The organism is Achromobacter colocynthidis, assembly GCF_057334535.1.
This window is the reverse complement of sequence record NZ_JBHFIZ010000022.1, coordinates 1-56,486: the sequence shown is the minus strand read 5'-3', so window position 1 is coordinate 56,486 and position 56,486 is coordinate 1. Positions and strand designations below refer to the sequence as shown.

The window sequence follows — 56,486 nt, the reverse complement described above, 5'->3', positions numbered from 1 at the left end:
GCTGGTGGGGCCAACCCAGTTTTCCGGCAACAACATCGTGAACGGCCTGGGCCTGATGCTGCAGAACTACGTGCGCATGAGCCTCTTCACCGACCCGGCCGGCGACGGCGCCTTCAACCGAGGCTGGACGGTGTTCTATTGGCTGTGGTGGGTGTCGTATTCACCGGGCGTGGCGATGTTTGTGGCCCGCGTGTCCAAGGGCCGCAAGATCAAGGAAGTGATCTACGCGCTCTTGCTGGGCGGCAGCGCCGGATGCTGGTTCTTCTTCGGGGCGCTGGAAAGCTACTCCATGCACCAGTTCCTGTCGGGCGCCATCGACGTGCCGCGCATCCTGAAGGAACACGGTGGCGAAACGGCGGTGGAAATGTTGTTGAGCTCGCTGCCGGCCGGCTGGCTGTTCCTGGCCCTGTACCTGGCAATCATGATCGTCTTCCTGGCGGCCCACGTGGATGCCGTTGCCTACGCCGTGGCGGCCACCACCACCCGCAACTTGTCCGAAGGCGAAGACCCCACCCCCACCAGCCGCGTCTTCTGGTGCATAGCGCTGACGCTGGTGCCGCTTGCGATGTTGTTCACCAAGGCGTCGCTGGAAACGATGAAGACAGCCGTGGTGCTGACCGCCATCCCGTTCCTGTTCATCCTCGCCATCAAGCTGTTTGGCCTGTTCCGCTGGCTGATACAGGACTACGGCGACACCCCCGCCCACCTGATCGAAACGCCCGCCCAAGCGGCTTTTGTTCCCTGGAGATCATCATGAACCCCATCACCCAACTGCCCGCCAACTTCTGCGCCGACGAAGAAAACGCCTGGACCTTGCCCGCCTCGTACTACACGAAGGACGCCGTGTTCGACTACGAAAAGGAAAAGGTCTTCGCCAACGCCTGGATCTGCGTGGCCCACCGCAGTGAACTGGCCGCGCCCAACGACTACGTCACGCGCGAGATCATCGGCGAAAGCATCATCGTGCTGCGCGACCGCGACGGCATCCTGCGGGCGTTCTACAACGTCTGCCCGCACCGGGGCCATCAACTGATGCAAGGCAGCGGCCGCGCCAAGAATGTCATCACCTGTCCGTATCACGCCTGGACCTTCAAGCTGGATGGCGAGCTGGCCCTGGCCCGCAACTGCGACAACGTGCCCAACTTCGACCGCGACAAGGCCAGCCTGGTGCCCGTACGGGTTGAGGAAGCCGCCGGCTTCGTCTTCATCAACATGAACCCCAAGGCCGGCTCCGTCGAAGATCAACTCCCCGGCCTTGCTGCCCGCCTGCGCGCCGCCTGCCCGGTGGTGGATGACTTGCACCTGGCCGCGCGCTTCGTCACCAACACGCCCGCCAACTGGAAGTCCATCGTCGACAACTACCTGGAGTGCTACCACTGCGGCCCCGTGCACCCCAGCTTCGCGGGCTCCGTCCAGGTAGACAAATACCAGCACACAATGCACGACAACTGGTCGTTGCAATTCGGCCTGGCGAAGTCGTCGGAGAAATCCTTCAGGGTGGACCCGTCGGTAAAAGACCCCAGCTTTGCCGGATTCTGGGCGTGGCCATGCACCATGTTCAACGTGCCACCGGGCGCCGACTTCATGACCGTCATCTACGAATTCCCCGCTAGCGCGGGCGTCACGTTGCAGCACTACGAGATTTACTTTCTGAACAAGGAACTCACCGACGAGCAGCAGACGCTGGTTGAGTGGTACCGCGACGTGTTCCGCCCCGAAGACCTGCGCCTGGTGGAAAGCGTGCAGAAGGGGCTGAAGTCCAGGGGCTATCGCGGCCAAGGCCGCATCATGGTTGATCGCCAGCGCAGCGGCATCAGCGAACACGGCATCGTACATTTTCACCGCAAGCTGGCGACCGAATACGAGGGCGCCTTGTCTGCCGATACCCCCGCGTCGGCGCTCCACCGCGCCCCCGCCTGAACATGGCCACCCATCCGACCCTGCTCGTACGGGTTACGCGCATCGAGCACGTAACCCCGCTGATCAAGCGCTACACCCTGGAAGCCCTGGACGGTGGCGCGTTGCCACCCTTCTCGGGGGGCAGTCACATCATCGTGCAACTGCGCGACGGTAGCCGTCAGTACAACAATGCCTACTCGCTGATGAGCTCACCCCACGCGCTGGGTAGCTACCAGATTGGCGTGCGTCGCGAAACGCCGTCCAAGGGTGGGTCTGCCTTCCTGCATGACAAGGTGGCCGAAGGCGACACACTCAGCATCACCTACCCGAACAACTTGTTCGCCCTGGACAAGACCGCCCGTCACCACGTTCTGATCGCGGGCGGCATCGGCATCACCCCATTCATCTCGCAGTTGCATGACCTGCACCAGCGTGGCGCTTCGTATGAACTGCACTACGCCTTCCGCGCTGACGAACACGGCGCCTTTCGGGATGAGCTGGCCGGGCTTTGCGGGGATCACGTCCACTTCCATATCGACAGCAAGGGCCAGCGGCTGGACCTGACGGGCCTGCTGGGCGGCATGGAACCCGGCGCGCACGCCTACGTCTGCGGTCCCGGTCCACTGATCGATGCCGTGCGCGGTGCCGCGCAAGCCGTCGGCGTTGAACCGGCGCGCGTGCACGTCGAACAGTTCGCCGCGCCCAAGCCAATGGGCGGCGCTTTCACCGTGGTGCTGGCGAAGTCCGGCAAGACAGTGGAGGTGGCCGCCGGCGAGTCCATCCTGAACGCCATCGAACGCGACAGCACCGTGCCGGTGGAATGCCTGTGCCGCGAAGGCGTATGTGGCACCTGCGAGACCCGCATTCTGGAAGGCGAAGCCTAACACGCCGACCAATATCTCAGCAACGCGGAAAAGGCCGCGCAGAAGACGATGTTGATTTGTGTGTCCAGCGCCAAGGGAAGCAGGATTGTGCTTGATTTGTAAGGGGAGGTGTAAGGGGAGGCGCGCCGACTGCCAAGGCGCGACTGTTCGCTGAATTCGGAGGTACGGAGATGCGCGAAAATGGCCGATAAATACCGCATCCAGTTGCCCACCTCACCCCTGTCGACACCATGACCGATACCCTTCAAGACCTTAGCCAGCAACAACGCGAATTTGCCCAGGCCCGCAATTGGGAGCAGTTCCACTCGCCCAAGAACCTGGCGTCCGCGCTGATCGTGGAAGCGGGCGAACTGCTCGAACACTTCCAGTGGCTGACGGAAGAACAAAGCCGCGCGCTTTCCCCAGAGAAACTCGAAGCGGTGGGCAGCGAGATCGCGGATGTGCTCCTTTACCTCATCCAACTCAGCAACGTGCTCGGCATCGACCCCGTGAAAGCCGCGCAGGCGAAGATTCCGCTGAACGCACAGAAGTACCCCGCCGACCGCGCCCGGGGTAGCAGCAAGAAATACGATGAGCTTTGAGTGGTTGGCCAGGCCGGCATCGTTCATGCCATCCTGATCTGCGATGTTTAATCGCGGGTCATTCGACGATGGGTGACGGGTCCCGATCCTCGAACGCGGACTGCACGGCCTCGATAACGCGCAAGGCGCGTATCTTGTCGTCGAGTATCGGATACTCCTTCACGAGTTTTCCCGAGATGCGCCACCCGTATTCCTTGACCGACCGGATTATGCGCACAGCGTCCGCGTCCGGCATTTCCAGTACGTCCTTGATGCGCTGCTGTGCAAGCTCGAACCGCACCAGCACACGCGCCTCGTCCGCCATTTCGTGGTGGATGGTGTGAGCCACAAGCTGAGCGGTGTAGATCGCGTGCTCGGTAAGGTCCGGGTAGCGCCAAGCCGAGTTGGCGTCGTCGTAAGCATCGAACACAAAGTTTGACCTGACGCCGTCTTCGTATTCGACCATCTTGCCGAAACGATAGGCAGAGTCGTACCGCCGCATGAATGGGCTCGAGAACACGTCCAGCACGCGGTCATAACCATGGCCGAACTCGCGCACGCTGGTGATGGTCGCCGAAACAGGCAGGATCACCCCCGCCGGAATGGCCTCATCGCGCAAGAGTGTGTCGTTGATCAAGAAGCGGTGAATACGGCCGTTCCCGTCGCTCATCGGGTGGAGGTAGACGAACCCAAATGCGATGGCCGCCGCGCGCGCCAGCGACTCGCGTCCGCGGGTCATCTGCTCGAAGGCTTGCAGCCCTGTCAGCATCTCATCCAGCACCGAGAAATGCGGGCCGATATAGTGGACGATGTCCTCGCGCATGGTGGCCTGGCCGACGAAGACCGGCGATTGGCGCACACCCAGCCGCAATGCCGCAGCGCCGAGAATGTCCTTTTGCAGCACGATCAAGCTGTCGATACCTAGCGGCTCGTCCAGCTTGCCGCAGTGTTCGCCCATGACGTGGGCAAACCGCTTCACCCGATCTGTTTGGTCGGCCTCGTGCTCAATCTGGAAACTCGCCCGCGATTCCTTGAGCTTAAGCCAGACGACAGCGCGTCTGAGCACGTCTTCGCCAAACTGCCTATCCAATTCCGTGAGCGCCTCAAGCGGGTTGAACTGCAACGCTTGAGTCAGGACCTGAGAGCGACGAATGATGGGGCAAAAAGCTGGCGTGCCCGGCAGGTTGTTGTTGATCCGCCAACGACGATCGCGAGCGGCTTTGGTGCGCGTGACGTAGGCATCATTGGAGATGGCATCAACGTAGGCTCCGCCGGCCAGATCCGGGACATCAAGTTGCTGACCGGTGAGCCATTCGTAGAAAAAGCCAGCCCGGCGCGCATACTGTCCGAACGGCTCGGCTCGGCACCATTCCTCTAGCGGCTGGGGTCCGCTGGCCGTGAAGAGCCGGGCGAAGAATTCGAGATGGATCTCCTCGTACTTCAGCCCGAACTCAAAGTGCCCGGCAAAGGTGTCGGCAGGCCGGTATACAGCGGGATATTGGTTTTCGATTCCCTGGGGCGACTCTCGCGTCGCACGGACCGTACCAACGAGCGAGGTCACACGCAGCGGCTGCGCCGACGTAATGCCAAACCTGGCCTCCAGGGCTTTCAAACCGATCCGCATGTGATGAAAATCCGTTACGGGCCACAAAAAACGTTTATTTTTAGTGGAAAACCCAAAAAAATGATAACGGAATACTGTCACACATCGCCGGAGAATGCACCAAGAACAGCGTGCATCGCTATCAAGACCCTACGCCTCCCTCCTTTCAGCGCATCCCTCCCGCCCCCAGAATCACCTCGCCTGTCACCCACCCCGCCTCGTCGGACGCCAGGAACGCGACGATCGACGCAATATCCTCAACCTTTCCGACGCGGCCCAGCGGCGTCCGGCCTACGTTCCACGCCTCGAAGTCCGAACCCATCACCCCGGCGGTATGAGTACCTTCGGTTTCGATCAGGCCGGGGTTGACCGCGTTGACGCGGATGCCTCGGGGCCCGAGTTCGCGCGCGAGCACGCCGGTAATGGCGTCAATGGCGCCCTTGGTGCCGGTGTAGATGGCGCTCTCGGCGGGCAGCACGCTCGTCACGTTGGAACTGATGTTGATGATGCTGCCGCCCTGGCCCAAATGCCGCGCGGCGGCGCCGGCAACCAGCAGCGTACCCAGCACGTTGATATCGAACTGCTGTCGGTACAGGGCTTCGGTGGTGTCTTCGATCTTGGCGAACTGGTAGATGCCCGCGTTGTTCACCACGATGTCCAGCCGCCCGAAGTGCTCGATGGCCGACCCGACCAGCGCCTCGACGTCCGCCTGCTTGGTGACATCCGCAGCCACCCCCACCGCCGTCCCGCCAGCGGCTTCGATGTCGGCCACCACCTTGTCGGCACCGCTTCGGCTTGAAGCGTAATTGACGATGACCTTCGCGCCATCCGCCGCGAGCCGACGCGCGATGCCCGCGCCAATGCCTTTCGATGCGCCCGTTATCAGGGCGACTTTGTCTTTCAACTTGCTCATGTCTTGCGATTCCAGAATCGGCTGGCGGGATGGTCCAGCTCGGCGAAGCCGTCATGGTGATCGGAATAGAATTGTTTGCGAACTGCCATTTCTGTATATTTGCCGTTCAGTTTTGAACGGAAATCACAGCATGGAATGGAGCGACGTCCGGATCTTCCTGGCGGTGGCCCGCGGCCAATCCTTTGGCGAAGCCGCGCGGCGCCTGGGCGTGAGCCATCCCACCGTGGGCCGCCGGATCAAGGCGCTGGAAGACGAAGCCGAACAAGCACTGTTTCGCAGAACGAAAGACGGGCTGGTGCTGACGGACGCGGGGGACGCCGTGATGGCGTTGGCGGAATCCATGGAGAATTCCGCGCTGTCTATGGAAAGGCGGCTGGCGGGCAACCATCAGCGGCTTGAGGGAATCTTGCGAATATCGTCGGCCGAGTGGTTTGCGGGCTATGTGCTGGCGCCTGTCCTGGCCGAACTGACTCGCCGCCATCCGGCCGTCGTGCCCGAGGTGATTGCCAGCTACCGGCTGCTTGATCTGTCACGCCGTGAAGCCGATGTGGCTTTTCGCATCGTGCCCTTTACCGAACCAGACATCGTTCAACGCCGCCTGATGACGGTTTCGTACGGGCTATATGGTTCGGCGGACACCGCATCCGCCATGCAGCACGATCCGTCTTCCGTGGGACTGATTCTGATGAACACGGCACAGTCCCACTTTCCGGATGTCGCGTGGCTGCTGGATAGGTTTCCGCAGTCACCCCGCGTTTTCACCAGCACAAGCCGGGCGGTTCAAGCGCAGATGTGCGCGCGCGGCATGGGTATGGCCGTACTGCCCAGACCAATTGGCGATGCCGTGCCTGGCTTGCAGCGCATCGACATGCCGGACCAGCCGCCAAGCAGGGATATATGGGTGGGCTACCACCACGATCTGCGGCATATGGATCGCTTGCGAGCGATGTTGGATATCGCGGATGCGCTGCTGTCGGATGCCGCGACTGAAGCACAACGCGCGCAGCCTTAACAGAACGCTATTTTTCGGACCCAGACGTTCGACCGCGACCTGACCTCTGACAAAGAGCCGCACTTCCATCGCGGCAACTTCTGCAGCGTGATCCGTTGCTCACACTGGCACGGTTGAGCGAATTTACGTCGTTCTTCCGTTTGATCAACGGGCCGGGCTGGCGTCGTCAAGCAAGGCCAGCGCGGGCCGAACCAAACCGCGCAGCAACTCCGGTTCCGGTCGCGAACGCGCCAGCACGCGCAGGCCCATCAGCAAGCCGAGCAGCATGCGCGCAAGATCCTCTGCCGACTGCGTGGCGTTGATGGTGCCGGCCGCTTGACCCGACTGCACGCAGCGCAGGAAGAAGGCTTCCATATCCCGCAGCACAAGCGTCAGCGCCTGCTGGAACTCGGCATCGTGCGGCGACAGCTCCAGCGCCGAATTCACGATCATGCAACCCTTGCGCTGTTCGTCCGCCAGCGATAGCTCGAGGATCTCGTCAAAGAACGCGCCGATAGCCTCGCGAGGCGTCAATTGCGACTCAAAGCGCCTGACCCGTTCGCAAAAGCCACGCTCGACGTAATGCGCAAGCGCCCGCTGGTACAGAGTGCGCTTGTCGCCAAACGTGTTGTACAGGCTGGGGCCTACGATCCCCATCGCAGCGGTCAGGTCGCGAACCGACGTCGCCTCATAGCCGCGCGACCAGAAGCACGCGATGGCGGCATCAAGCGCCGCCGCTTCGTCAAACTCTCTTGGGCGCGCCATGGGGTCTCCTTAGCGGCTGCTTCGCACAGCGAACAGGGAAAGGCGACGCCATCATAGTGCGCTGTGGTCCTTGACGGCGTTTTCAAGCGCGGGCTTGAGCGTCAGAAACCGTGCATCAACGGCGGCGGGATCCTGCCGGTTCAGCGCGATCATCTGCGCGCGTGTCTCGCCGCCTCTGATGACCTCGAAAGCGTCCGTCTCGATTCCCTGGACGATGGCCTCGGCCACCGCGGAAGCAGGCTCCCGCGAAAACCCCAGTTCCGGGCCGGCGCGGTTGGATTGCATCATGGGCGTGTCGGTACCGCCCGGATAGGCCGTCAACACATGGATGCCTTCGCCTTTAAGCTCGCGCCGAAGCGACTCGCCGAAATGCGCCAAGCCCGCTTTCACCGCTGCGTAGGTCGTGTAGAACGGCGCGCCCACCAGCGCAATGCCAGAGGTCACGTTCACCACCATGGCATCACCGCTGGCCCGCAAGGCCGGGATCGCGGCGCGGGTCAGCAAGATCGGCGCAAGCAGGTCCACGGACACCATCTGCTCGATGTCGGCCTCTGCCGTATTTTCCAAACGGCCAGCGCGCACGCCGCCCGCGTTGTTGATCAGGATGTCGAGCCCGTCCAAGGCCGCAACGGCCTTGTCGAGCGTAGCGACGCGTCCTTCGGTCGTACCGACGTCGGCACACACCCCCGTGGCCGAATCCAGACCGCGCAGCGCATCATCCAGCACGCTTTGCCGCCGCCCCGTGATGACCACCCTGGCGCCGCGCGCCGTCAGCGCATGGGCCAGCGCAAGGCCGATGCCGCTTGATCCGCCTGTGATCAGAACCCGTTTGTTCTTCAGATCCATCTCAGGCTCCTTGTGACGACGCCGGGGGAAAGTTCGACGGGAACAACGCCCGCTTGGTCTCGTCGTCGTTGACCGTTTTCCACTGGTGGCTTTTGCTAAGCGCCCGGGCGCGCGCAACGGCTGGGCGCGCATCCACACTGGCGAACCAGCGCTTCAGTTCCGGAAACGGTGCCAGCGGATCCTCGGCGCCCTTAAACACGCGGGAGGCCCGATCAAGCCAGCCCCAAGCCGAAATATCCGCGATGGTGAAGCTGTTGCCGACAACGAACTCGCGTCCCTTCATGTGCTCGTCCAGCACTTGGTAGTGCCGCTCGGCCTCGCGGCGGTAACGGTTGACGGCGTAGTCCAGGCCATCGGGCGCTGCGAACTGAAAGTGCACCGCCTGGCCAGAGAACGGGCCCAGGCCCGACGCAATGAACAACAGCCATGACAGCAACTCCGGCCGATCCTCCGGCGTGCCTGTCAGTTTGCCGGTCTTGTCGGCCAGATAGATCAGGATGGCCGTCGAGTCGAACACGCGCGCTTCCTTGCCGCCAGGGCCGTCGGTATCAACGATGGCCGGCACCTTGCCGTTCGGATTGATGGCCCGAAAGGCTGGCGTGTGCTGCTGGCCTTTGCTGGTGTCGACCGGCACGGCTTCGTACTCCAGCCCGGTCTCTTCCAGGAAAAGCGCGATCTTTGCGGGGTTGGGCGTCGGATGAAAGTAAAAACGGATCATGGCGGGTTCCTCGCTACGGTGGTGGTCGATGGGACTGCGGCTTTGCGCTTGGGACGGGCGGCCAGAAGCACGCCGCCGACCACGGCAAGAAGGGCTACGCCCTCTTCCCACGACGGCAGCTCACCCAGGACGGGAATGGCGGTCAGCGCGGCAACCGCCGGGATCAAGGCAATGATGGCCGTGGCGGCCGACGGCCCCAGCAGCGCGACGGATCTGTTGAAGGACACGATGGCCACGCCGCTCATCAAGACGCCCTGATAGAACGCCTGCAAACCAATTTCGCCGGGCGACGCCAAGCCAAGGCGGCTGAGCCCGGCAAACAGGTAGACCGGCAGGAACAGCACGGCCGACCAGAAGCAAATCAACGCCGCTGCCTGCACCGGCGTCAACGCGCTGCGCCGAAACAGCAGCGTATAAACGGCCCACATCGCGGCGGCAGTGATCAGCGCCAAGATGCCCACCGGGTTCGCAACACCGTGCGCAGAGGCTCCGCCCGCGATCATGCAGATCAGACCGATAACGATAGCCAGATAGCCGAGCGACCGCCCCCTGCCTGGTTTTTCTTTCAGGAAGACCCACGCAAACAGGCCAACGAAAACCGGCATCAATGTCGGCGCCACTGCCGCTGCCCGCCCGGCGGACGTGAGCTGCAAGCCCAGAGCCACCGCCAGCACGAAGGGCATGCCCCACAGGCAGGCATACAGCAGTCCTTCACTCCATTGCTTGGCAGACATGCGCCTGGAACCCCGCAGTAATACGGGAAAGAGAATGAGGGCGCCAATACCGAATCGCAGCGCGGTGACATCCCACAAGCGCAGTTCGCGCGTCACGCTAAAGCGCGTCACCACAAACCAACCGGCGAAGATCAGCACGCTAAGGGCCGCCCAGCAGAGACCTTGGAGGGTTTTGCGAGAGGGTTGCTGGGGGTGAGACGTGGCAGCGGGTCCGATGGCGGCATCCTGGATGGGGTCGGCAAGTTGCGTCATGCGGTGGCCTCCCCCGGGGAAAGCTGGTTGACGAAGGCACTTGCGTTGCAGGTGCCGTGCGATGTCTGGCGATTTTATATCGACTGCTATAAAACATGCCAGCATTGATTTTCCCAGCGCGCCGATGAACGGCTAATGCGATGCTGCCCCATCAACAAAAGCAGACAGATCACGATTGAAGCGCTGCGTCTCTTCGATAAACGGCGAGTGCCCCGCTTCTGGGTAGAACTTGCCGATGGCATCGGCGTTCAAAGCCTTGGCCCGATTGAAGGACGGTTCGGCCTGAACCAACGCATCACGCGCACCGTAAATCAACAACAGCGGCTTGTGCATGGCCCCCAAGCCCTTCGGCGCATTCAGCGACATACCATGCACGGCGTTCTGCATGTTCTGTGACGCCATGGCCGCATTCGCCAGCAAACGCTGGAACGTCTGCGCGTCCGGCTGCGTGGCAAAGCACAGCGCCACGAACTCACGCTCGGCATCAAGATGCGTCTTGAGATCCGGCGATGCCATTCCGTTGTAAACCTGCGGATGCGACACGATTTGTTCGGGTTTTAGCTCAATGACACCGCCCACGTACACAACGCCTGCGATTTTCTCGTCACCATAGGCGGCCAAGTAGTTAGTGGCCACGGCGGCGCCTAGCGACCATCCCACCAAGACAGGCTGCCGGGCTCCTGACCCAGCAATCACCGCTGCCAGATCATCCGCCCAACGCCCGCCATCACGGTAGGCATCGGCGCGCTCCGGTTGACCGGACATACCATGCCCGCGCATATCAAAGGTAATCAGCCGATAGCGCTGCAACTCAGGGCTGTTGATCTGCTTGTCCCAGCTCTGGTGGCTGCCAAGCAAGCCGTGAATGAAGATGATGGGCTGCCCGTTCGGGTCACCGGCTTCTTGCACCGCGATGCGCACCCCATCAGGCGCCGTCACGGTGTACGGTTCCACAGCAGCCTGCGCCAGCGCGGATGCAGCCATCAAGGCCACGGCGGCCAAGCCCTTACGCCATGTGCTGAAGAGGTTGAAAGACATCATGTTGAAGCTCCTTCGAATGGAAAGAGCCCAGGCTAAAGCCTGACATTAGTGTCACAGTCAAGCGCGGATGATAAGGTTCGATCCATGAAAAAAACTGAGTCCACCACCCTGCTGAAGATCGGCGCGTTGGCGCAAGCAACCGGCGTCAGCGTGCGCTCGATTCGTCACTACGATCAGCACGGTCTGCTTGCATCAACGCGGGCCGAGAATGGCTACCGTGGCTTCGAGGCGGTGGCCGTCACACAGGTCAAACAGATCCAGCGTTTGATCGCCACCGGCTTCAGCTTGGAAGAAATCCGCAGCTTTCCGGATTGCATGTTGCTGATTGAAGGGGCGAAGGCATGCGCGGATATGACGGATGCGAAACGTAAGCGGCTGGCGATACTGGAGAAGCAGATAGCGGCGCTGGAAAAGCAGCGCCAGCGGTTGCGAGGCATGCTGATTGAGGGTGGATGACCCCTACTCGCCCCCGACTTTCGTTTATTGCGATTTTCGTTTATTTCGAATAAGCTCGCCCCTGAAAGTGCTTTTAGCTCAGGAGCTAGCCATGACCGCCATTGCCGAAACCAAGATGACGTTACCCGCCGCACGGGAAGTGGAGGCGGCTGTTCAAGGCCAGCGCGCGTTGGCCACGTACCTGGCAACCCGCGTTGAAACACAACACATCCAGATCTTCGATGAACGGAACCAAGCCCACCAAGTAGAGTTGCCCACCTCTGCGCTGCGTCTGCTGGTCGACATCCTGGCCGAATTGGCCGACGGCAACGCCGTAAAAGTCGTACCCGTCCATGCAGAACTGACGACTCAGGAAGCCGCGGACATGCTCAACGTCTCCCGGCCTCACCTGGTCAAGCTACTTGAGGATGGCGTGCTGCCATTCCATCGAACCGGTAAACATCGCAGAGTGCGGTTCGCGGACCTGACGCAGTACAAGGACGCACGCGACCGTGCTAGCGAAGAAGCCATGGCGGAGCTCGCCCGTCAGGCTCAGGAATCAAGCATGGGTTACGAATGAGGCACTTCCCTTTTACTGCCATCTTCGATGCCTGCGTACTCTACCCCGCGCCGCTGCGTGACTTTCTAATGTGGCTGGGACTGTCAGGACGATTCCGTGCCCGCTGGAGTCGCGACATTCATGAGGAGTGGAAACGCAATCTACTGCTCAACCGGCCCGATCTGACTCGTTCGCAAGTCGATCGCACTTCAGACCTGATGGATCGCGCAATCCCGGATGCCCTGGTGGATGGATATGAAGAACTCATTGCGGGAGTGGTTCTTCCCGACCTCGACGACCGCCACGTTATGGCCGCCGCCATCCACTGTAGCGCTACCGTGATCGTGACCTTCAACCAGCGCGATTTTCCAGCGGACGTGCTTGCTTCGTACGGAGTCGAGTGCCAGCATCCAGACGAATTTGTTGAAAATCTCTTCGACCTCGATGCACCAGCGGTAGTAGCCGCCGCGCAGCGCCAGCGAGCACAACTCAAGAACCCACCTATTGACGTCGATCGCTATCTGGAGATCCTGTTTCGGCAAGGCTTGGTTCAGACCACCAAGGCTTTGGCGACCTATCGTTCCATCATCTAGCTTCGCAGCCCAACGCCGCTCGATCAGCAGCGGTCAGCGCCGCAATGCCCCTTGCCGTGACATCCAACAAACAGGCGTCGGTGATGTTGCTGGCCACCATAGTCGAACGGAAGGAAATCCAGGACATCACTACTTGGCACGCCAAACCGCTTGGCAAGCGGTTTGCCTACCCCGGTGAAGTTCACTCATTGGCTTCTTGCGCCACGGCGGTCGGCGCGTCGGTGGCCGGATGGCGGGCCAGTTCGATGAAGGCCCGCACGTAGTCAATGGCGCTGTCCGCCTCGCGCGCCCCCAGAAAAATCTGCTTGGCGATGCCGCGCACGCCCAGCCGCACCGGCACCACATCCATCCGGGCCGCGTATTCCTCGACCAGCCAGCGCGGCAGAGCTGCCACACCGCGTCCGCTGGCCACCATCTGCACCATGATGTCGGTGGTTTCGATGGCTTTATGGCGCTTGGGCGTAACGCCGGCCGGCAGCAGGAACTGGTTGTAGATGTCCAGGCGCTCGATGTCCACGGGGTAGCTGATCAGCACTTCCTGCGTCAGCTGCTGCGGCTTCACGTACGCAGCCGTTGCCAGGCGGTGGCCCTTGGGCACGACCAGCACCTGCTCGTAGTCAAACACGGGCTCGAACTTCAGGCCCGGCTTGAACAGCGGGTCGGGCGTCACCAGCAGGTCGATCTCGTAGCCGAACAGCGCGCCGATCCCGCCGAACTGGAACTTCTGCTTGACGTCCACATCCACGTCGGGCCAGGCCGCCAGATACGGTGAAACCACCTTCAGCAACCACTGATAGCAAGGGTGGCATTCCATGCCGATGCGCAGCGCGCCGCGTTCGCCCTGCGCGAATTGGCCCAGGCGCTCTTCGGCCAGGTCCAGTTGCGGCAGCACGCGGTTCGCCACCGCCAACAGGTATTGGCCGGCCTGCGTCAAGCGCAGGCTTCGACCTTCGCGCAGCCAGACGTCGGTGCCCAGCTGCACCTCCAGCTTCTTCATGCTGTGGCTCAGGGCCGACTGGGTCAGGTTCAACACGCCCGCGGCGGCCGTCAACGCCCCTTGCTTTTCGACCTGCTGGACGATGCTGAGGTGGATGCGCTCAAGCATTCAGATGATTCCTGCTCATGGATTAGTGAAATAAAACCATTTTACTTCATCGTTACCCTCCTCTAGCATGCGGTTCCAGCTTGATGCTGCAACTGCACAAACAGATGCGGCGCCGGGCAGATCCATTCATGTGAAGCAAAGATGACACGTCCACTCCGTCTAGTCGCAGTTTCCGGCGGACTGCAACGCCCCTCCAAGTCAGCGGCCCTGGCAGAACACCTGCTGGATCTGATCGCCGACCATATTCCGTGCGAACAGCACCTGGTTGAACTGGGTGAACTCGCCCCGCAACTGGCCGGCGCCGTCTGGCGCTCGCAATTGCCCGACACGGTGGAGCGCGAGCTTGGCGTGGTCGAACAAGCGGACATCCTGGTGGTGACAACCCCGGTCTACCGAGGCTCGTACACCGGGCTGTTCAAGCACTTCTTCGACTTCATTCATCAGGACGCCCTGATCGACAAGCCCGTCTTGTTGGCGGCCACCGGCGGCAGCGAACGCCATGCCCTGATCATCGACCACCAGTTGCGGCCGCTGTTCAGCTTCTTCCAGGCACGCACCTTGCCGCTGGGCGTCTACGCCACCGACAAGGATTTTGTCGACTACCGCGTGCAGGACATAGCCTTGATCGAACGGGCCCGACTGGCGGTCCAGCGCGCATTGCCCTTGATCGAATTGATGCGCCATCCACGCACCGCCGCCGCACAAGAAGCGGTGGCAGCCTGACGCAAAGCCAATTCACGCGCCGCCCGCAGCGGCGATAACGTCCGTCGCCAAGCAGCAGCCGGACTCCGTAATTCTTTCGCCAAAATCAGCACACGCCAACACCATGAGCAACGCCTTCACATTCAACATCAAGAGCATTCCTTTTGATGAAAATTACCAGCCCTCCGACAGCACGCGCATCACGACCAACTTCGCCAATCTGGCACGGGGAACGAGTCGCCAGCAGAACCTTCGTAACACGCTGAAGATGATCGACCGGCGCTTCAATAGCCTGGCGCATTGGGACAACCCCAGGGGGGATCGCTACACGGTCGAACTCGACATCATCTCCGTTGAAATGAACATCGCCGCCAACGGCGGCAGTGATGCGTTTCCGCTGATTGAAATCTTGAAGACCAATATCATTGACCGCCACAACAACGAACGCATCGAAGGGATCGTCGGGAACAACTTCTCTTCGTACGTGCGCGACTACGACTTCAGCGTGCTTTTGCAAGAGCACAACAAGAACAAATCCAGCTTTAGCTCGCCTGACGGTTTCGGCGACTTGCACGGCAAGCTGTTCAAGCACTTTGTCAGTTCCAGCGCCTACAAAGAGCAGTTCAGCAAGCCGCCGGTCATCTGCATCAGCGCCTCAAGCAGCAAGACGTACCTGCGCACGGAAAATCAGCACCCCATCCTGGGCATTGAATATCAGCAGAACGAATTCTCGCCGACGGACCAGTACTTCGAAAAAATGGGCTTGCAGGTCCGTTACTTCATGCCCCCGGGCAGCGCCGCACCATTGGCCTTTTACTTTCAGGGCGACCTGCTGGGCCACTACACGAACCTTGAGCTGATCAGCATCATCAGCACGATGGAAACGTTCCAGAAAATCTACCGTCCCGAGATCTACAACGCCAATTCCGCCGCGGGGAAGGTCTATCAACCGAGCCTGAAGAATCAGGATTACTCGCTGACGCAGATTGTCTATGACCGCGATGAGCGCAGCCAGCTTGCCGTGAAGCAGGGAAAGTTCACGGAAGAGCACTTCATCAAGCCCTACAAGCACGTGCTGGAAAGCTGGGCCGCCAACTACGCGCACTAATCACTCAAAAACAGACGAGAACAACTGATCATGAAAAAACTACTGCCCACCTCCACCGCCGGCAGCCTGCCCAAGCCTTCGTGGCTTGCACAGCCTGAAAAACTCTGGTCGCCTTGGAAACTGCAAGACGAAGAGCTGATCGAGGGCAAACAAGACGCCTTGCGCCTGGCGCTGCAAGAACAACAGCATGCGGGCATTGATATCGTCAGCGACGGCGAGCAAACCCGACAGCACTTTGTCACGACGTTCATCGAACATCTCGACGGCGTCGATTTCGAAAAGCGCGAGACCGTTCGCATCCGTGATCGCTATGACGCGAGCGTGCCGACCGTCGTGGACGCCGTCAGCCGTCAAAAGCCGGTGTTCGTTGAAGACGCCAAATTCCTGCGTCAGCAAACCAAGCAACCCATCAAGTGGGCGCTGCCAGGCCCCATGACGATGATCGACACCCTGTACGACGCCCACTACAAGAGCCGCGAAAAGCTGGCATGGGAATTCGCCAAGATCCTCAACCAGGAAGCCCGCGAATTGGAAGCCGCAGGCGTGGACATCATCCAATTCGATGAACCGGCGTTCAACGTGTTCTTCGACGAGGTCAACGACTGGGGCATCGCCACCCTGGAACGCGCCATCGAAGGCCTGAAGTGCGAAACCGCCGTGCACATCTGCTACGGCTACGGCATCAAGGCCAATACCGACTGGAAGAAGACGCTGGGCTCGGAGTGGCGTCAGTACGAGGAATCGTTCCCCAAGCTGCAGAAGTCCAATATCGACATCATCTCGCTGGAATGCCACAACTCGCACGTGCCCATTGATCTGCTGGAACTGGTTCGCGGCAAGAAGGTAATGGTCGGCGCCATTGACGTGGCGAGCGACAAGGTTGAAACGCCGGAAGAAGTGGCCAATACGCTGAGAAAGGCGCTGAAGTTTGTGGATGCCGACAAGCTGTACCCGTGCACGAACTGCGGCATGGCGCCGTTGTCGCGGGCTATTGCGAAGGGCAAGCTGCTAGCTTTGAGCGAAGGCGCCGAAATCGTTCGCAAGGAACTGTTGGGCTGATACACCATGGAGTCAGACTGCAATTTTTCGCTGGCATCGGCGAAATTGCAGTCTGACTCCTTATTTCGACCCCTTATTTCTCTACTGTTCCTTCAGCCCCAACGACTTGATCAATGGGGCGAACAATTTCTTCTCGTCCTCCACGCGCGCGGTGTAGTCGGCCACGCTCAGCGGTAGCGCCTCGGCGCCGGCGTCGAGGAACCGCGCCTTGATCTCCGGCCGTGCCAACACCTTGTTGATTTCGCCGTTCATGCGATTGACCACATCATCGCGGGTGCCGGCGGCGGCATACACGCCGAACAGGCTGTCCGCGAAAACGCCGTCAATGCCAGCCTCAGAAAAGGTTCGGATGTCGGGCGCCACGGCAGCCCGTTGCCGGCTCGCCACCGCCAGCACCTTCAGCTTGCCCGCTTGCACCATGGGAAAGACCGTGGCCGGTCCAAACGCAAAGTCGATCTGGCCCGCGGCCAGGTCTTGAATCGCCGGCGCCACGCCGCGATATGGCGCATGGGTGGCCTGCATGCCGGTAGCCTGCTTGAGCAGCTCGCCAGCCAGATGCGGCGTCGTGCCGTTGCCGGCCGAACCGTAGTTAAGCGGATTGGGCTGTTTGCGCGCGTATTCGACGAACGCTTCAAGCGTATCGACGCCCAGCGAGGACCGGACGAACAAGAACAACTGGCTGTTGGCCAACAAGGCGACCGGCCGCAAGTCCCGCTGCGGATCGAACGGCATGCTGGTGAACATCAGCGGGTTGACCGATTCGGTCGTCGATGGATTGAGCAAGAAGGTATGGTTGTCTCCGCCATTGCGCGCGACTTCGGCGCCCGCAACGTTGCCGCCCGCGCCGCCCCGATTCTCCACGATAACGGTCTGCTTCAAGGCCTCGGCCAAATGCGGCTGCACCGTGCGCGTCAGCACGTCGACCAGCCCGCCAGGGGCCAACCCCACGACCAGACGCACCGGCTTGGTGGGCCAGGCCTGAGGCGCCGTTTGCGCCTGGCTGCCCGTCGCCCAGCCAGTCAGCGCCAGCATCATCACGGCCAGGCAATGTCTACGCAACAGCATCCGATTCTCCTTCTGGGCCGCCACCGCGCGATCCTGCGTACGGTGCGTCAGGTGCCGCACCCCGGTGAACCGCCTTGATGCCTCATCGCGGCGGTGCCCTGCATCTGCCGCTCATTCTTCACAAAAGTTTAAGCATAAAGAATCCCGGATAACCCTAGTTTGCCGGGGAGGAGCAAGCGCGGCTTGTCTAGACCGCTTTAGGCCGAACAAAAATTGGGTCTGATGATGAAGATCGGCTTTGCAGTCGTGTGGAGCGGGCCAGCGGGCCCACTCCAGAGACGCTTAAGACGTGAAGCCGCCGTCGACCAGGATGTCGGCGCCCGTGACATAGGAGGCCTGTGGGCTGGCGAGAAACGCCACGACGCTGGCGATTTCATTCGGCTTGCCGTAACGGCCCACCGCGATACCGGGGATGAGCAACTTGGCCCACTCGCTATCGACCGGATTCATGTCCGTATCTACGGGCCCGGGGTGCACGGTGTTGACGGTGATGCCACGCGAGCCCAGGTCGTATGCCAAGCTGCGGTTAAAGCCAGTGATGGCTCCCTTTGTCAGTCCGTACACCGAGAGACCGGGCACACCGGCATACTTCGTTGCCGAACTCCCGATGTGCACGATTCGGCCACCTTCCTTCATGTGGCGTACGGCTTCCTGCGTGGCAACGAACACGCCCGTGACGTTGACCGCGAGCATCGACTGATAGTCCTCGAACGTAATCTGGTCTATCGGGCTCGCCGACGCGATTCCGGCGTTATTCACCAGAATGTCCAGACCACCAAATGTCTCGACCGTCTTGGTGATGGCCGCGCGCACGGCGTCCGGGTCCGCAGCGTCGGCTACGATGGCCAGCGCGCGGCCACCGGCTGACTCGATGTCGGCGATTGTTTGCTTGGCTGAGTCAGGCGAGCCCCGGTAGGTGAAGGCGACTTGGGCACCGTCGGCAGCGAGTTGCTTGGTGATGGCCGCCCCGATGGAGCGCGAACCACCAGTGACGAAAGCCGTCTTGCCTAGCAGCGGAAGCGATTGGGTAGAAGTTGTGTCGTTCATAGGTCACTCCGTTTAAATGCCGAGGATTCGGTGGAGTGACTTTCGCGCTTTTATTGCTGAATGATTAGTATCAAATGACTTGGATCATCTTCAAGCAATTATTTAATATCCGCCTGGAGGTTGGTCTATGTGATCAGAACCGGAAGCCCGGTCAAGCGCCGACTGTCCATGTCGTCATGTGCACGCGTAATCTCATCGAACCGATAGCGAGCGGTTTCGAGGTCGTCGAAAATGCCGGAACGCACTGCGGCCCATAGCTCGTTGGTCGCAATCCCAACCGCTTGGCCACGCACATATTGAGGGGCACCGCCACTTCGAACAGCGATGGCTCGTCGAGCGATATCTGATCGGTTTGTCGATGCTTGGCCCGACGCATAGCCGATAGCTGCTATGACACCGCCGTCCCGGACACTTGCAGCGCCCAAATCAAACATCGCCTGCCCTACAAAATCGTAAACCACATCCACCCCGTCCGGCGCGATCGCGCGGATGTTCGCCGCGATGTCGGGATCTTGTGAGTGAAACGCGTAAGTGCTGCCAGCGCTTACCTTGGAAAGCTTGTTCGGAGACCCAGCTATACCAATGACCGTCGCGCCGAGCGATTTTGCCCAACGGGAAAGAATTGAGCCCACGCTTCCTGATGCGCCGAGCACCAGCGCCACATCAGTCGGTTTGAGATCGTAGAGCCCACGAAGACCCATCCAGGCCGTTCCGCCCTTGGCCAAGAAAGTCGCTGCGACCTCATTGGTGATGTCGCCAGGCAGGCGAACCAACGGTGCCGTTGAAATCACCCTCTCGGTAGCGTATGCCCCCTCGGCGAAGAAGTAGGCGACACGGTCGCCGACCGAGAGCCCACTGACGTCGGGTCCTATCGCGGTGACTATCCCCGCTGCTTCAAAACCAGGGACTGCTGGCATCGTCATCGGATACTGCCCCCTCCGTATCATGGTATCGACGAAATTGAGACCAATCGCGTCTTGGGTGATCTGAACCTCCCCAGCACCTAGCGCCCGCAGGTCACTGTGGATGATCTGCAGGACGGCCGGACCGCCGAGGGACTGCATCTGAATAATTTTCGGCATGCACCTAGACCATTGATATCTAAACCTGAGCCCAATGCGCTTCTAATTCCCGCGCCACGTCCGTGGTCCGCTCCAACATGGGCCAATGGGAGCTACGAAGCTTGACTGCCGCCTGAGCGCGGGTAGCGTTCGCCAGCTCATCGGCAAAGCGGTGTGGCAGATAGGGGTCATCCAAACCCCAAATTACCAGCGCCGGTACAGTGATGTTGCTCAGCTCTGGCTTCCATTCCGCACCGACACGGACGGCTGATCGATATAGCGCAAGGATGCTCGACTTCATGGTTTCGTCGATATAGCGAACCATCTCTCGCGCCTCGTCCCTGGGCACCTGCGCTTGAACGAGCTGATCGGCGAACGCTTCCAGATCGAGATCTTCCATCCAGCGCTCGCCCTCCACCGGGGTTTGCCAGATCTTCGCCAGATCGTGCCAGGGATATGCGGGATCGACTGGGCCACTGATCCCCACCCAGGTGCGGACAAGATCGGGGCGAGTCGACGCGATCCGCGCGGTCAGCAAGCAACCCCAGTCGTGGCCAACCAAATCGACCGGTGTGCCAATCGCCTCCAGTTCCCTAGTCAGCCAATCGATATATTCCTCTTTTGTCGCCGTAAATCCATCGGGCACAGGTTTTCCAAAACCCGGCAGGTCAGGTGCAATCACGTCCTGCCTTTTGATTTGTGAGAGAAGGCGGTTCCAGAGTCGATGGGTGTCGGGAACGCCGTGGACGAGTACCGCTGGCATGCTGCATCTCCGGCTTCGTTAGTGGTCGTGAATGAGTCACCCGCACTGTCGCCCACTTATTTCCTCTTGATTAGTGCCATACGACTTGAATCATTTTCAAGCATCCATTTAATATTCACGAATGGAGACCTTGGCCAACTTGGAGTCGTTCGTGCGCAGTGCTGAAAGCGGAAGTTTTTCGGCTGCGGCGCGGCGGTTGGCGCTAACTCCGGCAGCGGTAAGCCGGAACGTGGCCATGCTGGAACGCAACCTAAAAGTACGGCTGTTCCATCGTTCAACCCGCAAGCTGACGCTGACCGAGGCGGGTGAGGCATTCCTGAGCGCGATCGGCGGCAATCTGGAGTCTTTGCAAAACGCCATTGCGTCTATATCAGCAGACGACGGACAGCCTGCGGGTGTGCTCAAGATCAGCCTGCCGCCAACCGTCGGGATGAGCCACATTCTGCCGCTACTGCCGGACTTCTTGCAGCGCTACCCTCGCATCAAGCCCGAGTGGCATTTCGAGAACCGCGCAGTGGACCTGATCGCCGAAGGCTACGACGCCGCTATTGGTGGTGGCTTCGAGCTCGCGCCCGGCATGATCGCCCGGACATTGGCACCAGCGCACATCATCGCCGTCGCATCTCCTGCCTATCTGGCCCGGTGCACGGCACCTGCTGACCCATCCGGGCTGATTGAGCTGGATGGAATCGTCATGCGTTCACTCAAGTCGGGCCGCATCCGTACCTGGAACATGCGCGACGCGCAAGGCGATCAGGTTGCCGCATTGATGCGCGAAACTTTAGTGGTCAACGACCCTGCCGCGCTGAGGGAGGCGGTGCAGCTAGGCTTGGGTGTCGCCATGCTGGCCGTCCCTGATGTTCTAGCAGGATTGGAGTCGGGGAAGCTTGTGCGAGTTTTGCCGCGCTGGTGGGCCGATGCGGGCGCAATCTCGCTCTACTATCCGAGTCGCGACCTGCTCCCGGGCAAGACGCGAGTCTTCATCGACTTCGTGATCGAGGCATTCAAACGTGAAGACTACGCACGGCGTTTTGCCGGTAGCTTGGGATAAGAACGTATGAATGCCTCGCCGTTAACTGGCGATAGTCCCCGAAGGACCTCAAATCACTCCCACTCAATCGTCGCCGGCGGCTTGCTCGACACGTCATAAACCACGCGATTAATCCCGCGCACTTCATTAATAATCCGTGAAGAAACCCGAGCCAGCAGCGGGTGCGGCAGCGGCGCCCAGTCGGCCGTCATGAAGTCAAACGTCTGGACTGCACGCAGCGCCACAACGTACTCATACGTCCGCCCATCGCCCATCACGCCCACCGACTTCACCGGCAGGAACACCGCAAACGCTTGGGACGTCAGCTCATACCAAGTCAAGCCACTAGCTTCATCCTTGGTGTTCCGCAATTCTTCAATAAAGATCGCATCGGCACGGCGCAGCAGTTCAGCATATTCATGCTTCACTTCGCCCAGAATCCGAACGCCCAGCCCCGGACCGGGGAACGGGTGGCGGTACACCATCTGCGGCGGCAAACCCAACGCAACGCCCAGTTCGCGGACTTCGTCCTTGAACAGTTCGCGCAGGGGTTCCAGCAGTTGCAGGTTCAGCGTGTCCGGCAGGCCGCCCACGTTGTGGTGCGACTTGATGGACGTGGCCTTGCCCGTCTTGGCGCCAGCGGATTCGATGACGTCGGGGTAGATCGTGCCCTGGGCCAGCCACTTGGCGCTTTGCTGCTTGCCGGCTTGTTCCTGGAACACTTCGACGAATTCGCGGCCGATGATCTTGCGCTTGGCTTCGGGGTCGGCAACGCCAGACAGCTTGCCCATGAATTGGGCGGTGGCGTCGACGTGAATGATCTTCACGCCCATGTTTTCGGCGAAGGTCTGCATGACCTGCTTGCCTTCGTCCAGGCGCAACAGGCCGTGGTCGACGAACACGCAGGTGAGCTGGTCACCGATGGCCTTGTGGATCAGGGCAGCAGCCACCGAGGAATCGACGCCGCCGGACAGGCCCAGGATGACTTCGTCGGTGCCGACTTGCTCGCGGATGCGGGCGACGGCTTCGGCGACGTAGTCGGGCATGTTCCAGTCGCCCTGGCATTCGCAGATCTCGTTCACGAAGCGGGCCAGCATGGCCTTGCCTTGGACGGTGTGCGTGACTTCGGGGTGGAATTGAACGGCGTAGAAGCGGCGTTCTTCGTCGGCCATGCCGGCGATGGGGCACGACGGCGTGGAGGCCATCAGCTTGAAGCCCGGGGGCAGCTCGGTGACCTTGTCGCCGTGGCTCATCCAGACCTTCAGCATGCCGTGGCCTTCGGGCGTGGTGAAGTCGTCCAGGCCTTCCAGCAGCTTGGTGTGGCCGTGGGCACGCACTTCGGCGTAGCCGAATTCGCGGTGGTCGGAAAAGCTGACCACGCCGCCCAGTTGCTGCGCCATGGACTGCATGCCGTAGCAGATGCCCAGCACCGGCACGCCCAGCTCGAACACGGCGTGCGGCACGCGCATCGAGCCTTCTTCGTAGGCCGAGGCGTGGCTGCCGGACAGGATGATGCCCTTCAAGCCTTGCGCCATCTGCTCGCGCACGAAGGCGTCGTCGACGTCGCCAGGGTGCACTTCGGAGTAGACGCCGGCTTCGCGGACGCGGCGGGCGATCAGTTGGGTGACTTGCGAACCGTAGTCAAGAATGAGGATGCGCTGGTGCATTGAGCTCTACCGATTAAATAAAACCGCACCGGCAGAACCGCGATTGTTAATGCGATTCTGCCGGTGCGTGATGCATGACATTGTAGTTGACTGTACGGATCAGTCGGCGCGGTAGTTGGGCGCTTCCTTGGTGATCTGCACGTCGTGTACGTGGGACTCGCGCACGCCGGCGGAGGTGATCTCCACGAATTCGGCCTTGGTACGCATGTCGTCAATGGTGGCGGCGCCGCAGTAGCCCATCGAGGCGCGGATGCCACCCACCAATTGGTAAATGATGGCCAGCACGCTGCCCTTGTAGGGGACGCGGCCTTCGATGCCTTCGGGGACCAACTTGTCGGCGTTGTTGGACGGGTCCTGGAAATAGCGGTCGGCCGAGCCGTCCGTCATGGCGCCCAGGCTGCCCATGCCACGGTACGACTTGTACGAACGGCCTTGGAACAACACGACTTCGCCCGGGGCTTCCTCCGTGCCGGCGAACATGCCGCCCATCATGCACGAGAACGCGCCGGCGGCCAGCGCCTTGGCGACGTCGCCCGAGTAGCGGATGCCGCCGTCGGCGATGAGCGGAACGCCCGTGCCTTCCAGCGCCTTGGCAACTTCGGAAATGGCATGGATTTGCGGCACGCCCACACCGGCGACGATACGCGTGGTGCAGATGGAGCCGGGGCCGATACCGACCTTGACGCCGTCGGCACCGTGTTCGACCAGCGCGCGCGCGGCGGCGGCGGTGGCGATGTTGCCGCCGATGACTTCAACCTTGGGGTAGTTCTGCTTGACCCAGCGCACGCCTTCCAGCACGCCCTTGGAGTGGCCGTGCGCGGTGTCGACGATCAGGACGTCAACGCCGGCGGCAACCAGCTTTTCCACGCGTTCTTCAGTGCCCGCGCCCACGCCAACCGCTGCGCCAACGCGCAACTGGCCTTGGCCGTCTTTGCTGGCCATCGGGTGTTCGGTGTTCTTGACGATGTCTTTGACGGTGGCCAGGCCACGCAGCTCAAAGCCGTCGTTCACGATCAGCACGCGCTCAAGGCGGTGCTTGTGCATCAGGGATTGCGCTTCGTCCAGCGTGGCGCCTTCCTTCATGGTGACCAGGCGTTCCTGCGGCGTCATGATGTTGCGCAGGGGCTGATCCAGGTTTTCTTCAAAACGCAGATCGCGGTTGGTCACGATGCCGACCAGCTTGCGGCCTTCCACCACCGGCAGGCCCGAAATGCCATGCTGGCGCTGCAACGCAATGGCGTCGCGCACTTTCATTTGGGGGGTGACGGTGACCGGATCGATCACGATGCCGAATTCGTGGCGCTTCACGCGAGCCACTTCACGGGCTTGGGCATCAGCGGACAAATTCTTGTGAATGATCCCGATGCCACCTTCTTGAGCCATGGCGATTGCCAAGCGAGCTTCGGTGACGGTGTCCATGGCGGCGGACACAAGCGGAATATTCAGGCTGATATTGCGGGTCAGGCGGGTGGCCAGGGAGGTGTCGCGCGGCAACACCTCGGAATACGCAGGCACCAACAACACATCGTCGAAGGTGAGCGCTTTTTGAACGAGACGCATGGGTAACTCCGGGCGCAAAGCAAGATTATACGCCGCCAGCAAGTTTTTTCTAGGGTCTACCCTAGGGTTGTACGGAAATTTTGCGAAGGCGGCGCCGCTCAACCGACACCCACGGACGCCGGCAATCCGAGCCCGGCTTACTGCCCTGTTGCCGCCATTCAACAAGCCGGATATTTTTACCCGGATTATATTGACAGGCTATTTTTACCCGGATCATAATCCGACTTGTGATTGATTTGAGATCAGACGAATCGGAACCCGACATCATGACGACCCCTCCCACCCCGCACTACACCGCCTTTGCCGGCCACCGCATTCTTGCCGCCGGACCGCTTGCCGACGTGGCGTTGGCGGTGAAACGCGCCATGTCCACAAGCAGCAGCCAACCCCTGGTGTTCAACGACACCACCGGCCAGCAGACGGACCTGGATCTGCGCGGCGACGATGCCGCCATCATTGCGCGCCACGCGTCATCTATAGACGTAGAAGCCGATGCAAGCGACCCCGCAGACGCGCAGCCACGCGGACGTGGCCGTCCCAAGCTTGGCGTGGTGCCGCGCGAAGTGACGCTGCTGCCTCGGCATTGGGATTGGCTGGCCGCGCAGCCGGGCGGCGCATCGGTCGCGCTGCGCAAACTGGTGGAGCAAGCGCGCCGCGACAACGAAGCGCAAGATCAGACACGCCAGCGCCAGGAAGCCGCGTACCGCTTCATGTCCGCCATGACGGGCAACCTGCCAGGCTTTGAAGAAGCGACCCGTGCGCTATACGCGAGTGACCGCGAGCGCTTTGCGCAATGCATCGCCGCGTGGCCTGAAGATGTACGCGACTACGCAGTGCGCCTGGGTTGGGACACGAACCCAGCGACGGCGCCGCAATCCTAGACACATCGCCAATCAAGGATCGCCTAAGCCCTCACCGACGACCGTTTTAAAGACAAGCCCACGTTAAAGCGCCACCAAGTTTCTGTACGATTCAGTTTCCCCCTTCTTGAACTGGAACACAGGCATGCCACAACTTGTACTGCTTCTGTTGGGAGTTCCCTATCTGCGCAAGCGATGGAAAGGTCTGTTCGCGGCCGGGTTGTTTTTTCTGGTCGCGGGCATCGTCGTTTTCATCGACGCGCTGGACAACGCGCTGTACTTCCCGCTGAACGCCTTCGCCATTCTCTTCATCATTGAAGGGCTGGCCACGCTGATGATCGCGACGACCGGCGTGGGCGGGCAGCGTGTGCTGCGCTATGTGAAGGGGCTGTTCGTGCTGCTGGCCGGCAGCCTGATCCTGGCGGGCCACCATCACGGGCACTTTGCCTTGTCGATGATCTTCGGCGCTTTGTTCCTGACCGACGGCGTGTTGCAATGCCTGGCGGCGTACGTGGTGCGCTACGAGCGGTGGCGCTACGCCTTTGCCGGTGGCATCACTGAAATTCTGCTGGCCATTTTCTTTTTCCAGCCCTACCCCACCAACTACGTCGGCACCGTGCCGTATTGCCTGGGGCTGTTCCTGGGCATCGCGGGCGTGAAGCTGCTGTGGCTGGCGCGTCGGGTCAAGCACCTGGCGTCAAACCCGGCGTTTGCGTCCAATGCATCGCCGGACTTCATGCCCTCGGAACCCACGTCCGCGCCCGCTTCCAATGCAAGCGCTGCGTTGGCGCCCCGCCCCCCCGGCCCGACCGTATGGGACGGCCCGCCCGACGACTCCGAGCCCGCGCTGACGGTGCATGTGTGGACCCCGTCCGGCTCGGCCAAGGCTCAAACGCGCAACCTTCCCTTGGTGGACCGCTACATCGCCGCCGTCGACATCAACGGCGTGATCTCGACGGGACACGCCGCGCTGGAATCGCCGGAAGGCATCTACATCAGCCTGTACCCCCGCGACGAAATCGACCGGTCGCCCGATGAATTCGGCAACCTGCTGCGCGCCACCGCCGAAAACGACATCCCTGGCGTCTATCAACCCGACTACCCCACGGAATCCAAGGCGTGGTGCCCATCGACCGTGCGCGTGCGTTTTCGTAACTACGACGCGCAGAAACTGGCCGACTTCTGGCAAGACTATCGGCAGGACAGCACCTACAACCTGACCCACCGCAACTGCTCCAGCTCGGTCGCGCGTGCGCTGGATGCCGCGTTGGACGGCGTGGTGGGCCGCTTGCACGGCAGCCAGGCCGGTTGGGGGGTGTTGCTGCGTCTACTGCTGACCCCGGAATTGTGGGTAGCCTCGCAGATCCGCAAGCGCGCGCTCACGATGGCGTGGACGCCCGGGCTGACGCTGGACTACGCCCGCGCCATGAGCATGCTGGCCGACCCGCGCCCGTTTGGCTGGTGGAAGATGTCGCAATTGGCGCTGCGCCGCATCGCCGCGTTGCGTGCCAACTGGCGCCAGCAGGACCGCGACGCGCCGCTGCGCCGCCCGCCCGTCTGAGCCTCGCCTGCGCCACCATCCAGAATTCAACCTGTCGATGCGGGCAGAGGCCTGGGCACGTACCTTGCTACCCGCACCTTCACGCACGACATCCCGCCGCCGTTGCGCTTTAATGGACTCGTGCATGTCAACCAAGGACCATCATGTCCACGCCCAAGAACTTCCTGCTCTACGACGGAGACTGCCCCTTCTGCTCGAACTACGTGCGGATGCTGCAATTGCAAAAAGCAGTGGGCCGGATCGAGCTGCTCAATATGCGCGACCACCCCGACCTGGCCGTCGCCTACAAGGCGCAGGGCTATGACCTGAACCAAGGCATGCTGCTGCATCTGGATGGCCAGGATTACTGGGGCGCCGACTGCATCAACCGGCTGGCGATGCTCAGCACCGGCAACGACCTGTTCAACAGCCTGAACGCCGCCGTGTTTCGCAACCGCTGCCTGTCGACGGCGCTATACCCTTTCATGCGCACGGGCCGCAGCCTGGCGCTGACGCTGCTGGGCAAGCGGAAGATGCAGTTGTAGGTCTACGGAACGGATGTGCCCTGGCGGCGCGCGGGCGCCCCATCCACATCCACCACCCGTTGCAAGAACGCGTCCAGCGCCGGATTGTCGTGCTGGGCGTGCCAGGCCAGGTACATGTCGGCGTACAGATTGCGTTGACCGATCGGCCGGAATTCCACCCCTTCAAAGCGCAGTTCCCGCGCGGAGTCCGGCACGATACCCACGCCCAGCCCCGCGCGTATCAGCGCCAGCAGCGTATGGGTTTGCCCCGCGCGCTGCACGTAGTCGGGCTGCACATCCGCCAGCCCGAACGCCCCCACGATACGGTCATAGAAGTACTTGCCTTCACGCGGCGAATACAGCACGAACGGCTGGCCCTGCAACAGGCGCAGCGGCACGGTGTCGTGTTCGCATAGCGGCGAGCCGGCGGGCAGCGCCAGCACCAGGGGTTCGCGTTCGATCAGGCGGGACTCAATGCCGGCTTGCTGCGGCACGCTGCGCGCCAAAATAACGTCCAGCTCGCGCGCCAACAGCAGCCGGTCCAGATCGGTGCTGACCGTTTCGCGCAGTTGGATTTCAACGCCTGCCAGCAGCTTGCGCGCCCGCATGATCATTGACGGCATCAGTCGGTAGGACGCCACCGCCGTAAAGCCCAGGGTGATGTGCCCGGCGTCGCCCCCGGACGTGCGCCGCGCCGTGGCGGCCGCGCGCGCCGAAAACTCCAGCAGATGGCGCGCATCGCGCAGGAAGCGCCGGCCGGCCGCACTTAGCAGCACCTGGCGGCTGTTGCGCTCGAACAGCGTCACGCCCAGATCCTGTTCCAGCAATTGAATCTGGCGCGACAGCGGCGGCTGCGTCATGCATAGCCGTTCGGCGGCGCGGCCGAAGTGCAGCTCTTCGGCCACCGCAATGAAACACTCCAACTGACGGAATTCCATCGATTCAATCCTTGAATTGATCAATGCTATTTATAGCTCGAACGGCTATCCATCGAAAGCCGTTTCTATACTCCGAAAAAATGGCCGCGCGCAGGCCCACCAAGTCCCAAAGGAGCATCACCGCAGCACGTTGATTTTTCGCGACGAAAGCCGCTTGCCAACGCAAATTCACCCCAAAAAAGAGAAGAGACATGGAGACAACCCCCATCGCCCGCCCCCGCGTCCGGCTCATCGCCGCGGCGCTGGCCCTGGCCGCCACCGCCGCGTTGCCGTTCAGCACGCAGGCCGCCGGGTACCCCGAGCGCCCCATCAACCTGATCGTGCCGTTTTCGCCGGGCGGCGGCACCGACATCTCGGCGCGGCTCTTGGCCGTGGCGCTCACCGAGAAGCTGGCGGCGTCGGTGGTGGTGGACAACCGCCCGGGCGCGGGCGGGCAGATCGCCGCGGACCTGGTGGCGCGCTCGCCAGCCGACGGCTACACGCTGCTGTTCGCCAATTCCGGCATGCTGGCGATCAACCCCTGGATCTACAAGCTGCATTCCGACCCGGCCACCGCGTTCGCGCCCGTGTCGCTGTTTTCGGATCTGCCCTTCGTGCTGGTCGTACCCACCACCCTGCCCGCCAAGAACGTGGCGGACCTGGTGACGCTGGCCAAAGCCGAACCGGGCAAGCACACCTTTGCCAGTTCCGGCACGGGCGGCGCGCCGCATTTGTCGGGTGAAATCTTCCAGCAGGCAACCGGCGTCGCCCTGATGCACGTGCCGTATAAGGGCGGCGGCCCCGCCATGACCGACCTGATGGCCGGCCGCGTCGACATGCTGTTTGCGTCCGTGCTGGAAACCATGCCCTACGTCACTGCGGGCAAGCTGCGCGCGCTGGCGGTCACGGGCGACAGCCGCTCGCCCGCCATGCCCGATGTGCCGACCATCGACGAAGCCGGCGTGAAGAACGCGCAATCCGGCTCGTGGACCGCCGTGCTGGCGCCGGCCGGCACGCCGCCCGCCGTGATCGACAAGCTGTCGCAAGCCATCCGCGACGTTGCCAACGACCCGGCCGTCAAGACCAAGCTGGAATCGCAAGGCGCCGTGGCCCACGGCTCGACCCCGCAGCAGTTGCAAGCGCTAGCCGCCAGCGAACGCGCGCGCTATGGGCAGATCATCAAGACCCGCAACATACAAACCAATTGATAGGCACCCGGCCCGGCTTCCTCCGGGCCATTTCGATGAACCATCCCCATAAGCCGCACCCATGACCGATTCCCTGCCCTCCTCCGCCCCGCACCTGTTGATGGTCGGCCCTTTGCTGCCGGACCTGATTGCGGACCTTGAATCGCGCTATCACGTGCATCGCTTGTGGGAAGCGGCTGATGCCGACGCGCTGCTGCGCGAACACGGAGCGAACATTCGCGGCATCGCTACCAGCGGGCGCTTTGGCGCCACGGCCGAGCTGATCAACGCCCTGCCGGCGCTGGAAGGTATCTTCAGTTTTGGCGTGGGCTACGACACCATCGACCTGACTGCCGCGAAGGCGCGCGGCGTGGTCGTCACCAACACACCGGGCGTGCTGGACGCCTGCGTCGCCGACACGGCGCTCGCCTTGATGTTGGCCGCGCCACGTCGCATCGCCCAAGCCGACCGCTTCGTGCGCGCCGGCCGCTGGCCCAATGAAGGCTTTCCGCTGGGCACCCGCATGAGCGGCAAGCGCTGCGGCATCGTGGGCCTGGGCAATATCGGCTTGCAGATCGCCCGCCGCGCCGCCGCCTTCGACATGGAAATCCTGTACACCAACCGCAAGCCGCGCGCCGATGCGCCGGCGGAATATCGCTACGTCGCAGACATTGAAACGCTGGCCGCCCAGTGCGACTTCCTGGTGCTGGCCGTGCCGGGCGGCGGCGCCACGCAGCATATGGTGAACGCGCGGGTGCTGGACGCGCTGGGTCCACAGGGCTGGCTGATCAACATTGCGCGGGGCACGGTCGTTGACGAAGCCGCGCTGGTCAGCGCCTTGGAAAACAAGCGCATCGCGGGCGCCGGGCTGGACGTGTTCGAACACGAACCCGAGACCCCGGCCGCCCTGCACGCGATGGACAACGTGGTGCTGCTGCCGCACATCGCCAGCGGCACGCACGAAACCCGCCGCGCCATGGCCGATTTGATGGTGGCGAATCTGGACGGCTGGTTTCGGGATGAGAAAGTGCTGACGCGGGTGGTTTAAGGCGATGGCACGAAAGCGCCGGCGTCGCGGCGCTTGGGCCAAAGCGGTTGGGCACAGCGCTTGAACTTGCCCTTACTCGCTGACCCACTGCAAGTCGGGTGACGGCGCGCCTTCCTGTTGGAAATGCAGCAGAGCCGCCTTCGCCATGTCCCGGTCCACGCATTGGTACTGCTGGTAGCTGCCCGCCTGGCCCCCCACCACCACTTCCTGATCGTGGTCTTCCGAGCGCGACGGGTCGATCAGCGTATAGATGCGCGCGTCGTCATCCAGCGTGATGGACACGACGAACGCGCCATCGCCGCCCCCGATCGCCATGACGGTTTCGTCTTCCGTCACGAAGGCGATGGAACTGAATTGCGCGCCGTCCAGTTGGTCCAGCGCGGCCAAGTTATCGGCGTGACTTGGGTCGTCGCGCTCGCTGACCGCGACGCGTTCGCCCAGACGGCGTTCTTCAATCAGTTTTTTTATTTTCACAGCGTTCCAGCCCCCTTGGTCATGGACGCGTGGCCACCCGCGTGGGCCAGCGCCGCTCTATTGCTGCCCCGTAATAAACAAGGCGCGAAAAGAAGCAGTCTACCGGGATCGGGGCAAGCAGGTGCGGGCCACGGTTTATGCCAGAATTGCGCCATGAAATTGATCATCACCGCCGCCGTTCTGCTATTGGCCACCGTGGCATCCATCGTTTATCGGGTGACCCGGCGCAGCCCCGACGACACCGGCCACCGCATCCGCAGCGATCTCGTCGCGGGCGGCTTGATGTTTGCGTTTATTGCGCCCGCCATTGGCGGCATCGCAGTCACGCTGGTGCTCAGCGCCATTTCACAGACCCCTAGAAACCTGATGATCATGGTTTTCGGCCTGCCCTGGTTTTATTTATTTGGCGTAATCCCCGCGCTGCTGTGCGGCATCGTGGCCGGCGCGCTGAGGCCCGTGCGATCCACCTGGGCGGCGCTGGGCAAGATTGCGCTGGTCGGCCTGGTCTTTGGAATGGGCTCTTTCCTGCCGTTCTCCGGCCGCGATGCCGAAGTGCGCGACGTCCTCTTCCCGTTCTTCGTGGGTGGTCTGCCCGGGATGCTCAGCGGCTTTTTCTGCGCCTACTGGTTCTACGGCAAACCCGGCAGCGTGCGTCCGACAAGCGCAGACGCGTCACAAGTGGCGTGACGTGAAACGAAGCGCCCCGGCGTGGTCAACTGCAAGCCGCGCCTGAGCGTCAACCGCTATCAGCGCTCTTCCTGCCGTTCCTTCTCTTCGGCCGCCGCCACATCCTCCAGCTTCACCGTCTGCGTACAGCCATTGGCTGCCGCACATTGGCCGGGCTGTTGCGAGCTTTTCACGCACTCGGCAAAGGCCAGCGCGGCGTCCACCGTCGGGAAGTGGTACGAATGTCCATCCGTGAAAGCGACCTTTCCTTCGACTGAGCAATCCATGCCTGACTCCGTTAGCGACGCAATTCTTCGTCGGCATAGCCAAACGGCCAGCGGCGCTTGTTCGGTTCAGGGGTCGGCTTTTCGTTATTCATGATGGACTCCAATATTCGAATATAAGAATCCTATCCGCGCAGTTGTAACAGCGACGTAAGGGTTCGCAAACAAGCCCTTCATTGCTACGGTGTGCGCGCATGTCATGAATAAGTGATAGCAGGCGGCAATCGCCCACAAGGGCGATATTCCCCTGACCGCATCCAGTGCTATCAATAAAGCGCCAAGGGAGAAACCGCCGTCCGTCGGCATAACAACATCCGGCCCGATACGGATTGGCGATCTGAGGGAGGGCTTTGTCATGGCCTCAGGCTCACGACTGTCTGACGTAATTGTCAAACTGCCGGACCGGTCGACCGTACGCATTGAACGTCGCCTGGTTATTACTCGAAGCGCCGACGCGCCGCCAGAACATCGCTATGTCTGCACGCTGGAATCAGGCGAGCAAGTGACTTGGCTGGGCGATGGCAAGTACCGTTTGCCAGACGGCGCCGTCGCGGTGGCCGTGGCACACAAGCGCCCGTAGTCACGACGGGCAGCGCAGCGTTGCCCTTCACTTCAGTGATTTTCCTTTGCGTGATTGACCGTGTACTTGGGGATGTCGACCGTCAGGTCCTGTTCGCCGACGATGGCCTGACAGCTCAAGCGCGACTGCGGTTCGACGCCCCACGCGCGGTCCAGCAGGTCTTCTTCGCCCTCTTCCACGTCGTTAAGCGCATCAAAACCGCTGCGCACGATGCAATGGCAGGTCGTGCAGGCGCGGCTTTTTTCGTACGCGTGTTCAATATCAATGCCGTGATCCAGCAACGCATCACAGAGGGACGTTCCCACGGACACGTCCAGCACGGCGCCGGCGGGTGCAAGATCGGGATGGGGAAGAACGGTGATTTTTGGCATATCGGGCCACCTTATGTGTCGGTCTTGGAAGATTCAAACCAGTACCCCGAGACTAAAGATGCCCACGTTGGCAAGGTCAAGCGCCCGCTAGCGCAAATAATTGTCAAGTCCACACGAGTTACCGTGTCAAAACACTGTTATCGCCGCACAATCAATGCGCACGAATTCTCTGGACATCTCGTCCTTTGGGAGAACCATATGTGCGATTGCGCTGCTTGCGTTACCCCTTCCCCGGACTCCACCCCACGCCGTCGCCTGCTATTGGGCGCGGCAGGTCTTGCTGCTTTCGGCGCGACCGGCTGGGCGGAAACGGCCAATGCCGAAGTCCCGTCCAACGATATTGGCGGCGAAGAAGCCTTGAAACGACTGATGGCCGGCAATGCCCGGTATGCGGCAAACAAACCCAACATGCGGGACTTTTCAGCGGGCCGGGCGGCTCGCGTCAAAACGCAAAAGCCGATCGCCGCGATACTCAGTTGCTCTGATTCCCGGGTAGCGCCGGAATTGGCCTTCGACCAAAGCCCGGGCGATGTCTTCATCGTTCGGGTCGCGGGAAACTTCGTCAACGAAGATGGCCTGGCCAGTTTCGAATTCGCCGCGAAGGTTTTGAACGCGCCGTTGATCCTGGTGCTGGGCCACAACAACTGCGGCGCGGTGGACGCCGCGATAAAGGTCCTGAAAGAAAACGCCGAACTGCCCGGCCATCTTCCACAATTGGTCAACGCCATCAAGCCCGCCGTGGAACGCGCCAGCAAGGGCGACCCCAAGAACCTGCTGACCGCCTCCATCGCCGAAAACGTCCGCCAGGCCGTCCAGCGCTTGCAGACGGCGCAGCCGGTGTTGCAAGGCATGGTCCAGGAAAAGAAGTTGATGGTGGCGGGCGGCGTGTATGACCTGGCGACGGGGAAGGTGACGTTGGTTTGATTAAGCGGTTGATTGCTCGGGTTGATTGCGTTGGCTTAATCGCCCCGACCTGACCCACGCTTGCACGGTCGCGGGCGTTTCTGATGGAAGGCCGCGACCGGATAGCGAAAGCGGGCATCCCGCCCCGCCTGGTGATTGCCTAGTTGCTTACTGCTTTACCGCCAAGGGATGCTCAAAGAAGAACCGCAGCATTTCTTGCGTAGCATCCGGCCCGCTCAGGTCCGTGTACGACCCCTTGGGCGACCCGCCAGCCCAGGCATGGCCGGCGCCGTGCACCTCCCAATATTCCGCAACAACCTTGCCCTGCGCGTTCGTGTACACGCGCTTGGTGCTGTCACGCCCTTGGTTCGCCCCCGCCACGCGCTGGCTTTGCACGCGCGCATCCGGCCCGGCGCTGGCGGCGACGACCGCGCCGGCGTTGGCCGGGTGCACGGTGTTATCGCGGTCCCCATGAAAAACAATGGTCGGCACCGGCGTGCTGGACGCCGCGCCCGGCCGGACCCCAATACCCTTCATGGCCGACAAGGCGGACGGCAGGTCCTTGGCCGCGCCCGCTGCCAGGCCCGAATGCACGCCCGCCGCCGCATACAACTGCGGATAGGTGTCGGCCAGAATCGCGGCCATCGCGCCGCCCGCCGACAGCCCCGCCACATAGACGCGCCGCGTATCGATGCCGTATTCGGCGATGACGTGGCGCGTCATGTCCGCCAATATCGACGGCTCGCCTTTGCCGGCCTGCTGATGGTTGTGCTTGAACCAGTTCCAGCACTTCTGCGGATTGGTTTCGCGCGGCTGCACCGGATACAGCACATAGAAACCCTGCTTTCGCGCGGCGTCGTTCATGGCGGTGCCGGCCGCGAAGTCGTCAGCGTCCTGCGTGCAACCGTGCAGCATCACCACCAGCGGCCTCGCTTGCCCGTTCACGCCTGGCGGCACATACAGCTTGTAGGCGCGCTGACCGGCGGTATTGCGAAACGAACCCGCCGTGAAGAAATCACCCTGCGTGGCGGAGGACTCGCCGGGCGCGCGATGGGTGGGTTGGGATGTCGGAGCGGCGCCATCGTCACGCGCCGAGGACGGCGCGGCGGCTGGGGATGATGCGCTCGGCGACGACGCGGGAACCTCGCGCGCCTCGACGTCAATCACATCGGCCTCGTCATAGCGCGGCGCGGCGGATGCCGCCGTGGGCGGCACGCCCATCAAAGCGGCTTGAATGGCGGCGGTGGCCGCGGCCAGGTTGCCGGAACGGGTAAGCCGCGTGGCTTGGCTCATCAGTTGCTGAAATTCTGGGTGCATGGAGTGACCTTTGAAGCGGCAATAACGTGTCAGCGGATGCGCTGACTCAGGGCAGCCTTGACGGCGGGGCTGGCGTGCAAAGCCCCCAATACCGTCACGGATTCAATCGTGGCCAACGCCAATTCGGGCGTCACGTCCGGCGCAATGGTCGCCAGCCCCAGGATCCGGATTTGCAGCATTTCACCGGCCGCTTGAACCGCGAGCAGATCGTCGACCGTGTAGTGCTGAATTCCCAACACCAGTGTTTTCCGGCTGACCGCCTGCCGCACGGCATCGCCATGGGCGGCAAGCTGGTTGCGGATGGCGGTGCGGATCAGGTCGGTCCGGTTGGCGTAGAAGCCCTCTTGAACCAGAAGATCAATCTGGCCCAGGTCGACATAACCCAGGTTGATCGTGATCTTTTCGTCTGAGGGCTTGGGAGCGGAAGCGAGGCGTGGGGGACGTGGAGGCATGGAACAAAGCATAAAACCATCCAAGTGGATGGCCTATGGATGTTTCAACTTGATAGACCTTCGAACGCCGATCGGGTCGACGGGGATCTGTCCCTAAGCCCTTGAAATAACGAGAAGTTATGAAACTGCATAAGGAAATGCCCACATAGGGAATTTACTTATGCCTTTTAACTATTTGCAGCGCGCATACTTGCCAGGTCAGAATTCGCTCTGAGCATAAAGCACCCCAGATGGAACTTCGCCAACTCGAGGCCTTCGCGGCCGTCATGTCTACAGGTAGCGTCACCGCTGCCGGGCGTCTGCTTGGGCGTTCGCAGCCGGCCATCAGCCGCCTGTTGCAAGAGCTTGAAGCGGAAATCGGCTATGCCCTGTTCAACCGCAGCGGGCCGCGCGTCACGCCCACCGAACAGGGCTTTCTGCTGTATGACGACGTGGAACGCGCGCTGGCCGGTTTGCAGCAGATTCGCAGCCGCGCCGAAGAAATTGCGCGCGGCCAGGCCAAGCCGCTGCTGCTAGCGGCAACGTCCGCGCTGGCTGCCGGCCTGGTGCCGGACGCGCTCAAACGCATCGAATCCCAAACCGGCGCCATGCGGGTGCAAGTGCGCAGCGCCTCGCCCGAACGGGTCGTGCACGCAGTGCTGACCGGCGCCGCGCAACTGGGCGCCACCAGCCTGCCGTTGGAACATCGCGGCCTGACCGTGCATTGGATCGCGCAAGCGCCCTGCGTAGTGGCCTTGCCCGAAAACGATCCGCTGGTCGCGCATGCCGTGGTGCCCGTCGCCCTTCTGGCCGGCCGCCGCCTGATCACCATGGCCAACCCCTACCGCCTGCGTCGCCGCCTGGACGCCGCGTTGGCCCCCGACGGCAATGCGCCCGGCACCATCGAAACCAATTCGTCCGTCAACGCCCTGGCCGCCGTGCGCGCCGGCTTGGGTGTGTCGGTGCTGGAACCGATTACCGCTTACGGCGTCCCGATGCCGGGCGTGGCGATCCGGCCTATCGACCTGGACATCCCTTTCTTCTTTGGGGTCATCACCCCGCAGCCGCAACCGCAACCTCAACCGTTGACGCCCGCCTGCCAGGCCATGGCCGACGCGCTGGCCGAAGCCGCCGCCGCGCTGCTGCCCGGCTTTGTGCTGCACGACGCCAGCGAGCACGCCGCGCTGCTGCATTCTGTCTACGGTGATGACGCCCCTGTTTTGGACTCCCCCACACTATGAATTTGCCCGTTGCCACCCCGCCGCAAGGCTTGGATGCGCTGGAAGCGCGTCTGCGGCAAGACCTGTCCTGGCTGGAAATTCCCGCCAAGAACTGGGTTGCGCCCCGTCTGGTTGACGGCCAACAAGTACTGGACGTTGTCGTCATCGGCGGCGGCATGGCCGGCCTGGCCGCGGCCGCATCGTTGACGCACCTGGGCATCACCGCGCCCATCTTCGACCAGGCGCCCGAAGGCTACGAAGGCCCGTGGGCCACCACCGCCCGCATGGAAACGCTGCGTAGTCCCAAGCAGCTGACCGGCCCCGCGCTGGGCTTGCCCGCGCTGACGTTCCGCGCCTGGTTCGAAGCGCAGTTCGGCACCGCCGAATGGGACGCGCTGGACAAGATTCCGCGCCTGCAATGGATGGACTACCTGCGCTGGTATCGCCGCGTGCTGAACCTGGACGTGCGCAACAACCATCGCGTGCTGTCCGTGCAGCCGCGCGCCGACCGCCTGGTGCAACTGGACATCGAATCGCCCGCCGGACGCAGCACCGTGCTGGCCCGCCGCGTGGTGCTGGCCACCGGCCGCGCCGGCCTGGGCGGCGCCTATGTGCCTGACTTTGCCAAGAAACTGCCGCGTGACCGCTGGGCGCATTCGTCCGACGTGATGGACTACGCCACGCTGGCCGGCAAGCGCGTTGGCGTCGTGGGCGCGGGCGCGTCCGCCATGGACAGCGCAGGCACGGCGCTGGAAGCCGGCGCCGCCAGCGTCGACCTGCTGATCCGCCGCAATGACATCCCGCGCGTGAACAAAGGCAAAGGCGCGGGCAACCCCGGCCTGACCCACGGCCACCTGACCCTGCCCGACGAATGGAAGTGGAAGATCCGCCACTACATCAACGCCGCCCAAGTGCCGCCCCCGCGCGGCAGCACCTTGCGCGTGTCGCGCTTCCCGAACGCACGCTTCAACCTGGGCTGTGGCGTGCAAGACCTGGCAATGGTGGGCGACGACATCCACGTCACCACGCCCAAAGGCGTGTTCGTGCTGGACTTCCTGATCTTCTCGACGGGCTTTCGTATCGACTGGACCGTGCGCCCGGAATTCGCGCCGCTGGCGCCTCACGTGCGCAACTGGGGCGACCGGTTCACCCCGCCCCCCGGCGAAGAAGACCAGGAACTGCATGATTCGCCCGACCTGGGCGCCGTCTTCGAACTGCAAGAAAAAGTCCCCGGCGCCTGCCCGGGCCTGGACCGCGTGCACTGCTTTTCCTACCCCGCCGCGCTGACCCAAGGCACGATCTCGGGCGACATCCCGGCCATCAGCGACGGCGCCAAGCGCCTGGCGCAAGGCATCGCCGGCCTGTTCTACCGCGAAGACGTGGAAACGTACTACGCGAATATGGAAGCGTTTTCCGAACCGGAAGTGTTCGGCGATGAATGGACGCCGGCCCCGCCGCCCGCGGCAATTGCCACCCCGGCCTCGCAAGCGGAGACCACGCAATGACCGGTTGGTTGATACGCCGTGTCGCGCAAGCGGCGGTGGTGGTGTTGCTGATGACGCTGATCGTCTTCGTGGGCCTGCACGCCATCGGCAACCCCGTGGACATCCTGATCGGCCAAGACGTCGACCAGGTGGACCGCGCCCGCATCATCGCGGAACTGGGCCTGGACAAGCCGCTGTGGCAGCAATACCTGGGCTTTCTGAACGGGGCGCTGCACGGCAACCTCGGCAACAGCTTCGTCTACAACATCCCCGCGATTGAACTGGTGATCCAGCGTCTGCCCGCCACGCTGGAACTGGCGATCAGCGCGCTGCTGCTGGCCGTCATCATCGGCCTGCCGCTGGGCTTGATTGCCGGCCTGTACCCCGACAGCCGCTTTTCCAAAATGATCATGGCCGGCAGCATCGTCGGCTTCTCACTGCCCACGTTCTGGGTGGCGCTGATGCTCATCATGACGTTCAGCGTGTCACTCGGCTGGCTGCCCGCCAGCGGGCGTGGGCAAACGGTGGAATTCCTGGGCTTTCAGTGGTCGTGGTTGACCGCCGACGGCTGGCGCCATTTGATCCTGCCCGCGCTGAACCTGTCGCTGTTCAAGATTTCGCTTGTCATCCGCCTGACCCGCGCCGGCGTGCGCGACGTGATGCCGCTGGACTTCGTGAAGTTCGCGCGCGCCAAGGGCTTGTCGCCGTTTCGCGTGGTCTGTGTGCACGTGCTGCGCAACACGATGATCCCGCTGGTGACGGTGCTGGGCCTGGAGCTGGGTTCGACGATTGCGTTCGCCGTCATCACGGAAAGCATTTTCTCGTGGCCGGGCGCCGGCAAGCTGATTCTGGACAGCCTGAACGCGCTGGACCGCCCCGTAATCGTCGCCTACCTGATCGTGGTCGTGTGCCTGTTCGTCACCCTGAACCTGATCGTCGACATTCTTTATAAAGTGCTGGACCCCCGGGTACGGCTGGAGGGCTCGGCATGAGCACCACTGCAACCCCCGAGAAGGTTCCGGCCCTGCGCCGCGAATCGCCCTGGCGCCGCAACCTGACTGAATTCCTGTCGTCCAAGACGGCGGTATTCGGCCTGGCCGTGGCCACGCTGCTGATCCTGGCCGCCATCTTCGCGCCGTGGATTTCGCCGCAGAACCCGTATGACCTGCTGCAAATCGACGTGCTGGATTCCCGCATGCCGCCGGGTTCCATGAATGGCCTGGACACCTTCCACTATTGGCTAGGCACCGACGGCCAGGGCCGCGACCTGCTGTCCGGCATTCTGTACGGTCTGCGCATCAGCTTGATGGTGGGCGTGGGCTCGGCCGTTATCGCCGGCATCGTCGGCACGCTGCTGGGCCTGCTTGCCGCCTACGCGGGCGGCAAGGTCGACGCCTTCATCATGCGTTTGGTCGACCTGATTCTGTCGTTCCCGTCCATCCTGGTTGCCATGATGATCCTGGCCTTTCTGGGCAAGGGCGTGGGCAACGTGGTGCTGACGCTGGTGATTCTGGAATGGGCCTACTACGCCCGTACCGCACGCGGCCAAGCCCTGGTGGAACGCCGCCGTGAATACGTCGAAGCCGCCCGCTGCCTGGACATTCCCAACTGGCGGATCATGCTCAAGCACATTCTGCCCAACTGCCTGCCGCCGCTGATCGTCATCGGCACCTTGCAGATTGCGCGCGCCATCACGCTGGAGGCCACGTTGAGCTTTCTGGGCCTGGGCGTGCCGGTGACCGAACCGTCGCTGGGTCTGCTGATTTCCAACGGCTTTCAATACATGCTGTCCGGTGAATACTGGATCAGCTTCTACCCCGGCATCGCGCTGCTGATCACCATCGTCGCCATCAACCTGGTGGGCGACCGCCTGCGCGACGTGCTGAACCCAAGGACTCACAAATGACCGACCGCACCGCTACCGGCGCGCCGGCCACGCTTGAAGTGCGCAACCTGCGCACGCACTTCCATACCCGCGCGGGCGTGCTGCCCGCCGTGGACGACGTGTCGTTCACGCTGGAGCGCGGCAAGATTCTGGGCCTGGTCGGTGAATCCGGCTCGGGCAAATCCGTGACGGGCTTTTCCATCATGGGTCTGGTTGACGCCCCCGGCCGTATCGTCGGCGGAGAAATCCTGTTCCAGGGGCGCGCCCTGACCAAGCTGGCTCCGCGCGATCTGCGCCGCCTGCAAGGCAACCGCATCGCCATGATCTTTCAAGATCCGATGATGACGCTGAACCCCGTCTTGCGGGTGGACGTGCAGATGATCGAAACCGTGCGCGCGCATAACAAGATGAGCAAGGCGCAGGCCCGCACGCTGGCCCGCGACACGCTGGGCATGATGGGCATTCCCAGCCCCGAAGAACGTTTGCTGGCCTACCCGCATCAGCTGTCTGGCGGCATGCGCCAGCGCGTGGCCATTGCCATCGCCATGCTGCACCGCCCTGACCTGATCATTGCCGACGAACCCACCACGGCGCTGGACGTCACCATCCAGGCGCAGATTCTGTCTGAAGTGCAAAAGCTGGCGCAGCAGCACGGCACCAGCCTGATCTGGATCACGCATGATCTGTCGGTCGTGGCGGGTCTTGCTGATGACGTGGCCGTGATGTACGCCGGCCGCATCGTTGAACACGGCAAGGTCGACGACGTGCTGGACCGCCCGCAGCACCCCTACACCGTCGGCCTGATCGACAGCCTGCCCAGCAATAACCTGCGGGGCCAGCGCCTGCGCCAGATCCCCGGCATGACGCCCAACCTGCTGCACCTGCCCGCCGGCTGTGCGTTTTCCGCGCGTTGCTCGCGTGCCACCGCCGCCTGTGGCCAGCAACCCGGCATCACTCAAGCCCTGCCCGAACACGACGTGCGCTGCTTCCATCCGACTATCCAGATCCACAACGAGGTGACGGCATGACTGTATCCGCCGCCCCCACGCCGCTGATTGACCTTTCCCAAGTCAGCAAGCGCTTTGGCGAAAGAAAGGTCGGCGCAGCCGGCCGCGCCATGCAGCGCATGGGCTTGTCCAAGCCGCCCGCCATCACGCGCGCCGTCGACAACGTGGACCTGATCGTGAACCCCGGCGAAGTGGTCGGCCTGGTGGGTGAATCCGGCTGCGGCAAATCCACGCTGGGCCGCATCGCCGCCGGCTTGTTGACGCCGTCCGGCGGTGAAGTGCGCATCAACGGCGTGCGCCCGTCCGACATGAACTCGGCCGCCGCCCACGCCGCGCGCCTGACCGTGCAGATGATTTTCCAGGACCCCTACGCCAGCCTTAACCCGCGCCTGCGCGTGGACGAGATCGTGGGCGAAGCGGCCCGCATCCACGGCCTGGTCGGCAATGGCGACTTTGACGACTACGTCAGCGCCCAGCTGGAACGCGCGGGGCTCGACCCCGCCCTGCGCCAACGCTATCCGCACCAATTCAGCGGCGGCCAGCGCCAACGCATCGGCATCGCCCGCGCACTGGCCGTACAGCCGTCCATGCTGGTGTGCGACGAAGCCGTGGCCGCGCTGGACGTGTCCATTCAAGCGCAGATCTTGAACCTGTTCATGGACCTGCGTGAAGAACTGAACCTGACGTATCTCTTCATCAGCCATGACCTGGGCGTGGTGGAACACCTGTCTGACCGCGTGGTCATCATGTACCTGGGCCGCGTCGTGGAAACGGCCACGGTGGACGAAGTGTTCCAGCGCCCCAACCACCCGTACACGCAAGCGCTGCTGGCGGAAATTCCCAGCCTGAAGTCGCGCCACAAGATCTTTACCGCGATCAAAGGCGAGATTCCCAGCCCGCTGAACCCGCCCGGCGGCTGCCATTTTCATCCGCGATGTCCGCATGCGATGCCGCGCTGCAAGACCGAGGTTCCCACGTTGAAGGGAATCGCCATCAACCATTTAAGCGCCTGTCATTTGAACGACATGGCCTGAACCTAATTGGCCGCGTTGTCCTGAATGCCTTGAATTCCTTCAGTGGCCTGAATGACAACGCAGCCTTCGGAACACTTAACTCGTTCCCCCCCTACCAAGGCCCCCGAACATGAAACGCTTGATTCTTTCGACCCTGACCGCCGCCATTCTCGGCGCCTCTGCCGCCGCATCCGCCGACAACCTGTCGATCGGCTTCGCCGACCCGCTGTCGTCCCTGGACCCGCAGCTGAACAACCACGCCGGCGACCGCTCGGTGGCCCTGCACTTCTGGGACCTGCTGATCGAGAACAAGTGGAACAAGCTGCAACCCGGCCTGGCCGTCAGCTGGAAACCGCTGGACCCCACCACCTGGGAATTCAAGCTGCGTGAAGGCGTCAAGTGGCAAGACGGCACGCCCTTCACCGCCGACGACCTGATCTATTCCTACACCCGCGCGCGCGCCGTGCCCGGCAGCGTGGCAACGTACGCCGGCTACCTGCGCACCATCGACACGATGACCGCCAAGGACCCGCTGACGCTCATCGTCAAGACCAAGGCACCCAACCCCGACCTGCCGCTGAACCTGGCATCCGTGCACGTCGTCAGCAAGCACGTTGGTGAAAAGTCCACCACCGAAGACTACAACTCGGGCAAGGCCATGGTCGGCACCGGCCCGTACAAGTTCGTGTCCTACACGCCGGGCGACCGCGTCATCATGGAACGCAACGACGGCTACTGGGGCGAGAAGGCCACGTGGGACAAGGTCAACTACCGCTACATCAACAACGCCGCCTCGCGCACCGCCGCCCTGTTGGCCGGCGACGTGGACGTGATCGACAAGGTGTCGGTGTCGGACCTGGCCAAGCTGCAAAAGGCCGCCAACATCTCGGTGTACCCGTACGACGGCCTGCGCGTCATGCTGCTGCAACCCAGCTTCAACCCTGCGCCCAACCAGTACATCACCGACAACAACGGCAAGCCGCTGGACAAGAACCCGCTGCTGGACCTGCGCGTGCGTCAGGCGCTGAACCTGGCCATCAACCGCAAGGCCATTTCGGACCGCATCCTGCAAGGCGCGGCCACCGAAGCCAACCAGTGGATGCCCAAGGGCACCTTCGGCTACAACCCCGACGTGAAAGACATCCCCAACGATGTCGCGCAAGCCAAGAAGCTGCTGGCCGAAGCGGGCTTTCCCGACGGCTTCAAGCTGACCATGCACGTGCCCAACGACCGCTACCCGCAAGGCCCGGAAACGGCCCAAGCCGTGGCGCAGTTCTGGACCCGCGTGGGCGTGAAGACCCAAGTGGAAGTGGTGCCATGGGCCGTGTACTCGGGCCGCGCCAACAAGAACGAATTCGCCGTCAGCATGCTGGCGTGGGGCAACGGCACGGGTGAAGGCAGCTACGCGCTGGTCAACATCCTGGCGTCGGTCGACCCCAAGAAGGGCCTGGGCGCCTCCAACTGGGGCCACTACTCCAACCCCAAGGTGGACGCTGCGCTGGAACAGTCCACGTCGGAATTCGATGTGGCCAAGCGTGAAGCCATCCTGCGCGACTCGGTCAAGCTGGTGTCCGACGACGTCGGCATCTTCCCGCTGTTCCACTACAAGAACATCTGGGCCACCAAGAAGGGCTTGAAGGTTACGCCGATGACCAGCGACCGCACGGCCGCCATGATGGTCACCAAAGAACCCGCCGCCGCTGCCGGTAAATAAGCCATGGCGCCGACCCTGACCATCACCCCCGCGGACGCCTTGATCGACGTGCCGCGCCAGATCCGGGTGGAAAACGTGGCACCCGGCCAAACGGTGCATATCACCGCGCGCACCCGCCGCAACGGCGTGCTGTGGCAAGCCCACGCCGCCTACACGGCGGGCGAAGACGGCGCTGTCGACCTGACCCGCGACGCGCCCGTTTCGGGCGACTACACCGGCTTGTCGCCCATGGGCCTGATCTGGTCGCAAGCTCCGGTGGACTCGCCCAGCCGCGAACACTTCAACCACCCGGTGACCGATGCTTTGGTCACTGATGTGGTTGCACGTGTGGGTGCGGTTGAACGCGGTGCTGAAGGCGGTGCTGATGCCGGCGTTGATGCCGGCGTTGCAGCCGACATGCAGGCCCAAGCCACGTTCACGCAACGCTTGGCGCTGGATGGCGTCACGCGCCACGAGGTCCGCGAAGAAGGCTTGGTCGGCACGCTGTACCGGCCGGCAGGCAGCAAGCCCGGTTCGCACCCCGCCGTCATGATCCTGAACGGCTCGGGCGGCGGCATCAACGAACCCCGCGCGGCTCTATACGCATCGCGCGGCTACGCCGCCTTTGCGCTGGCCTACTTCAAGGCACCCGGCCTGTCCGACTACATCTCGAACACCCCGCTGGAATACTTCCAGACCGGCCTGCGCTGGCTGCGCAAAAAGGTTCAGCCCAAGCACGACTTTGTCGCCATCAGCGGCCAATCGCGCGGCGGTGAACTGGTGCTGCTGCTGGGCGCAACCTTCCCCAAGGAAGTGTCCGCCGTCGTCGCCTACGTACCCGGCGCCGTCGTCCACAGCGGCCAAAACGCCTGCGCCCCCAAGATCGGCCGCGAAGGCCCCACGTGGTTGCTGGGCGGCAAGCCCATCCCCCACGTCTGGGAAAACAACCGCACCGCCACGTGGGCGCCGTTTGACGAAGGCCCATCGCCGCATCGCCACGAGAAAGCCATCCTGACCGCGCTGCAAGACCCCGACGCCGTCGCCCGCGCCCGCATTCGCGTGGAAGACATCGAAGGCCCGGTCATGCTGCTGTCGGCCACCGACGATGGCTCGTGGCCGTCGAGCCTGTACTCGAAGATGGTGCAGGACAAGCTGGTCGACGTGAAACACCCCTACCCCGTCGAATGGCTCGACTACGAAAACGGCGGCCACTCGATCCTGTTCCCGTACGTGCCCACCACCCAGCTCGTCTACGCCCACCCCGTGTCGGGCAAGATCAGCACCAGCGGCGGGAATCCCAAAGACAACGCACGCGCCGACCAGGAATCGTGGGAAGGCGTGAAGAAGTTTTTGGACGCGGCGGTGAAGGCGCGGGCGGCTGCGGTTTCGGCTTCGGCAGCGTCTAGTTCGACTAGCGCGGATTCCGCAAGCTCGCAATCGGCCACAGCACATCCGGCAAGTACTTCCGGCAACGCCGGCTGATCAGACACCAAGGAGAACATCCCCATGGCACAACAACCCATCGTCTATGACGCCGTCAACGATCTGGTCGACAAGCTCGTCGGCCTGACCCCCGGCAGCAAAACTTTTCAGGTCCGCCACCAACGCGAAAAAGTCGCCGCCGCCACGCAAGGCAGCTACGACGCCCTGTTCGACCCGGCCCTGCCCGGCTTGTCGCTGGCCGAACGCCTGCTGGTCGCGCTGTACGCCACCCGCATCAGCCCGTCGCCGCTGCTGGCCTCGCACTACCGCGCACGCTTGGCGGAAACCGACGCAGCCCCCGCCGACATCGCCGTCGCAGAATCCGGCAAGCCGTCAGACGCCTCCACCCCGCGCCTGGCCGCCGTGTTGGAATTCACGCGCAAGCTGATCGAAAACCCCGTCGAAGGCGACGAAGCCGCGCTGAAGACCCTGCCCGCAGCCGGCGTCACCACGCCCGCGGTGGTCACCCTGTCGCAACTGATCGCGTTCCTGTCGTACCAGACCCGTCTGGTCGCGGGCTTGATCGCGATGAAAGACCTGGAAGGCCAAGCCCCCCGCGCCGCCGCCGTCCCGCCCGCGCCCTTCGAACCCAACACCGCCGCCACCGAACCCGGCGCCGTCATCAAGGCCCACGGCTTCACCAACGAAGTGCTGGAATGGAAGGCATGGCTCGACGTCGTCAACGTCGACACCGCCACCCCGGAACAAGTCGCCGTCCTGGAAGAAAGCCACCCCAAGGCCAAGGTCTCGGACTACTACCTGTTCCTGGTCCACCAACCGGAAATCCTGCGCCAGCGCTCCACCGCCTTCAACGCCATCATGTACGCCCCAGGCGGCCTGTCGCGCGCCGAACGCGAGCTGGGCTCCACGGTCGTCTCACGTGTGAACGGCTGCGTGTACTGCGCATCCGTCCACGCGCAGCGCTTCGAACAACTGGCCAAGCGTAATGAAGTGATCGCGCAAGTGTTCGAAGACCCCTACACCGCCGGCACGACGGCGCGTGAACTGGCAATTGCCCAGTTCTCGATCCAGATCACCGAAGCCCAGGCCGACGTCAACGCCAACAGCATCCAGGCATTGAAGGATGCGGGCTTGAGCGAAGGCGAAGTGCTGGACCTGCTGCACTCGGACGCCATCTTCGCCTGGGCAAATCGTTTGATGCTGAACCTGGGCGAACCGGTTTTTGCCACCGTAGGCTAAGACCCGCTTTTTGTACTGCCCTGCGGCCACGTCAGCGTTTTCGTTAAACTGACACTTTCCGCGCCACTACGCGCCCCGCCCCGTGCGGGGCGCTTTGCCTTCCCCCATGTCAGAAAAAACCCACGACATCCGCCCCGGCCAGTCGATCGAACTGCTAAAAGCCCTGCACATCCTGACCCGCGACGGCAAGATGAACCAGGACAGCCGCCGTAAGCTGAAACAGGTCTATCACCTGTTTCAGTTCATCGAGCCGTTGCTGAAGGACGTGCAACAAGAACGTGGCGCCGTCACGCTTGCGGATCACGGGGCTGGTAAGTCGTATCTGGGGTTCATTCTGTATGACCTGTTCTTCAAGGAACAGAAGGATGCCGTCGGGAATGGGTCCCATATTTATGGGATCGAGACTCGCGAAGAACTGGTGAAGTCGTCAGAAGAACTGGCGAAGCGGCTGGCGTTTGGCGGGATGTCGTTCTTGAATCTTTCTGTGGCGGAGTCGATTACTTCGGATAAGTTGCCGGCGACGATTGATGTGGTCACTGCGTTGCATGCTTGTAATACGGCAACGGATGACGCGATTCACTTTGCGTTGGAGAAGAAGGCTAAGTACATCGTGGTTGTGCCTTGCTGCCAGGCGGAAGTGGCTTCGGTGCTAAGGAAGAATAAGGGCAAGGCGCTGGCTGATCCACTGGCAGAGATTTGGCGGCATCCGCTGCATACGCGGGAGTTTGGAAGCCAGATTACGAATGTGCTGCGGTGCTTGCAGCTTGAGGCGCATGGGTATCAGGTTAGCGTGACGGAGCTGGTCGGGTGGGAGCATTCGATGAAGAATGAGCTGATCGTGGCGCAGTATAAGAATCTGCCGACCCGGAAGCCTGCGGAGAGGTTGACGGAGATGTTGGAGAGGATTGGGTTGCAGGAGTTGAAGGATCGGTTTTTTGTGCCGGTGGCTGGGGCGGCGGTAGCTGAGTAGGTATTTGCTTGGCTGCTTTGCATGAATCAAAGATGACTTTCGCTGGTGGTGGGCTGCTAGTACTTCCCTGATCAGTAGTCTGCAATTGCGCTTACGTTCGAGAAAGCGTGATGAATATGGCACGGAACCGCATTGCTTCCGTCGCCTAACGGGGCATACTTGCCCCGTGGTCCAAAGGATCGCCCGGGTTGACAGCCGGAAAGACAGAACAAGTGGCCGCTGCAATGGCGGCCTCCTTTCTTTCATCGCGTCAATTACACCGGAGCGCCGAGATGAGCGACCACCCTTTTACCTATGACCGTTGGGCCACGCCGGATGATCCGGAATTTGGCGTTGTGCGGTTTGATGATTTGAGGAAGATTGAGCGGGCTTGTTTGGGGATTTGGGCTATTGCGAGGATTGTGGGGAATAGTGCGAATGAGCCGGGGGCTACGGGAGTCACGCCGCTGCATGGTTGGGCGGTATCGAATTTGATGGGCGGAGTAGAGAGCCTGTGCGATCAGATCGCTGATCTAGCGGCAAGCTCAATGGATGAGCCGCCGTTAGATCCCTTATTGTCCAAGGCTGGGACGCCGAGGCAGTAGCGCAGTCATGTCAGCAAGCGGCGACATTTATAGGGTGGGGATGGCGGCGGGGTGGTATTCATGGCACTTAAACCTGGCCCAAAGCCAAATGCCAAATCGACTGGCAAGCCTGATTAACGTCGGCGCGATCACAAAGAAACGCCCGGCAATATTCCAGGCCTAAAACCAAGAAAATCAGAAAAGCTGATAGATATAAATTATCTTCCTAACAGTTGGAGCAAGAAAAGCTGATGCATAACTGAGCTGGCCCCAAAAGTTGGACGTCGATCCAACCTTCGGAGGCTTTTACTGGAATCCGTGGGGAAACCCCGGGGTCCGGCACTTTTTGTGCGCTTGCCGATGGTACGACGGCAGGACCTTCCAGGAGCCTCACTCAGGCAACGCCATCCCAAGCCTCTGAGAAAGCCTCGCTAAATGATAATTGCCCGGATCGAGTTCAAGTCCGATCTCGACGTAATCCTTCGCATCTGCCTCTTGCCCGGAATGAATAGACAGCCACGCCATGCGAGATAGGTCATCCCCACCGGCCTCCGCCTTTCGTTCATGGAGAACTGCCAAAAGCCGTCCAACGAGATCTCGCTTTTGCGCTTGGTCGAAAGTGCCGCCATGATCCCGAAGCAACGTATTCAGGCGATTTGCGGTGTTTGATAAATCATAGAACGGGACGGTAGATAATTGCGCTCGCTCGATAAACGCGTGCACTTCTCCAAGGGTATCTGCCGTTTGATAGCATGCATGCCCGAGGAGCTTCCAAGCCTCAGCCGACTCACCCGAGTGCGGGCTATTTTCAAGAAAACGCCGCAACTCGTTCTTCGCGAGTTCGTAACCTTCGGCGGTGCGCTGCTCCATATGCCAGCGTGCCATGAGGAGCCAGCCAGGATTATAGGCACGGCAGACCATCTCTAGTATCGGAGCGAACAACTCATATTTTTCTCCTAACTCAATTCTCCGAGAAATGTTGCGAATGAGAGTCTCCAGCCTATTGGCCAAGCTCAATTTGACATCATCCCTACGGCTCGTGCCGAACATCTGAAGAAAATCCACATCCGCTTGGATTGCGGCTTTCGATGGGCTGATATTGAGCTTCTTCTTTCCAAAAATACTTGCAACAAGAGGCAGGCTTATGAACTCCTGGTTATCCGAAGGTGCCAAATGAATTTCCGCCATTGAGTACTGCAATAACGTTTCGACTCCCTTTTCTACCTCATTTCTCTCTTCTGTTGAGCGAACTAGGACCGCCTCTAAGGCCAGGCGAGGAACAGGTGAGTTCCAAGCAGAGAGAGTAAGAAATGCTCGCTGCGAGCACGGAGAAAGGGCGGCGTATGTACGCTCAAAAAGGGCTGTGAGAATGTCTTCAGTCCCGGCTACTAGTTGAGGAATGTTTGCCGTCCGTCCTAGCTTAGCCACCTCACCCAGCAAAACTTTTATTACGTAGGGATGACCTTCGGACCGATTAAGTAAATCAGCAATGTAGCCGCCATCGAGAATCTCAGTAATGCCAAGATCAGAAGCAGTTTGGGCAATGAGTAATCGGGCTTCCTGATCATTCATACCTCCCACTTCAAGTGGATAGTCGCCCTTGAACTCACGAAGCCGGGTGGTAATCAATGCCTTATTGGGAAGTCGAATAAACGCATCGATCCAATTGAACATTTCTATCGGATTTTGCGTGGTCTCGAAATTGTCGAAGACAAATAGACAGGTGCCAAGGTCGCAATTTTGCAGTTGGCCCTCCAAGAATACGCGAGCGTCGAAATCCTTTGCTTGAATTCTGTCTAAAGGCAGCACGAGCTCCGCGTAGAACTTTCCCATATCCTCGGGAGCGAGAACGAGCGGGCGTACTGGTTTTGGTCCCGTAAGTTGCAGATCTACGTCACGAGCGCTAAGCCAAACAACCCCTTCGTACCTTTGTTCTGTATAGAGATGCTGAATAACCTTTAAAGCCAAGGATGTTTTGCCAATGCCGCCGCGTCCCAGCAAGGTAACAATCGGGCGCTTTTCATCTAGCAGAAGCTTTATTAGCTCTGATTCGAGCGCTGGCCTGTCAATGTAGTCCCGCGCCAAATTTGGAGCATTAGTCAAGCAATTGCCGGAAGGCACTAATTCCCCACGTCCTTGCGTCTCGCTGGGAGGAAGAACGCCAGGCGGGGTCAAGAAAAGCGTGCCGTCCCCGTCGGCTTTGTCGTCAGTGTAATAAGATAATAGTTCGAATTTTTTCGCGTTCAGTCCGCCGTTGGCGAGAAAGAAATCGTGAAGTTCGGCGTTGGTCTGCATCAAACGAATATGGCGCGGGCTTCCCATAAACAAATATACGCCATTCGCAAACTGGACGTCGTGAACTCGCACTGCCGACGTAAAGTAGGAAACGTCGTCCGTTATAGCAGAGATGCGATACTTGCCACTCAAATTCCGATGCAGGTGCGCCCAAGGGCGCTGGAACAATCTGAAGTTATCGTAGATCAGCTTAATGCTCTGTGCTATGAGTTCTGCAGCTTTAGCTGATTTTTCTGATGACGTGGCTCCATGAGCGCGCGTTTTATTTCGAAGAGTCGCAAAAAGTCGGAACCATCTCTTTAGATCCGACTTGGTGGGAACTTCCTCTGCATCAATCTCAAGATGCATCAGAGCAGCTTTCAGTAATGCAGTCGCATCATATTGCCACTCCCCCTCTCTGCATGATCGTGTTAGTTCGGCTTGCTCTTGCCTAGCTTCGGTCAGCAAAAATTGCGAAGCAGGGCCGATTAGTGCATCCTCCAGCACTCTACCCCAGTCACCCAATCCATCCGAACGAACCAGTCGGTGCTCTAGTCGATAGCGATTACGGTCTTTGTCGTCTGCGATAGATGCGACGATTCCCAAAACGATTGTTTTTGCGAGCGCCTCCGCTGCGAGCAAAAGGGAGAAGAAGTATGTAAAGTCGGAATCCGATTTTGCGCGCTCCGCACGCTCCAAGACTTGTCGTATAGCGGCGTGTTTCATAGAGGAGTATGAGACTTATATAAAACGGTTTTGGATGGCTGGAAGCTATGTCCAGTACATGTAACGAAAATCCATGAGCATGGAGATTAACTGTTTATGAATATTTTGTCACCACCGCTTACATACCAGTATGTGGCAAAAAATTGGCGGTTCGGGGCCAGGAGCAGCCCGTTGGGAGAAATCATGGTGGTAGGCGGTAGAGTCTAGGGAATAGGATGGACATCATCCGTCTGAAGTGCTGCATTTGTACGTAATGCAAGTTCACAGGATTTATGTTGAGTTCCTGCTATCTCGCGACATCTCATTCAGCCACTTATTAACCGGACCTCCGGTTAGCGACCTCTGCTTTTGGCCGGGAGCGGTCGTCGATGACAGGCAGTTTTCGACCCAAAGCGAAAGTTCGGATGTGCGTCCACCAACTCTTGCTGTGCGCAGATTCCGGTCCTGCGTCCACCTGAAATCGACGCCTTCGGTCGCTAGCTAACGGAGAATTTTTGAACCGCGGGATGCTGCGTCATAGTTGCCACGATCTTCCCAGGCCAGAAGGCATGGCAGTTAGAGCGACGCAGACCCCAGCCTGCCCCGGAAGCAAACCTGTATGCGAGCAGCCGCGCTTCCTCATGCGCGAACCGGCAGCAGTGTGGCTAGCGCCTCCTGCGTAAGGACTGCGCTCCGCGGCAAGATCCCGCTCGCCACGACGGTTTCTACGGTCGTCTCCGGGTCGGCAACAAAGAACGCCAGCACCAGCCCCCGCTTGGCGCGAGTGCAGCAGACGTAGAGCAGTCTCAGCGTTCGGCTCCAGGTGTTTTCATCGCCGTCCTGGGCTCGCGCACGATCTGCCGCTCGGGCGTCGGCGCTGGCGAAGACCCGCTCGTAGTTGTACGTTCGGTAGTCGCTCTCCTCCTCGTCCATCACCACAACAACGCGGTCGAACTGAGCCCCCTTTACGCCATGCTGCGTGGCATAGGGGGAGCCTTCAGAGACATATCGCTCGTATGGCCGAAGCTCTTGTGCGGCGCACTGGAAGAATTTGAGCATTGCCGCATCCGAGGATCGCCCTTCGGCAGGAGCGACATCAGCGGCTTCGGCATCCTGAGCAACGTCACCGACGTCTGCGACGAAACCAAGCACTCGCTCATAGCGCTCGTCGAACTCGAATAGGCCTGAGTCGCGGAGATGGATGGCTATGTCACCAACCGTGGTGCCGGGTTCGGCCAGCATGGCGACGAGTCTCAAAACGGCCGCGTGCAGCTCACGCAGGACGCTCGCGGCACGGCGACCAGTCAGGGCGGCAGGCGCCAGGCGGGGGCTGAACTCTCGGAGAAGGTTCATCGTTGCGAACTCGTTGCCGGCGTTCATCGCTGCAACGATCGGCAGCGCGAAACTGAGGAAGGGTCGAACTGGCCAGCCAGTACCATCCTGCATCCCCTGCTTCATGGCCTCCGACGTCTTGTCATTCAGCGCCGAGTAGATTCCGCCGAAGCCTAGCCGATTTGCTGCCATGCGGTGCACGATTACAAGAATTTTGACCGCGAGGTCCGGGGTAGTCCAACCCTCATCGCTGTTCGCTACCGCGCTCCATGCTCGGACCCTTGCAAGGGCCTCAGTCCTGTTTAGCGTGTTGGGCAGGACAAACATCCGGGCCGAGCCCTCCACGGGACTGAATACTCCATCGACCTTCTCGTGCAGCCCGCGGACTTGCTCCATGCCATCGCCCTGCGCGCGCACGGCGTTGGCGACGTCTAGGATCTGCTTGGCGCAGCGGAAGTTCTCCGGCTTCGTGATGAATCGCCAATGGTCTTCGCGCGGGATGTCCCCCGCCCCCCTCATGAAGATCGACTGCATCGGGTCGCCAAAAAAGCCAAGGCAGAACTTACCACGCATCTGGGTTTCAACTTCCTTGAAGGACTTCACCACGCCCGGGAACGTGTCCTGACTCTCGTCAATGAACACGAATGGGTAGTTCAGCGCCACGACCCGTCGGAACAGAGGGCGGTTTTGTAGCAAGAAGTCAGCGAGCTTGAGGATGTCCTCGTGGCCAAGGACGCCTCTTGCGTAGTCACTGCCGACGCCGTAGTTGAACATCCTGACGCCGTCCAAAGCTTCCAGGTTTCGGGCATAGCGCTCCTGATCGGCCGTGTTCCTGTCGCGCGTGGTTTGCCGAACACGCGTGCCATAGTTTTTGAACTCTTCTTCCAGCTCAGAGATCCGCCTGCGGATGTCGTCCTTCAGCCAGATCTTGATGTCGGCTTGAAACGTCTTGGCAATGGCCCAGTAGAAGCTGTGGATCGTCGAGACATGAACCAGGGGATCGGCGTTGACGTCCGCTAGGATTTCATTGGCGGCGAGGTCTGTATAGGTAATGCAGGCGACTTTCTGCTTCTTCGCCCGCATGCTGGCGCCGTGCTCCGACATCACCCAGTCCAGCGCCTTGATGAGGGAGGTTGTCTTGCCGGAACCTGCGCCTGCACGAACCACAAATGGCTGCGGGGGGGTTGCGGCAATGCACGCGTGGATCTCACGGTCGGCATCGGTGTCCGGGCTATCGACTCGCCTGCTCATGACGCCTGCTCCCCGCCCACAATGACCGCGACAGCGCCGGCCACAGTCGGACCGATCGTTGAGACCTCGGTGGTGATGGCCGCGTCCGCCTCAAGTTCATGGGCCACTGTCGCTTCGAGCCAGACCAGCCCCTCGGCGATATACGCGGGAACCTTCCATCCATTGAGCGGCCCACTTGCAAGGACTTCCAGCGCGAAGCGGGTCTTGTCGAAGTTCTTGCCGACTACCCTGTCATGCAACTTCTCAGCAAGTTCCTCGGGGCTGCTGGGTGCGTGCTTCAGCTTGAGGCCGATCGCCCGATTGGCCTCAGCTTGGCACCAGTCAGCGTTCTCAAGACCAAAGGCCTCCTCAAGCGTGCGGCCGCATAACTGCGAGGTCGCCGAACCCACCGTCACCGAAATCTTTGTCTGATAGGCCACGCGGACTGCTGCACTAGAGCCTTCCGCCAGCGACAACGTCTTCTGCTCTGGCGGAACTTCCCAGAGCTCGGCCACCGAGCGCTTCTTTGGAACCCAGCTGATGAGGGTCTGGTTGGACGTGACGGCACCTTCCACGTGCGCATGGCAGGTGCTGCCACGCTTCTTAGACTTCTTCTTGCCGCTCGGTTGTGTCGCGTCGTCGTCTTCAACCTCGAAGGGCTTCAAATCGGTGTCATCGTCCACTGCGATGTCAGCACCGGCCGCTTGCGTGGCGGCCTTCTCGTCATCCGTCTTGACCGTCACACTGTCAAGGTCCGTAATGACCAGCGTCGTAAGCCCGACGAAGGTGATAAGTTCCTGGAAGCGATGCGCAAACGCGCCCCCGACTTCAAGGATGGTCAGCGCGGAGGAACGCAGCCGCTTGGCAGCCGACTCGATCATGGCTGGCAAAAGCAGGCGCTCGACGTTGCCCTCTACCAAAATGACCGCGTCGGAAAAGAAGAGGTCGCAATGCGTCAGCTTCAGATACCGCTGAAGGAATTCGCGCGCGGACGCATCGGCCTCATCCTTCTTGAAGCGGGAGAGATTGCTGGAATGCCCCCCTGAGTCACCGGACACCATCACTCACCTAGAATACTGACTAGGCATATGACTGTGTTTTTGACTAACACCAAGCAAGCAGTGATGGAAGTGTTAACCGGGCCCGAGAGGCGGCGCCGCTGGTCGGCGGAAGAAAAATTGGCGATGGTGCGCGAGAGTTTCGAGCCGGGTAAGACCGTCTCGACGGTCGCGCGCCAGCACGGCATCAACCCGAATCAGTTATTTGGCTGGCGCAAGCTGTACCAGAACGGCAGCCTGTCTGCGGTCAGTTCGGGAGAGGAGGTGGTGCCTGCTTCAGAACTGTCGGAGGCGCTGGCCCAGGTACGTGAACTGCAGCGATTGCTGGGCAAGAAGACGATGGAGAACGAAATCCTGCGGGAGGCGGTCGACGTCATGAAATCCCGAAAGTGGATTGCGCGCTCACCCTCGTTGCCAGAGGACGACCAGTGAAAACGGTCTGCGACGTCCTTGGTGTAGCGCGCTCAAATGTTGCTCAACGTCTTGTCCGTCAATCCGACTGGTCCGATGGCCGTCGGCGCCGACAGCTCGATGATCGTGCCCTGCTCGATGAAATCCGACAAACCGTGGCCCACTTACCAAGCTACGGCTATAGACGAGTTTGGGGCTTGATACGTCGATCTCGCGAATCTGCGGGCGAGGCTGCCGTGAATGCCAAACGCATTTATCGGGTCATGCGCGCGCACGATCTATTGATCGCCCGTAAGGTCCAGCCGGCGCGGCCTGAACGCCGTCACGATGGCCGCGTGGCCGTCGCGCGCAGCGATCAACGCTGGTGTTCTGACGGTTTTGAATTCCGATGCGACAACGGTGAACCGCTGCGGGTGACGTTTGCGCTGGACTGTTGCGATCGCGAAGCGTTGAGCTGGGCGGCCACCACTGCGGGGCACAGCGGCGACATCGTCCGCGATGTGATGCTGGCCGCCGTTGAAAACCGCTTCGGTGGCACGTTGAAACCGCCTCACCCCATTGAGTGGCTAACCGACAACGGCTCGGGCTACATCGCCGAAAAAACGCGTTCGTTCGCCACCGAGATCGGCCTGCATCCATTGACCACGCCCGTGTGCAGCCCGCAGAGCAACGGAATGGCCGAGAGCTTCGTAAAGACCATGAAGCGCGATTATGTTGCCTTCATGCCCAAGCCCGATGCCAATACTGCCGCACATAACTTGGCTCTGGCCTTCGAGCACTACAACGAATCGCATCCACACAGTGCGTTGAAGTATCGTTCTCCCCGAGAGTTCCGGCGTCTCGCCGTTTTATCAACTTAACGGTGAAGTGGTGTCCGGCGATACAGGGTCAAATCCA

At 61.5% G+C, this 56,486-nt stretch carries 54 protein-coding genes (1 of these 54 running past the window's edge); 31 read left to right on the top strand and 23 right to left on the bottom strand.

The genetic code is table 11. The features are described 5' to 3' along the window. From ACE04A_RS07190 to ACE04A_RS07175, 4 genes are all read left to right on the top strand, one after another. Positions 1–757: the end of a BCCT family transporter gene (locus ACE04A_RS07190; protein WP_448716254.1), read on the top strand. It extends 812 nt beyond the left edge of the window; 757 of the gene's 1,569 nt are visible here — the last part of the coding sequence; its start codon lies beyond the left edge, outside the window; its stop codon occupies positions 755–757. Continuing rightward, positions 754–1,920 (top strand): aromatic ring-hydroxylating oxygenase subunit alpha, encoded by a 1,167-nt coding sequence (locus ACE04A_RS07185; RefSeq protein ID WP_485819989.1) that lies wholly within the window; start codon positions 754–756, stop codon positions 1,918–1,920. The genes ACE04A_RS07190 and ACE04A_RS07185 overlap by 4 nt, the downstream gene beginning before the upstream one ends. A 2-nt stretch (positions 1,921–1,922) precedes the next feature. Continuing rightward, the gene (locus ACE04A_RS07180) at positions 1,923–2,783 is read left to right on the top strand and encodes a PDR/VanB family oxidoreductase (RefSeq protein WP_485819988.1); all 861 of its coding nucleotides are present in this window, start codon (positions 1,923–1,925) and stop codon (positions 2,781–2,783) included. Positions 2,784–3,013: 230 nt separating this feature from the next. Further along, entirely contained in the window at positions 3,014–3,364 is a 351-nt protein-coding gene (locus ACE04A_RS07175) for a nucleotide pyrophosphohydrolase (protein ID WP_259246670.1), read from the top strand. A 58-nt stretch (positions 3,365–3,422) separates the two neighbouring features. Here the strand turns inward: ACE04A_RS07175 and ACE04A_RS07170 are convergent, their stop codons facing one another. Together ACE04A_RS07170 and ACE04A_RS07165 are read right to left on the bottom strand one after the other, a co-directional pair. Next, complete coding sequence (locus tag ACE04A_RS07170; protein ID WP_448716259.1) at positions 3,423–4,967, bottom strand: Fic family protein; 1,545 nt, start codon at positions 4,965–4,967, stop codon at positions 3,423–3,425. Positions 4,968–5,112: 145 nt separating this feature from the next. Continuing rightward, positions 5,113–5,859, bottom strand: a complete 747-nt coding sequence (locus ACE04A_RS07165; protein ID WP_485819987.1) for an SDR family NAD(P)-dependent oxidoreductase — start codon at positions 5,857–5,859, stop codon at positions 5,113–5,115. Between the two features lie 130 nt (positions 5,860–5,989). On the opposite strand from ACE04A_RS07165, the gene ACE04A_RS07160 reads away from it, so the two are divergent. After that, positions 5,990–6,871, top strand: coding sequence for a LysR family transcriptional regulator (locus ACE04A_RS07160; protein WP_448716262.1), 882 nt, complete (start codon positions 5,990–5,992; stop codon positions 6,869–6,871). Between the two features lie 144 nt (positions 6,872–7,015). Here ACE04A_RS07160 and ACE04A_RS07155 read toward each other — a convergent pair whose 3' ends face one another. From ACE04A_RS07155 to ACE04A_RS07135, 5 genes are all read right to left on the bottom strand, one after another. Further along, positions 7,016–7,615 carry a TetR/AcrR family transcriptional regulator gene (locus tag ACE04A_RS07155; protein WP_448716263.1) on the bottom strand — a complete coding sequence of 200 codons (600 nt, stop codon included), beginning with the start codon at positions 7,613–7,615 and terminating at the stop codon, positions 7,016–7,018. A 51-nt stretch (positions 7,616–7,666) separates the two neighbouring features. After that, positions 7,667–8,461 (bottom strand): SDR family NAD(P)-dependent oxidoreductase, encoded by a 795-nt coding sequence (locus tag ACE04A_RS07150; RefSeq protein ID WP_448716265.1) that lies wholly within the window; start codon positions 8,459–8,461, stop codon positions 7,667–7,669. A 1-nt stretch (position 8,462) separates the two neighbouring features. Beyond that, entirely contained in the window at positions 8,463–9,179 is a 717-nt protein-coding gene (locus ACE04A_RS07145; RefSeq protein WP_448716267.1) for a glutathione S-transferase family protein, read from the bottom strand. Continuing rightward, positions 9,176–10,165: a DMT family transporter gene (locus ACE04A_RS07140; RefSeq protein ID WP_279994112.1), complete on the bottom strand. Its 990-nt coding sequence runs from the start codon at positions 10,163–10,165 to the stop codon at positions 9,176–9,178. The genes ACE04A_RS07145 and ACE04A_RS07140 overlap by 4 nt, the downstream gene beginning before the upstream one ends. A 132-nt stretch (positions 10,166–10,297) precedes the next feature. Beyond that, positions 10,298–11,203, bottom strand: coding sequence for an alpha/beta fold hydrolase (locus tag ACE04A_RS07135; protein WP_448716304.1), 906 nt, complete (start codon positions 11,201–11,203; stop codon positions 10,298–10,300). A gap of 87 nt (positions 11,204–11,290) precedes the next feature. On the opposite strand from ACE04A_RS07135, the gene ACE04A_RS07130 reads away from it, so the two are divergent. From ACE04A_RS07130 to ACE04A_RS07120, 3 genes are all read left to right on the top strand, one after another. Beyond that, complete coding sequence (locus ACE04A_RS07130) at positions 11,291–11,662, top strand: MerR family transcriptional regulator (protein WP_448716269.1); 372 nt, start codon at positions 11,291–11,293, stop codon at positions 11,660–11,662. Between the two features lie 91 nt (positions 11,663–11,753). Then, positions 11,754–12,221, top strand: coding sequence for a helix-turn-helix domain-containing protein (locus ACE04A_RS07125; RefSeq protein ID WP_448716270.1), 468 nt, complete (start codon positions 11,754–11,756; stop codon positions 12,219–12,221). After that, a complete protein-coding gene (locus ACE04A_RS07120; protein WP_448716272.1) occupies positions 12,218–12,793 on the top strand; it encodes a VapC50 family PIN domain-containing toxin in 576 nt (191 codons plus the stop codon). Before ACE04A_RS07125 ends, ACE04A_RS07120 begins: the two co-directional genes overlap by 4 nt. 181 nt (positions 12,794–12,974) lie before the next feature. Here ACE04A_RS07120 and ACE04A_RS07115 read toward each other — a convergent pair whose 3' ends face one another. Next, a complete protein-coding gene (locus ACE04A_RS07115) occupies positions 12,975–13,898 on the bottom strand; it encodes a LysR family transcriptional regulator (RefSeq protein ID WP_485819986.1) in 924 nt (307 codons plus the stop codon). Positions 13,899–14,039: 141 nt separating this feature from the next. Between ACE04A_RS07115 and msuE the strand changes: the two genes are divergently transcribed. The 3 genes from msuE to ACE04A_RS07100 all read left to right on the top strand — a co-directional run bounded on the left by msuE (position 14,040) and on the right by ACE04A_RS07100 (position 16,767). Beyond that, the gene (gene msuE / locus ACE04A_RS07110) at positions 14,040–14,621 is read left to right on the top strand and encodes an FMN reductase (protein ID WP_448716274.1); all 582 of its coding nucleotides are present in this window, start codon (positions 14,040–14,042) and stop codon (positions 14,619–14,621) included. A 103-nt stretch (positions 14,622–14,724) separates the two neighbouring features. Continuing rightward, on the top strand, positions 14,725–15,708 hold the full coding sequence (locus ACE04A_RS07105; RefSeq protein ID WP_448716276.1) for a DUF1852 domain-containing protein: 984 nt from the start codon (positions 14,725–14,727) through the stop codon (positions 15,706–15,708). Between the two features lie 30 nt (positions 15,709–15,738). Beyond that, a complete protein-coding gene (locus ACE04A_RS07100) occupies positions 15,739–16,767 on the top strand; it encodes a methionine synthase (protein WP_448716277.1) in 1,029 nt (342 codons plus the stop codon). Between the two features lie 81 nt (positions 16,768–16,848). Here the strand turns inward: ACE04A_RS07100 and ACE04A_RS07095 are convergent, their stop codons facing one another. From ACE04A_RS07095 to ACE04A_RS07080, 4 genes are all read right to left on the bottom strand, one after another. Then, the gene (locus ACE04A_RS07095) at positions 16,849–17,832 is read right to left on the bottom strand and encodes a Bug family tripartite tricarboxylate transporter substrate binding protein (RefSeq protein WP_448716278.1); all 984 of its coding nucleotides are present in this window, start codon (positions 17,830–17,832) and stop codon (positions 16,849–16,851) included. A 282-nt stretch (positions 17,833–18,114) separates the two neighbouring features. After that, positions 18,115–18,879 carry a 3-oxoacyl-ACP reductase family protein gene (locus ACE04A_RS07090; RefSeq protein ID WP_447989726.1) on the bottom strand — a complete coding sequence of 255 codons (765 nt, stop codon included), beginning with the start codon at positions 18,877–18,879 and terminating at the stop codon, positions 18,115–18,117. Positions 18,880–19,004: 125 nt separating this feature from the next. Continuing rightward, the gene (locus tag ACE04A_RS07085; RefSeq protein ID WP_448716279.1) at positions 19,005–19,961 is read right to left on the bottom strand and encodes a zinc-binding dehydrogenase; all 957 of its coding nucleotides are present in this window, start codon (positions 19,959–19,961) and stop codon (positions 19,005–19,007) included. A 19-nt stretch (positions 19,962–19,980) separates the two neighbouring features. After that, the gene (locus tag ACE04A_RS07080; RefSeq protein WP_279994100.1) at positions 19,981–20,703 is read right to left on the bottom strand and encodes an alpha/beta fold hydrolase; all 723 of its coding nucleotides are present in this window, start codon (positions 20,701–20,703) and stop codon (positions 19,981–19,983) included. A 121-nt stretch (positions 20,704–20,824) separates the two neighbouring features. Here ACE04A_RS07080 and ACE04A_RS07075 point away from each other — a divergent pair, with 121 nt between their 5' ends. Continuing rightward, on the top strand, positions 20,825–21,754 hold the full coding sequence (locus tag ACE04A_RS07075; protein ID WP_448716280.1) for a LysR family transcriptional regulator: 930 nt from the start codon (positions 20,825–20,827) through the stop codon (positions 21,752–21,754). 53 nt (positions 21,755–21,807) lie between these two features. Here the strand turns inward: ACE04A_RS07075 and guaA are convergent, their stop codons facing one another. Together guaA and guaB are read right to left on the bottom strand one after the other, a co-directional pair. Continuing rightward, complete coding sequence (gene guaA, locus ACE04A_RS07070) at positions 21,808–23,400, bottom strand: glutamine-hydrolyzing GMP synthase (RefSeq protein WP_230695160.1); 1,593 nt, start codon at positions 23,398–23,400, stop codon at positions 21,808–21,810. A gap of 99 nt (positions 23,401–23,499) precedes the next feature. Continuing rightward, complete coding sequence (guaB, locus tag ACE04A_RS07065) at positions 23,500–24,960, bottom strand: IMP dehydrogenase (RefSeq protein WP_100856117.1); 1,461 nt, start codon at positions 24,958–24,960, stop codon at positions 23,500–23,502. A 266-nt stretch (positions 24,961–25,226) separates the two neighbouring features. On the opposite strand from guaB, the gene ACE04A_RS07060 reads away from it, so the two are divergent. From ACE04A_RS07060 to ACE04A_RS07050, 3 genes are all read left to right on the top strand, one after another. Further along, on the top strand, positions 25,227–25,841 hold the full coding sequence (locus ACE04A_RS07060) for a DUF2239 family protein (RefSeq protein WP_448716282.1): 615 nt from the start codon (positions 25,227–25,229) through the stop codon (positions 25,839–25,841). 124 nt (positions 25,842–25,965) lie between these two features. Continuing rightward, positions 25,966–27,381 (top strand): HdeD family acid-resistance protein, encoded by a 1,416-nt coding sequence (locus ACE04A_RS07055; protein WP_448716283.1) that lies wholly within the window; start codon positions 25,966–25,968, stop codon positions 27,379–27,381. A 143-nt stretch (positions 27,382–27,524) separates the two neighbouring features. Continuing rightward, positions 27,525–27,905, top strand: coding sequence for a DCC1-like thiol-disulfide oxidoreductase family protein (locus ACE04A_RS07050; protein WP_100856120.1), 381 nt, complete (start codon positions 27,525–27,527; stop codon positions 27,903–27,905). A gap of 2 nt (positions 27,906–27,907) precedes the next feature. Here the strand turns inward: ACE04A_RS07050 and ACE04A_RS07045 are convergent, their stop codons facing one another. Further along, positions 27,908–28,822 (bottom strand): LysR family transcriptional regulator, encoded by a 915-nt coding sequence (locus ACE04A_RS07045; protein WP_259246614.1) that lies wholly within the window; start codon positions 28,820–28,822, stop codon positions 27,908–27,910. Positions 28,823–29,013: 191 nt separating this feature from the next. On the opposite strand from ACE04A_RS07045, the gene ACE04A_RS07040 reads away from it, so the two are divergent. Continuing rightward, complete coding sequence (locus ACE04A_RS07040; RefSeq protein ID WP_485819985.1) at positions 29,014–30,009, top strand: Bug family tripartite tricarboxylate transporter substrate binding protein; 996 nt, start codon at positions 29,014–29,016, stop codon at positions 30,007–30,009. Between the two features lie 61 nt (positions 30,010–30,070). Then, positions 30,071–31,036, top strand: a complete 966-nt coding sequence (locus ACE04A_RS07035; RefSeq protein WP_448716288.1) for a 2-hydroxyacid dehydrogenase — start codon at positions 30,071–30,073, stop codon at positions 31,034–31,036. Between the two features lie 72 nt (positions 31,037–31,108). Here ACE04A_RS07035 and ACE04A_RS07030 read toward each other — a convergent pair whose 3' ends face one another. Continuing rightward, complete coding sequence (locus ACE04A_RS07030; protein ID WP_100856124.1) at positions 31,109–31,510, bottom strand: Imm1 family immunity protein; 402 nt, start codon at positions 31,508–31,510, stop codon at positions 31,109–31,111. A 153-nt stretch (positions 31,511–31,663) separates the two neighbouring features. Here ACE04A_RS07030 and ACE04A_RS07025 point away from each other — a divergent pair, with 153 nt between their 5' ends. Then, complete coding sequence (locus ACE04A_RS07025) at positions 31,664–32,197, top strand: hypothetical protein (RefSeq protein ID WP_448716290.1); 534 nt, start codon at positions 31,664–31,666, stop codon at positions 32,195–32,197. Positions 32,198–32,256: 59 nt separating this feature from the next. Here the strand turns inward: ACE04A_RS07025 and ACE04A_RS07020 are convergent, their stop codons facing one another. Further along, positions 32,257–32,463, bottom strand: coding sequence for a hypothetical protein (locus ACE04A_RS07020; RefSeq protein ID WP_259246609.1), 207 nt, complete (start codon positions 32,461–32,463; stop codon positions 32,257–32,259). A 609-nt stretch (positions 32,464–33,072) separates the two neighbouring features. After that, on the bottom strand, positions 33,073–33,411 hold the full coding sequence (gene fdx / locus ACE04A_RS07015; protein WP_485819984.1) for an ISC system 2Fe-2S type ferredoxin: 339 nt from the start codon (positions 33,409–33,411) through the stop codon (positions 33,073–33,075). On the opposite strand from fdx, the gene ACE04A_RS07010 reads away from it, so the two are divergent. Further along, positions 33,385–34,335, top strand: coding sequence for a carbonic anhydrase (locus ACE04A_RS07010; protein ID WP_485819983.1), 951 nt, complete (start codon positions 33,385–33,387; stop codon positions 34,333–34,335). The two genes, fdx and ACE04A_RS07010, sit on opposite strands and share 27 nt — an antisense overlap. A gap of 147 nt (positions 34,336–34,482) precedes the next feature. Here the strand turns inward: ACE04A_RS07010 and ACE04A_RS07005 are convergent, their stop codons facing one another. Then, a complete protein-coding gene (locus ACE04A_RS07005; protein ID WP_485819982.1) occupies positions 34,483–35,631 on the bottom strand; it encodes an extracellular catalytic domain type 1 short-chain-length polyhydroxyalkanoate depolymerase in 1,149 nt (382 codons plus the stop codon). A gap of 29 nt (positions 35,632–35,660) precedes the next feature. Then, a complete protein-coding gene (locus ACE04A_RS07000; protein WP_100857784.1) occupies positions 35,661–36,083 on the bottom strand; it encodes a ribbon-helix-helix domain-containing protein in 423 nt (140 codons plus the stop codon). A gap of 230 nt (positions 36,084–36,313) precedes the next feature. Between ACE04A_RS07000 and ACE04A_RS06995 the strand changes: the two genes are divergently transcribed. The 11 genes from ACE04A_RS06995 (at position 36,314) to ACE04A_RS06945 (ending at position 48,600) form a co-directional block, all read left to right on the top strand. Continuing rightward, positions 36,314–37,303: a LysR family transcriptional regulator gene (locus ACE04A_RS06995; protein WP_127184846.1), complete on the top strand. Its 990-nt coding sequence runs from the start codon at positions 36,314–36,316 to the stop codon at positions 37,301–37,303. Continuing rightward, the gene (locus ACE04A_RS06990; RefSeq protein WP_485819981.1) at positions 37,300–38,787 is read left to right on the top strand and encodes a SidA/IucD/PvdA family monooxygenase; all 1,488 of its coding nucleotides are present in this window, start codon (positions 37,300–37,302) and stop codon (positions 38,785–38,787) included. Before ACE04A_RS06995 ends, ACE04A_RS06990 begins: the two co-directional genes overlap by 4 nt. After that, positions 38,784–39,758: an ABC transporter permease gene (locus tag ACE04A_RS06985; protein WP_046805847.1), complete on the top strand. Its 975-nt coding sequence runs from the start codon at positions 38,784–38,786 to the stop codon at positions 39,756–39,758. The genes ACE04A_RS06990 and ACE04A_RS06985 overlap by 4 nt, the downstream gene beginning before the upstream one ends. Then, the gene (locus tag ACE04A_RS06980) at positions 39,755–40,672 is read left to right on the top strand and encodes an ABC transporter permease (protein ID WP_050449686.1); all 918 of its coding nucleotides are present in this window, start codon (positions 39,755–39,757) and stop codon (positions 40,670–40,672) included. The genes ACE04A_RS06985 and ACE04A_RS06980 overlap by 4 nt, the downstream gene beginning before the upstream one ends. Beyond that, complete coding sequence (locus ACE04A_RS06975) at positions 40,669–41,679, top strand: ABC transporter ATP-binding protein (protein WP_485819980.1); 1,011 nt, start codon at positions 40,669–40,671, stop codon at positions 41,677–41,679. Before ACE04A_RS06980 ends, ACE04A_RS06975 begins: the two co-directional genes overlap by 4 nt. After that, complete coding sequence (locus ACE04A_RS06970) at positions 41,676–42,692, top strand: ABC transporter ATP-binding protein (RefSeq protein WP_485819979.1); 1,017 nt, start codon at positions 41,676–41,678, stop codon at positions 42,690–42,692. Before ACE04A_RS06975 ends, ACE04A_RS06970 begins: the two co-directional genes overlap by 4 nt. 109 nt (positions 42,693–42,801) lie before the next feature. Continuing rightward, the gene (locus ACE04A_RS06965) at positions 42,802–44,385 is read left to right on the top strand and encodes an ABC transporter substrate-binding protein (RefSeq protein WP_264616412.1); all 1,584 of its coding nucleotides are present in this window, start codon (positions 42,802–42,804) and stop codon (positions 44,383–44,385) included. 3 nt (positions 44,386–44,388) lie between these two features. Continuing rightward, positions 44,389–45,846, top strand: coding sequence for an acyl-CoA thioester hydrolase/BAAT C-terminal domain-containing protein (locus ACE04A_RS06960; protein WP_485819978.1), 1,458 nt, complete (start codon positions 44,389–44,391; stop codon positions 45,844–45,846). A gap of 24 nt (positions 45,847–45,870) precedes the next feature. Then, positions 45,871–47,046 carry a CMD domain protein gene (locus tag ACE04A_RS06955; RefSeq protein ID WP_279994079.1) on the top strand — a complete coding sequence of 392 codons (1,176 nt, stop codon included), beginning with the start codon at positions 45,871–45,873 and terminating at the stop codon, positions 47,044–47,046. Positions 47,047–47,152: 106 nt separating this feature from the next. Next, positions 47,153–48,016, top strand: a complete 864-nt coding sequence (locus ACE04A_RS06950; RefSeq protein WP_448716298.1) for a class I SAM-dependent methyltransferase — start codon at positions 47,153–47,155, stop codon at positions 48,014–48,016. A 272-nt stretch (positions 48,017–48,288) separates the two neighbouring features. Further along, positions 48,289–48,600 carry a hypothetical protein gene (locus ACE04A_RS06945; RefSeq protein WP_448716300.1) on the top strand — a complete coding sequence of 104 codons (312 nt, stop codon included), beginning with the start codon at positions 48,289–48,291 and terminating at the stop codon, positions 48,598–48,600. Positions 48,601–48,969: 369 nt separating this feature from the next. Here the strand turns inward: ACE04A_RS06945 and ACE04A_RS06940 are convergent, their stop codons facing one another. The 3 genes from ACE04A_RS06940 to ACE04A_RS06930 form a co-directional block, all read right to left on the bottom strand. Beyond that, positions 48,970–51,579 (bottom strand): NB-ARC domain-containing protein, encoded by a 2,610-nt coding sequence (locus ACE04A_RS06940; protein ID WP_448716301.1) that lies wholly within the window; start codon positions 51,577–51,579, stop codon positions 48,970–48,972. A 618-nt stretch (positions 51,580–52,197) separates the two neighbouring features. Next, complete coding sequence (locus ACE04A_RS06935; RefSeq protein WP_485819977.1) at positions 52,198–54,141, bottom strand: UvrD-helicase domain-containing protein; 1,944 nt, start codon at positions 54,139–54,141, stop codon at positions 52,198–52,200. Next, positions 54,138–55,181 carry an ATP-dependent endonuclease gene (locus tag ACE04A_RS06930; protein WP_448716303.1) on the bottom strand — a complete coding sequence of 348 codons (1,044 nt, stop codon included), beginning with the start codon at positions 55,179–55,181 and terminating at the stop codon, positions 54,138–54,140. Before ACE04A_RS06930 ends, ACE04A_RS06935 begins: the two co-directional genes overlap by 4 nt. Positions 55,182–55,244: 63 nt before the next feature. On the opposite strand from ACE04A_RS06930, the gene ACE04A_RS06925 reads away from it, so the two are divergent. Then, positions 55,245–56,449, top strand: a protein-coding gene (locus ACE04A_RS06925; protein WP_448716133.1) for an IS3 family transposase whose coding sequence is annotated in 2 segments (ribosomal slippage) — positions 55,245–55,569 and positions 55,569–56,449 — 1,206 coding nt in all. Because the reading frame shifts where the segments join, the coding sequence is not laid out codon by codon here. Positions 56,450–56,486: the final 37 nt, after the last annotated feature.

Coding starts and splice junctions, on each gene's coding strand:
- msuE (WP_448716274.1), top strand. CDS start 14,040: ATGACACGTCCACTCCGTCTAGTCGCAGTTTCCGGCGGACTGCAACGC.
- ACE04A_RS07120 (WP_448716272.1), top strand. CDS start 12,218: ATGAGGCACTTCCCTTTTACTGCCATCTTCGATGCCTGCGTACTCTAC.
- ACE04A_RS07150 (WP_448716265.1), bottom strand. CDS start 8,461: ATGGATCTGAAGAACAAACGGGTTCTGATCACAGGCGGATCAAGCGGC.
- ACE04A_RS07175 (WP_259246670.1), top strand. CDS start 3,014: ATGACCGATACCCTTCAAGACCTTAGCCAGCAACAACGCGAATTTGCC.
- ACE04A_RS06935 (WP_485819977.1), bottom strand. CDS start 54,141: ATGAGCAGGCGAGTCGATAGCCCGGACACCGATGCCGACCGTGAGATC.
- ACE04A_RS07035 (WP_448716288.1), top strand. CDS start 30,071: ATGACCGATTCCCTGCCCTCCTCCGCCCCGCACCTGTTGATGGTCGGC.
- ACE04A_RS06965 (WP_264616412.1), top strand. CDS start 42,802: ATGAAACGCTTGATTCTTTCGACCCTGACCGCCGCCATTCTCGGCGCC.
- ACE04A_RS06955 (WP_279994079.1), top strand. CDS start 45,871: ATGGCACAACAACCCATCGTCTATGACGCCGTCAACGATCTGGTCGAC.
- ACE04A_RS07085 (WP_448716279.1), bottom strand. CDS start 19,961: ATGCCGAAAATTATTCAGATGCAGTCCCTCGGCGGTCCGGCCGTCCTG.
- ACE04A_RS06975 (WP_485819980.1), top strand. CDS start 40,669: ATGACCGACCGCACCGCTACCGGCGCGCCGGCCACGCTTGAAGTGCGC.
- ACE04A_RS06930 (WP_448716303.1), bottom strand. CDS start 55,181: ATGGTGTCCGGTGACTCAGGGGGGCATTCCAGCAATCTCTCCCGCTTC.
- ACE04A_RS07130 (WP_448716269.1), top strand. CDS start 11,291: ATGAAAAAAACTGAGTCCACCACCCTGCTGAAGATCGGCGCGTTGGCG.
- ACE04A_RS07185 (WP_485819989.1), top strand. CDS start 754: ATGAACCCCATCACCCAACTGCCCGCCAACTTCTGCGCCGACGAAGAA.
- ACE04A_RS06970 (WP_485819979.1), top strand. CDS start 41,676: ATGACTGTATCCGCCGCCCCCACGCCGCTGATTGACCTTTCCCAAGTC.
- ACE04A_RS07100 (WP_448716277.1), top strand. CDS start 15,739: ATGAAAAAACTACTGCCCACCTCCACCGCCGGCAGCCTGCCCAAGCCT.
- ACE04A_RS07090 (WP_447989726.1), bottom strand. CDS start 18,879: ATGAACGACACAACTTCTACCCAATCGCTTCCGCTGCTAGGCAAGACG.
- ACE04A_RS07055 (WP_448716283.1), top strand. CDS start 25,966: ATGCCACAACTTGTACTGCTTCTGTTGGGAGTTCCCTATCTGCGCAAG.
- ACE04A_RS06980 (WP_050449686.1), top strand. CDS start 39,755: ATGAGCACCACTGCAACCCCCGAGAAGGTTCCGGCCCTGCGCCGCGAA.
- ACE04A_RS07080 (WP_279994100.1), bottom strand. CDS start 20,703: ATGCCAGCGGTACTCGTCCACGGCGTTCCCGACACCCATCGACTCTGG.
- ACE04A_RS07180 (WP_485819988.1), top strand. CDS start 1,923: ATGGCCACCCATCCGACCCTGCTCGTACGGGTTACGCGCATCGAGCAC.
- ACE04A_RS07045 (WP_259246614.1), bottom strand. CDS start 28,822: ATGGAATTCCGTCAGTTGGAGTGTTTCATTGCGGTGGCCGAAGAGCTG.
- guaA (WP_230695160.1), bottom strand. CDS start 23,400: ATGCACCAGCGCATCCTCATTCTTGACTACGGTTCGCAAGTCACCCAA.
- ACE04A_RS07155 (WP_448716263.1), bottom strand. CDS start 7,615: ATGGCGCGCCCAAGAGAGTTTGACGAAGCGGCGGCGCTTGATGCCGCC.
- ACE04A_RS07000 (WP_100857784.1), bottom strand. CDS start 36,083: ATGCCTCCACGTCCCCCACGCCTCGCTTCCGCTCCCAAGCCCTCAGAC.
- ACE04A_RS07170 (WP_448716259.1), bottom strand. CDS start 4,967: ATGCGGATCGGTTTGAAAGCCCTGGAGGCCAGGTTTGGCATTACGTCG.
- fdx (WP_485819984.1), bottom strand. CDS start 33,411: ATGCCAAAAATCACCGTTCTTCCCCATCCCGATCTTGCACCCGCCGGC.
- ACE04A_RS07025 (WP_448716290.1), top strand. CDS start 31,664: ATGAAATTGATCATCACCGCCGCCGTTCTGCTATTGGCCACCGTGGCA.
- ACE04A_RS07020 (WP_259246609.1), bottom strand. CDS start 32,463: ATGGATTGCTCAGTCGAAGGAAAGGTCGCTTTCACGGATGGACATTCG.
- guaB (WP_100856117.1), bottom strand. CDS start 24,960: ATGCGTCTCGTTCAAAAAGCGCTCACCTTCGACGATGTGTTGTTGGTG.
- ACE04A_RS06950 (WP_448716298.1), top strand. CDS start 47,153: ATGTCAGAAAAAACCCACGACATCCGCCCCGGCCAGTCGATCGAACTG.
- ACE04A_RS07165 (WP_485819987.1), bottom strand. CDS start 5,859: ATGAGCAAGTTGAAAGACAAAGTCGCCCTGATAACGGGCGCATCGAAA.
- ACE04A_RS07160 (WP_448716262.1), top strand. CDS start 5,990: ATGGAATGGAGCGACGTCCGGATCTTCCTGGCGGTGGCCCGCGGCCAA.
- ACE04A_RS07060 (WP_448716282.1), top strand. CDS start 25,227: ATGACGACCCCTCCCACCCCGCACTACACCGCCTTTGCCGGCCACCGC.
- ACE04A_RS07010 (WP_485819983.1), top strand. CDS start 33,385: ATGGGGAAGAACGGTGATTTTTGGCATATCGGGCCACCTTATGTGTCG.
- ACE04A_RS07005 (WP_485819982.1), bottom strand. CDS start 35,631: ATGCACCCAGAATTTCAGCAACTGATGAGCCAAGCCACGCGGCTTACC.
- ACE04A_RS06990 (WP_485819981.1), top strand. CDS start 37,300: ATGAATTTGCCCGTTGCCACCCCGCCGCAAGGCTTGGATGCGCTGGAA.
- ACE04A_RS06940 (WP_448716301.1), bottom strand. CDS start 51,579: ATGAAACACGCCGCTATACGACAAGTCTTGGAGCGTGCGGAGCGCGCA.
- ACE04A_RS07105 (WP_448716276.1), top strand. CDS start 14,725: ATGAGCAACGCCTTCACATTCAACATCAAGAGCATTCCTTTTGATGAA.
- ACE04A_RS06945 (WP_448716300.1), top strand. CDS start 48,289: ATGAGCGACCACCCTTTTACCTATGACCGTTGGGCCACGCCGGATGAT.
- ACE04A_RS07125 (WP_448716270.1), top strand. CDS start 11,754: ATGACCGCCATTGCCGAAACCAAGATGACGTTACCCGCCGCACGGGAA.
- ACE04A_RS07040 (WP_485819985.1), top strand. CDS start 29,014: ATGGAGACAACCCCCATCGCCCGCCCCCGCGTCCGGCTCATCGCCGCG.
- ACE04A_RS07075 (WP_448716280.1), top strand. CDS start 20,825: ATGGAGACCTTGGCCAACTTGGAGTCGTTCGTGCGCAGTGCTGAAAGC.
- ACE04A_RS06985 (WP_046805847.1), top strand. CDS start 38,784: ATGACCGGTTGGTTGATACGCCGTGTCGCGCAAGCGGCGGTGGTGGTG.
- ACE04A_RS07145 (WP_448716267.1), bottom strand. CDS start 9,179: ATGATCCGTTTTTACTTTCATCCGACGCCCAACCCCGCAAAGATCGCG.
- ACE04A_RS06960 (WP_485819978.1), top strand. CDS start 44,389: ATGGCGCCGACCCTGACCATCACCCCCGCGGACGCCTTGATCGACGTG.
- ACE04A_RS07050 (WP_100856120.1), top strand. CDS start 27,525: ATGTCCACGCCCAAGAACTTCCTGCTCTACGACGGAGACTGCCCCTTC.
- ACE04A_RS07140 (WP_279994112.1), bottom strand. CDS start 10,165: ATGACGCAACTTGCCGACCCCATCCAGGATGCCGCCATCGGACCCGCT.
- ACE04A_RS06995 (WP_127184846.1), top strand. CDS start 36,314: ATGGAACTTCGCCAACTCGAGGCCTTCGCGGCCGTCATGTCTACAGGT.
- ACE04A_RS07135 (WP_448716304.1), bottom strand. CDS start 11,203: ATGTCTTTCAACCTCTTCAGCACATGGCGTAAGGGCTTGGCCGCCGTG.
- ACE04A_RS07115 (WP_485819986.1), bottom strand. CDS start 13,898: ATGCTTGAGCGCATCCACCTCAGCATCGTCCAGCAGGTCGAAAAGCAA.
- ACE04A_RS07095 (WP_448716278.1), bottom strand. CDS start 17,832: ATGCTGTTGCGTAGACATTGCCTGGCCGTGATGATGCTGGCGCTGACT.